59 protein-coding genes, 1 tRNA gene and 1 pseudogene (1 of these 61 running past the window's edge) are annotated in these 54,476 nt (G+C 73.5%); 27 read left to right on the top strand and 34 right to left on the bottom strand.

The genetic code is table 11. The features are described from left to right. Window positions 1–51: 51 nt before the first annotated feature. The 3 genes from HD601_RS09820 to HD601_RS09810 form a co-directional block, all read right to left on the bottom strand. On the bottom strand, window positions 52–456 hold the full coding sequence (locus tag HD601_RS09820) for a pilus assembly protein CpaE (protein WP_184821413.1): 405 nt from the start codon (window positions 454–456) through the stop codon (window positions 52–54). 17 nt (window positions 457–473) lie between these two features. Continuing rightward, the gene (locus HD601_RS09815; RefSeq protein WP_184821412.1) at window positions 474–1,022 is read right to left on the bottom strand and encodes a TIGR03086 family metal-binding protein; all 549 of its coding nucleotides are present in this window, start codon (window positions 1,020–1,022) and stop codon (window positions 474–476) included. 70 nt (window positions 1,023–1,092) lie between these two features. Beyond that, complete coding sequence (locus tag HD601_RS09810) at window positions 1,093–1,893, bottom strand: helix-turn-helix domain-containing protein (RefSeq protein WP_184821410.1); 801 nt, start codon at window positions 1,891–1,893, stop codon at window positions 1,093–1,095. 70 nt (window positions 1,894–1,963) lie between these two features. Here HD601_RS09810 and macS point away from each other — a divergent pair, with 70 nt between their 5' ends. The 6 genes from macS (at window position 1,964) to HD601_RS09780 (ending at window position 6,315) form a co-directional block, all read left to right on the top strand. After that, entirely contained in the window at window positions 1,964–3,118 is a 1,155-nt protein-coding gene (gene macS, locus HD601_RS09805; protein ID WP_221440762.1) for a MacS family sensor histidine kinase, read from the top strand. Continuing rightward, on the top strand, window positions 3,115–3,753 hold the full coding sequence (locus HD601_RS35595; protein WP_184821408.1) for a response regulator: 639 nt from the start codon (window positions 3,115–3,117) through the stop codon (window positions 3,751–3,753). The genes macS and HD601_RS35595 overlap by 4 nt, the downstream gene beginning before the upstream one ends. A 53-nt stretch (window positions 3,754–3,806) precedes the next feature. Continuing rightward, a complete protein-coding gene (locus HD601_RS09795) occupies window positions 3,807–4,241 on the top strand; it encodes a helix-turn-helix domain-containing protein (protein WP_221440754.1) in 435 nt (144 codons plus the stop codon). A gap of 10 nt (window positions 4,242–4,251) precedes the next feature. Next, window positions 4,252–4,671 carry a VOC family protein gene (locus tag HD601_RS09790; protein ID WP_184821406.1) on the top strand — a complete coding sequence of 140 codons (420 nt, stop codon included), beginning with the start codon at window positions 4,252–4,254 and terminating at the stop codon, window positions 4,669–4,671. Between the two features lie 70 nt (window positions 4,672–4,741). Then, window positions 4,742–5,029 (top strand): YiaA/YiaB family inner membrane protein, encoded by a 288-nt coding sequence (locus HD601_RS09785; protein ID WP_184821404.1) that lies wholly within the window; start codon window positions 4,742–4,744, stop codon window positions 5,027–5,029. A gap of 89 nt (window positions 5,030–5,118) precedes the next feature. Next, window positions 5,119–6,315: an ATP-binding protein gene (locus tag HD601_RS09780; RefSeq protein ID WP_184821402.1), complete on the top strand. Its 1,197-nt coding sequence runs from the start codon at window positions 5,119–5,121 to the stop codon at window positions 6,313–6,315. A 55-nt stretch (window positions 6,316–6,370) separates the two neighbouring features. Here HD601_RS09780 and HD601_RS09775 read toward each other — a convergent pair whose 3' ends face one another. Continuing rightward, entirely contained in the window at window positions 6,371–7,753 is a 1,383-nt protein-coding gene (locus HD601_RS09775; protein ID WP_184821400.1) for a globin domain-containing protein, read from the bottom strand. A gap of 432 nt (window positions 7,754–8,185) precedes the next feature. Here HD601_RS09775 and HD601_RS09770 point away from each other — a divergent pair, with 432 nt between their 5' ends. Both HD601_RS09770 and HD601_RS09765 read left to right on the top strand, forming a co-directional pair. Further along, window positions 8,186–8,626 carry an ATP-binding protein gene (locus tag HD601_RS09770; RefSeq protein ID WP_184821398.1) on the top strand — a complete coding sequence of 147 codons (441 nt, stop codon included), beginning with the start codon at window positions 8,186–8,188 and terminating at the stop codon, window positions 8,624–8,626. A 64-nt stretch (window positions 8,627–8,690) separates the two neighbouring features. Continuing rightward, window positions 8,691–9,608 (top strand): DUF5926 family protein, encoded by a 918-nt coding sequence (locus HD601_RS09765; RefSeq protein ID WP_221440752.1) that lies wholly within the window; start codon window positions 8,691–8,693, stop codon window positions 9,606–9,608. A gap of 204 nt (window positions 9,609–9,812) precedes the next feature. Here HD601_RS09765 and HD601_RS09760 read toward each other — a convergent pair whose 3' ends face one another. Beyond that, complete coding sequence (locus HD601_RS09760) at window positions 9,813–11,036, bottom strand: arginine deiminase (protein ID WP_184821396.1); 1,224 nt, start codon at window positions 11,034–11,036, stop codon at window positions 9,813–9,815. A gap of 75 nt (window positions 11,037–11,111) precedes the next feature. On the opposite strand from HD601_RS09760, the gene HD601_RS09755 reads away from it, so the two are divergent. Together HD601_RS09755 and HD601_RS09750 are read left to right on the top strand one after the other, a co-directional pair. Continuing rightward, complete coding sequence (locus HD601_RS09755) at window positions 11,112–11,867, top strand: glycosyltransferase family 2 protein (RefSeq protein ID WP_184821394.1); 756 nt, start codon at window positions 11,112–11,114, stop codon at window positions 11,865–11,867. 22 nt (window positions 11,868–11,889) lie between these two features. After that, entirely contained in the window at window positions 11,890–12,708 is an 819-nt protein-coding gene (locus HD601_RS09750; RefSeq protein WP_184821391.1) for an arylamine N-acetyltransferase family protein, read from the top strand. Window positions 12,709–12,724: 16 nt separating this feature from the next. Here the strand turns inward: HD601_RS09750 and HD601_RS09745 are convergent, their stop codons facing one another. Then, window positions 12,725–15,037 carry a hypothetical protein gene (locus tag HD601_RS09745; protein ID WP_184821389.1) on the bottom strand — a complete coding sequence of 771 codons (2,313 nt, stop codon included), beginning with the start codon at window positions 15,035–15,037 and terminating at the stop codon, window positions 12,725–12,727. Between the two features lie 85 nt (window positions 15,038–15,122). Between HD601_RS09745 and pheA the strand changes: the two genes are divergently transcribed. The 4 genes from pheA (at window position 15,123) to HD601_RS09725 (ending at window position 18,959) form a co-directional block, all read left to right on the top strand. Then, window positions 15,123–16,058 carry a prephenate dehydratase gene (pheA, locus tag HD601_RS09740; protein ID WP_184829652.1) on the top strand — a complete coding sequence of 312 codons (936 nt, stop codon included), beginning with the start codon at window positions 15,123–15,125 and terminating at the stop codon, window positions 16,056–16,058. Between the two features lie 66 nt (window positions 16,059–16,124). Next, complete coding sequence (gene serS, locus HD601_RS09735; protein ID WP_184821388.1) at window positions 16,125–17,387, top strand: serine--tRNA ligase; 1,263 nt, start codon at window positions 16,125–16,127, stop codon at window positions 17,385–17,387. Then, window positions 17,384–18,199, top strand: a complete 816-nt coding sequence (locus HD601_RS09730; protein ID WP_221440751.1) for an HAD family hydrolase — start codon at window positions 17,384–17,386, stop codon at window positions 18,197–18,199. Before serS ends, HD601_RS09730 begins: the two co-directional genes overlap by 4 nt. Before the next feature lie 304 nt (window positions 18,200–18,503). Then, window positions 18,504–18,959, top strand: a complete 456-nt coding sequence (locus HD601_RS09725; protein ID WP_184821387.1) for a DUF6918 family protein — start codon at window positions 18,504–18,506, stop codon at window positions 18,957–18,959. Window positions 18,960–18,972: 13 nt separating this feature from the next. Here the strand turns inward: HD601_RS09725 and HD601_RS09720 are convergent, their stop codons facing one another. From HD601_RS09720 to HD601_RS09700, 5 genes are all read right to left on the bottom strand, one after another. Next, entirely contained in the window at window positions 18,973–19,296 is a 324-nt protein-coding gene (locus HD601_RS09720) for a hypothetical protein (protein ID WP_221440749.1), read from the bottom strand. A gap of 113 nt (window positions 19,297–19,409) precedes the next feature. Continuing rightward, on the bottom strand, window positions 19,410–19,994 hold the full coding sequence (locus HD601_RS09715) for a bacterial proteasome activator family protein (RefSeq protein ID WP_184821386.1): 585 nt from the start codon (window positions 19,992–19,994) through the stop codon (window positions 19,410–19,412). A gap of 180 nt (window positions 19,995–20,174) precedes the next feature. Next, the gene (locus HD601_RS09710; protein ID WP_184821385.1) at window positions 20,175–22,928 is read right to left on the bottom strand and encodes an FtsX-like permease family protein; all 2,754 of its coding nucleotides are present in this window, start codon (window positions 22,926–22,928) and stop codon (window positions 20,175–20,177) included. Then, a complete protein-coding gene (locus HD601_RS09705; RefSeq protein WP_184821384.1) occupies window positions 22,925–23,656 on the bottom strand; it encodes an ABC transporter ATP-binding protein in 732 nt (243 codons plus the stop codon). Before HD601_RS09705 ends, HD601_RS09710 begins: the two co-directional genes overlap by 4 nt. Then, entirely contained in the window at window positions 23,653–24,246 is a 594-nt protein-coding gene (locus HD601_RS09700; protein ID WP_184821383.1) for a PadR family transcriptional regulator, read from the bottom strand. The genes HD601_RS09705 and HD601_RS09700 overlap by 4 nt, the downstream gene beginning before the upstream one ends. Window positions 24,247–24,526: 280 nt before the next feature. Between HD601_RS09700 and HD601_RS09695 the strand changes: the two genes are divergently transcribed. Then, window positions 24,527–26,053 (top strand): DUF222 domain-containing protein, encoded by a 1,527-nt coding sequence (locus HD601_RS09695; RefSeq protein ID WP_184821382.1) that lies wholly within the window; start codon window positions 24,527–24,529, stop codon window positions 26,051–26,053. A 98-nt stretch (window positions 26,054–26,151) separates the two neighbouring features. Here HD601_RS09695 and HD601_RS09690 read toward each other — a convergent pair whose 3' ends face one another. From HD601_RS09690 to HD601_RS09665, 7 genes and pseudogenes are all read right to left on the bottom strand, one after another. Next, window positions 26,152–26,697, bottom strand: coding sequence for an NUDIX hydrolase (locus HD601_RS09690; protein ID WP_246400906.1), 546 nt, complete (start codon window positions 26,695–26,697; stop codon window positions 26,152–26,154). A 98-nt stretch (window positions 26,698–26,795) separates the two neighbouring features. Beyond that, a pseudogene (locus tag HD601_RS09685) lies at window positions 26,796–27,774 on the bottom strand (NAD(P)H-quinone oxidoreductase). A gap of 12 nt (window positions 27,775–27,786) precedes the next feature. After that, a complete protein-coding gene (locus HD601_RS09680) occupies window positions 27,787–28,896 on the bottom strand; it encodes an NAD-binding protein (RefSeq protein WP_184821379.1) in 1,110 nt (369 codons plus the stop codon). Between the two features lie 10 nt (window positions 28,897–28,906). Continuing rightward, window positions 28,907–29,170 carry a DUF6457 domain-containing protein gene (locus tag HD601_RS33060; protein WP_221440746.1) on the bottom strand — a complete coding sequence of 88 codons (264 nt, stop codon included), beginning with the start codon at window positions 29,168–29,170 and terminating at the stop codon, window positions 28,907–28,909. A gap of 1 nt (window position 29,171) precedes the next feature. Beyond that, complete coding sequence (gene mobA / locus HD601_RS09675; protein ID WP_221440744.1) at window positions 29,172–29,786, bottom strand: NTP transferase domain-containing protein; 615 nt, start codon at window positions 29,784–29,786, stop codon at window positions 29,172–29,174. Then, entirely contained in the window at window positions 29,783–30,565 is a 783-nt protein-coding gene (locus tag HD601_RS09670) for a carbon-nitrogen hydrolase family protein (RefSeq protein WP_184821377.1), read from the bottom strand. The genes mobA and HD601_RS09670 overlap by 4 nt, the downstream gene beginning before the upstream one ends. A 22-nt stretch (window positions 30,566–30,587) precedes the next feature. Then, window positions 30,588–31,541: a 2-hydroxyacid dehydrogenase gene (locus HD601_RS09665; protein WP_184829649.1), complete on the bottom strand. Its 954-nt coding sequence runs from the start codon at window positions 31,539–31,541 to the stop codon at window positions 30,588–30,590. A 75-nt stretch (window positions 31,542–31,616) separates the two neighbouring features. Here HD601_RS09665 and HD601_RS09660 point away from each other — a divergent pair, with 75 nt between their 5' ends. Continuing rightward, a complete protein-coding gene (locus HD601_RS09660) occupies window positions 31,617–31,769 on the top strand; it encodes a hypothetical protein (protein ID WP_184821375.1) in 153 nt (50 codons plus the stop codon). A 30-nt stretch (window positions 31,770–31,799) separates the two neighbouring features. Continuing rightward, window positions 31,800–32,750, top strand: coding sequence for a DUF389 domain-containing protein (locus HD601_RS09655; protein WP_184821374.1), 951 nt, complete (start codon window positions 31,800–31,802; stop codon window positions 32,748–32,750). On the opposite strand, the gene HD601_RS09650 is transcribed toward HD601_RS09655, so the two are convergent. Both HD601_RS09650 and HD601_RS09645 read right to left on the bottom strand, forming a co-directional pair. Continuing rightward, window positions 32,722–33,276, bottom strand: a complete 555-nt coding sequence (locus tag HD601_RS09650; protein ID WP_221440742.1) for a GrpB family protein — start codon at window positions 33,274–33,276, stop codon at window positions 32,722–32,724. The two genes, HD601_RS09655 and HD601_RS09650, sit on opposite strands and share 29 nt — an antisense overlap. Before the next feature lie 109 nt (window positions 33,277–33,385). Beyond that, window positions 33,386–34,396, bottom strand: coding sequence for an AsnC family transcriptional regulator (locus tag HD601_RS09645; RefSeq protein WP_184821372.1), 1,011 nt, complete (start codon window positions 34,394–34,396; stop codon window positions 33,386–33,388). A gap of 98 nt (window positions 34,397–34,494) precedes the next feature. On the opposite strand from HD601_RS09645, the gene HD601_RS09640 reads away from it, so the two are divergent. The 5 genes from HD601_RS09640 to HD601_RS09620 are packed head-to-tail and all read left to right on the top strand — an operon-like array spanning window position 34,495 to window position 40,559. Next, window positions 34,495–35,919, top strand: coding sequence for an ABC transporter substrate-binding protein (locus HD601_RS09640; RefSeq protein ID WP_184821370.1), 1,425 nt, complete (start codon window positions 34,495–34,497; stop codon window positions 35,917–35,919). A gap of 5 nt (window positions 35,920–35,924) precedes the next feature. Further along, complete coding sequence (locus tag HD601_RS09635) at window positions 35,925–36,926, top strand: carbohydrate ABC transporter permease (RefSeq protein ID WP_184821368.1); 1,002 nt, start codon at window positions 35,925–35,927, stop codon at window positions 36,924–36,926. Further along, window positions 36,926–37,789 (top strand): carbohydrate ABC transporter permease, encoded by an 864-nt coding sequence (locus HD601_RS09630; RefSeq protein ID WP_184821366.1) that lies wholly within the window; start codon window positions 36,926–36,928, stop codon window positions 37,787–37,789. Before HD601_RS09635 ends, HD601_RS09630 begins: the two co-directional genes overlap by 1 nt. A 2-nt stretch (window positions 37,790–37,791) precedes the next feature. After that, window positions 37,792–39,087: a Gfo/Idh/MocA family protein gene (locus HD601_RS09625; protein ID WP_184821364.1), complete on the top strand. Its 1,296-nt coding sequence runs from the start codon at window positions 37,792–37,794 to the stop codon at window positions 39,085–39,087. After that, a complete protein-coding gene (locus tag HD601_RS09620) occupies window positions 39,084–40,559 on the top strand; it encodes a sulfatase-like hydrolase/transferase (RefSeq protein WP_184821362.1) in 1,476 nt (491 codons plus the stop codon). Before HD601_RS09625 ends, HD601_RS09620 begins: the two co-directional genes overlap by 4 nt. Here HD601_RS09620 and HD601_RS09615 read toward each other — a convergent pair. Continuing rightward, complete coding sequence (locus tag HD601_RS09615; protein WP_184821360.1) at window positions 40,549–41,454, bottom strand: RNA polymerase subunit sigma-70; 906 nt, start codon at window positions 41,452–41,454, stop codon at window positions 40,549–40,551. The two genes, HD601_RS09620 and HD601_RS09615, sit on opposite strands and share 11 nt — an antisense overlap. A gap of 67 nt (window positions 41,455–41,521) precedes the next feature. Between HD601_RS09615 and HD601_RS09610 the strand changes: the two genes are divergently transcribed. Then, the gene (locus HD601_RS09610) at window positions 41,522–42,103 is read left to right on the top strand and encodes a dihydrofolate reductase family protein (RefSeq protein ID WP_184821358.1); all 582 of its coding nucleotides are present in this window, start codon (window positions 41,522–41,524) and stop codon (window positions 42,101–42,103) included. A gap of 4 nt (window positions 42,104–42,107) precedes the next feature. On the opposite strand, the gene HD601_RS09605 is transcribed toward HD601_RS09610, so the two are convergent. The 5 genes from HD601_RS09605 to HD601_RS09585 form a co-directional block, all read right to left on the bottom strand. Continuing rightward, the gene (locus tag HD601_RS09605) at window positions 42,108–43,328 is read right to left on the bottom strand and encodes a sigma-70 family RNA polymerase sigma factor (protein ID WP_184821356.1); all 1,221 of its coding nucleotides are present in this window, start codon (window positions 43,326–43,328) and stop codon (window positions 42,108–42,110) included. Beyond that, window positions 43,325–43,684, bottom strand: a complete 360-nt coding sequence (locus HD601_RS09600) for a YciI family protein (protein ID WP_184821354.1) — start codon at window positions 43,682–43,684, stop codon at window positions 43,325–43,327. The genes HD601_RS09605 and HD601_RS09600 overlap by 4 nt, the downstream gene beginning before the upstream one ends. 86 nt (window positions 43,685–43,770) lie before the next feature. Next, on the bottom strand, window positions 43,771–44,664 hold the full coding sequence (locus HD601_RS09595) for a hypothetical protein (RefSeq protein WP_184821352.1): 894 nt from the start codon (window positions 44,662–44,664) through the stop codon (window positions 43,771–43,773). 19 nt (window positions 44,665–44,683) lie between these two features. After that, window positions 44,684–45,967, bottom strand: coding sequence for a glycoside hydrolase family 15 protein (locus HD601_RS09590; RefSeq protein WP_184821350.1), 1,284 nt, complete (start codon window positions 45,965–45,967; stop codon window positions 44,684–44,686). Between the two features lie 79 nt (window positions 45,968–46,046). Beyond that, the gene (locus HD601_RS09585) at window positions 46,047–47,393 is read right to left on the bottom strand and encodes an ammonium transporter (RefSeq protein WP_184821349.1); all 1,347 of its coding nucleotides are present in this window, start codon (window positions 47,391–47,393) and stop codon (window positions 46,047–46,049) included. Window positions 47,394–47,631: 238 nt separating this feature from the next. Between HD601_RS09585 and HD601_RS09580 the strand changes: the two genes are divergently transcribed. Then, window positions 47,632–49,260 carry a long-chain-fatty-acid--CoA ligase gene (locus tag HD601_RS09580; protein WP_184829647.1) on the top strand — a complete coding sequence of 543 codons (1,629 nt, stop codon included), beginning with the start codon at window positions 47,632–47,634 and terminating at the stop codon, window positions 49,258–49,260. Next, window positions 49,261–49,827, top strand: a complete 567-nt coding sequence (locus HD601_RS09575; RefSeq protein WP_184821347.1) for a hypothetical protein — start codon at window positions 49,261–49,263, stop codon at window positions 49,825–49,827. Window positions 49,828–49,857: 30 nt separating this feature from the next. Here HD601_RS09575 and HD601_RS09570 read toward each other — a convergent pair whose 3' ends face one another. Genes HD601_RS09570 through HD601_RS09555 form a run of 4 tightly spaced genes read right to left on the bottom strand, consistent with a single transcriptional unit; the run spans window position 49,858 to window position 51,475 of the window. Next, window positions 49,858–50,253: a VOC family protein gene (locus tag HD601_RS09570; RefSeq protein WP_184821345.1), complete on the bottom strand. Its 396-nt coding sequence runs from the start codon at window positions 50,251–50,253 to the stop codon at window positions 49,858–49,860. 48 nt (window positions 50,254–50,301) lie between these two features. Beyond that, window positions 50,302–50,685, bottom strand: a complete 384-nt coding sequence (locus HD601_RS09565; protein ID WP_221440740.1) for a VOC family protein — start codon at window positions 50,683–50,685, stop codon at window positions 50,302–50,304. Beyond that, window positions 50,682–51,035 (bottom strand): ArsR/SmtB family transcription factor, encoded by a 354-nt coding sequence (locus tag HD601_RS09560; RefSeq protein WP_184821343.1) that lies wholly within the window; start codon window positions 51,033–51,035, stop codon window positions 50,682–50,684. Before HD601_RS09560 ends, HD601_RS09565 begins: the two co-directional genes overlap by 4 nt. Further along, window positions 51,032–51,475, bottom strand: coding sequence for an SRPBCC domain-containing protein (locus tag HD601_RS09555; RefSeq protein ID WP_184821341.1), 444 nt, complete (start codon window positions 51,473–51,475; stop codon window positions 51,032–51,034). The genes HD601_RS09560 and HD601_RS09555 overlap by 4 nt, the downstream gene beginning before the upstream one ends. A 102-nt stretch (window positions 51,476–51,577) precedes the next feature. On the opposite strand from HD601_RS09555, the gene HD601_RS09550 reads away from it, so the two are divergent. Further along, window positions 51,578–52,408, top strand: a complete 831-nt coding sequence (locus HD601_RS09550) for a sulfurtransferase (RefSeq protein ID WP_221440739.1) — start codon at window positions 51,578–51,580, stop codon at window positions 52,406–52,408. Window positions 52,409–52,424: 16 nt separating this feature from the next. Here HD601_RS09550 and HD601_RS09545 read toward each other — a convergent pair whose 3' ends face one another. Next, window positions 52,425–53,180 (bottom strand): phosphotransferase, encoded by a 756-nt coding sequence (locus HD601_RS09545; protein WP_184821337.1) that lies wholly within the window; start codon window positions 53,178–53,180, stop codon window positions 52,425–52,427. Between the two features lie 46 nt (window positions 53,181–53,226). On the opposite strand from HD601_RS09545, the gene HD601_RS09540 reads away from it, so the two are divergent. Next, window positions 53,227–53,319, top strand: a tRNA-Ser gene (locus HD601_RS09540). A 6-nt stretch (window positions 53,320–53,325) separates the two neighbouring features. Here the strand turns inward: HD601_RS09540 and HD601_RS35590 are convergent. The 3 genes in view from HD601_RS35590 to HD601_RS09525 are tightly spaced (at most 8 nt apart) and all read right to left on the bottom strand, a layout consistent with a single transcriptional unit that may run on beyond the window. Next, window positions 53,326–53,790, bottom strand: coding sequence for a Rieske 2Fe-2S domain-containing protein (locus HD601_RS35590; protein WP_184821335.1), 465 nt, complete (start codon window positions 53,788–53,790; stop codon window positions 53,326–53,328). A gap of 8 nt (window positions 53,791–53,798) precedes the next feature. Continuing rightward, the gene (locus HD601_RS09530; RefSeq protein WP_184821333.1) at window positions 53,799–54,365 is read right to left on the bottom strand and encodes a DUF6529 family protein; all 567 of its coding nucleotides are present in this window, start codon (window positions 54,363–54,365) and stop codon (window positions 53,799–53,801) included. Next, window positions 54,365–54,476: the 3' end of a hypothetical protein gene (locus HD601_RS09525; RefSeq protein ID WP_184821331.1), read on the bottom strand. Its footprint extends 587 nt past the window's final position; the window shows 112 of its 699 coding nt (coding positions 588–699); its start codon lies off the right edge, out of view; its stop codon occupies window positions 54,365–54,367. The genes HD601_RS09530 and HD601_RS09525 overlap by 1 nt, the downstream gene beginning before the upstream one ends.

Below are 54,476 nucleotides of genomic sequence, written 5' to 3'. Positions count from 1 at the left end.
GTTTCGACACCCCCCATTTCGTTGGGTGAGACTCTACGTCAACCTCGGAGATCAGTCGCCCGTGGCGAGATGGAGCAGGGCCTTGCCGTAGGCCTCCTCGGCCTGATCGTCGTCGACCTCGACCACGTGACCGGCGACGTCGAGGGTGACCCGGAACCCGTCGCCGGTGCGGTCGAGCCGCACGAACGCACCACCGAGCAGCTCGCGCAGCCGCGACTCGCCGGGCAGCCAGAGGGCCGCCTCCTGCTCGACGCTGTCCAGCGCCCACTCGACGGTGCCGTTGAAGCCCAGCACCCGGCCGCCGGACGGGAACTCGTGCACGTCGACGACCATGTGGGAGACCACGAAGACCTCGTCGTCCATGCCGCGGTCGGCGATGACGAAGCGGTCTCCGGGCTGGGGTTCCCACCGCAGCCCCGCTTCGCGCAGCTTCCGGGCCAGCTCGACGGAGATCATGCCCCCATTGTCCGCCTTCAGCGGCGCCGGCCCAGCAGACCGAGGAGCTTGGTCTGGTCGTCGGCGTCGTCGGCGACCGGGACCTCGGGGCCGCAGACGCCGGGGCGGCGCAGGTTGTCGCCGAGCGCGCGGACCATCGGCAGCAGCTCCTCGACGTCCTCGGGCGGGATGGTGTCGTCGAGGCCGGCGCCGCGGGCGATGTCCCAGCCGTGCACCACGAGGTCGAAGCCGAGGAACTGGTCGGCCGTCGCGGCCACCGTCGTCGGGCCGAACATGCCCTCGTACGGGGCGTTCGCGCGGTCGGGGTCGTCGAGGAGGTCCTGCATGGCGTCGCGGGTGTGCCGCCAGGCGGCGACGGGGTCGTCCTGCGCCGACGGACCCTCGGGCAGCGTCAGCCCGCCGAGCTTCGCGACACCCTGGTGCCAGTCGACCAGGTGGGCGACGACGTCGCGGGTGGTCCAGTCCTCGCACGGCGACGGCGACTCCCAGCGGTCGTCCGGGACGGACTCGATGCGGCCGGTCAACGTGGCGGCGAGGCGCCGGTAACGATCAGCGATGTCGGTCATGGGTCCAGCCTGCCGCGGTCCGGGGCGTGGGCGCTTGTAGCGATCGGACATCGGGCCGAAGCATGCGGGCTCAGGCTGCCGCGCCGGTGACGGCGGCGGGCGAGCCGGCGCCGTCGACGACCGAGCCGGGACCGTGCCAGTCGGGCGCCTGGCCGGCCAGCAGCTCGCTGGGCGTGCACGAGGCGATGCGGCGGCAGTCGTGTGAGAGGTGCGCCTGGTCGCTGTAGCCGGCCAGGTGCGCCAGCTCGGCCAGCCCGAGCGTGGCGTTGCCGGGAGCGCGGGCCAGCGCCATGAACCGCTGCAGGCGCAGGATGACCCGGAGCATGGACGGCGGGTAGCCGAACGCGGCCCGGCTGCGCCGCTGCAGGTGGCGGTCGGTGAGCCCGGCGGCGTCGGCGAGCTCGGCGATGCCGCTGTTGCGCCGGCTGAGCACCCGGACGGTCCACGCCGCGAGCGGGTCGGGACCGTCGGCGCCGGCCAGCCAGCTCCGGGCGGCCGTCGTCAGGAGGGCCAGCCTGGCGTCGGCCGTGGCGGCGTCGGTGACCTGGCGCGCCAGTGCCCGCGCGCCTGGGCCGAGCACGTCGTCGAGCCCGACCCGGGTGTCGAGCAGCAGGTGGGCCGGGGTGTTCAGCACGCCGGGCGCGACGCCGGGCCGGAACCGGACCCCGACCGCCTCGGTGCCCGGCGGCGTGGTGACCGGCCAGGCCGCGGTCTCGGGGCCGCACACGATGACCCGGCCGTCGGCCAGCCACATGACGTCCATGCAGCCGTCGGGGACCAGCAGCTCGACGCCGTCGACCTGTGCGGTCCAGGCGCAGACCAGCGAGTCGCGCAGTTCGGGCGCGACGGCGACGGGTCGGTACCAGGCCATGTCGTCGAGCCTAGGCGGGGGCACCGACAGACCCGGGCGAAACGTCCGGACCGCTCATTACGATGACGCCGTGGACGCCGCACTGCCGGGGTACGAGGAGCAGTGGTGGCGCGCCCTGGCGGTGTTCCGCACGTTCTCCGTGCTCTACGCCGCCACCCTCTACGCGTTCGCCCGCGACGACTACGAGCACGTCACCGCTGGCTGGCTGGTCCTGGCCGGGCTCGCGCTGTGGACCGCGCTGACGTTCGCCTGGTACCGCCGGCCCGGTGCCCGGCGCTGGCCGCTGCTCACCGTCGACCTCCTGCTCGCGGCCGCCGCCGTCGTGGCCACCCGGCCCCTGCAGCTCGAGTCCGCCGTCGAGCGAGGCGCTCAGACGCTGCCCGTCTTCTGGGTGGTCGCGCCTGTCATCGGCTGGGCTCTGGTGTACGGCTGGGCGGCGGCGCTGCCGGCGTCGGTGGTCATCGGGCTGGCGAACGTGGCCGAACGCGGCGCCGTCACGCCACCACTGCTGCACAACACCGCACTGGTGCTGATCGCCGGAGCGACGGTCGGGTACGTGTGCGGGCTGGCCCGGCGCTCCGAGCGGCGGCTGGCGGCCGCGCTGCGGGCCCAGGCCGCCGCCCAGGAGCGCGACCGGCTGGCCCGCGTGGTCCACGACGGCGTGCTGCAGGTGCTGACGTACGTGACGCGGCGCGGCCGCGAGCTGGGCGGCGACGCGGCAGAGCTGGCCGGGCTGGCCGCCGAGCAGGAGGTGGCGCTGCGGGCGCTGATCACCGCGGAGCCGCAGCCGGCGCCGTCGTCGGGCCGGGTCGATCTCGGTGAGCTGCTGCAGGCGCAGGCGACGCCCCGGGTGTCGGTGGCGGTGCCGGCGGCGCCGGTCCGGCTGTCCGCGCGGGTGGCGGACGAGCTGGCCGCCGCCGTCGCCGCCGCTCTGGACAACGTCGCCCGGCACGCCGGTCCGGGCGCGCGGGCGTTCGTGCTGCTCGACGACGACGGCTGCGAGGTCACCGTCGTGGTCCGCGACGACGGCGCCGGCTTCGGTCCGGGACGGCTCGAGGCGGCCCGTTCCGAAGGACGGCTGGGCGTGGCGCGGTCGGTGGTCGGGCGGCTGGGCGCGCTGGGCGGGTCCGCGGTCGTCACCGGCACCCCCGGCGACGGCGTCGAGGTCACGCTGCGGCTGCCGCGGCGCACCGCCGCCGTTCTGGCCCGGCGGAGCGCACCGTGACCCGCGTCCTCGTCGTCGACGACCACCCGCTCTGGCGCGACGCCGTCGCCCGCGACCTCGCCGACGCCGGCTGCACCGTCGTGGGCACCGCCGGCGACGGCGACCAGGCGCTGCGCGTCGCCACCGCCACGTCGCCCGACCTCGTCCTGCTCGACCTGCAACTGCCCGGCCGCGGCGGCGTCGACGTCACCCGGGCGCTGTGCGCCGGCCCGCCGCCGGTGCCGTACGTGCTGATCCTGTCCGCCAGCGGCGAGCAAGGCGACGTGCTCGACGCGATGAAGGCCGGCGCCACCGGCTACCTGACCAAGTCGGCCACCCGCGAGGAGCTGCTCGCCGCCGTCGACCGCGCCGCGAGGGGCGAGCCGGTGTTCACACCCGGTCTCGCCGGCCTCGTGCTGGGCGAGTTCCGCCAGCTCGCGTCCACCGTGCCGGCGCGCGACGTGCTCACGCCGCGCGAGACCGAGGTGCTGCGGCTGGTCGCCACCGGGCGGTCCTACCGGCAGATCGCCGAGCAGCTGGTCGTCTCGCACCGCACGGTCCAGAACCACGTGCAGAACATCCTCGGCAAGCTGCACCTCAACAACCGGGTGCAGCTGGCCCGCTACGCGATCGAGCACGGCCTCGACGACGGCTGACCTGGGACGCGGTGACGTCCGTCGGTCGACCAGGCCGGTCGTATCCTCGTCGCGTGAGGCTGAGCGCGACCGAGGACGCCAACCGCCGGCTGCTGCGCGCCCGCGACGCGATCGACCGGCACTTCGCCGAGTCGCTGGACGTCCCGACGCTGGCTCGGGTCGCGCTGATGTCGCCCGCCCACTTCATCAGGGAGTTCAAGGCCACGTTCGGCGAGCCGCCGCATCGCTACCTGCAGCGACGTCGCCTCGAGCGGGCGATGACCCTGCTGCGTGACTCCGCGGCGAGCGTCACCGACGTCGGCCTCGCCGTCGGGTTCGCCAGCACCGGGACCTTCAGCCGGACCTTCGCATCGATCATCGGGGTGTCGTCCTCGGCGTACCGCGCCCGGAGCAGACCACTGCCGGCGCCCGGCTGCTTCGTGCACGCCTGGACCCGTCCCGCGGCATCGAGCAGTTTCGGAGAAGCGGCCGCCGTCACCGGCCCCTAGCGTGGAATCCATGTTCAACGCCATCACCATCACGACAGTCCAGGTCCTCGATCAGGACGAGGCCATCGCCTTCTACGTCGGCAAGCTCGGCTTCGCGGTCAGCAACGACGTCGACATGGGCTTCACCCGCTGGCTGACCGTCGCCCTGCCCCACGACCCCGAACGGCATCTCCTGCTCGAGGTTCCCGGCCCGCCCGCACTCAGCGAGGAGGTCGCCGGTCAGGTCCGGGACCTGCTGACGAAGGGAGCGCTCGGCACGGCCTGCGTCCTCACGACCGACGACTGCCGCAAGGCCTTCGAGGAGCTGTCTGCCGTAGGGGTCGAGTTCACGCAGGAGCCGACCGAGCAGCCCTATGGCGTCGACGCCACGCTGCGGGACCCGTTCGGCAATCAGATCCGGATCACCCAGCACCCCACGGACGCCGCATGAGTACGCGTACTCATGCGGTTTGACGCCCGGCACTCACGACGGCGACGTCGCCGGGCGGCACAGTGCTGACATGACCAACGCCGCGCCCACCAGGAACACCACCGCGTTCTATGTCCAGGCGATCCTGTCGTTCTCGATCGCCCTGGTCACGGTCGTCACCGGGATCCTGTACATCGACATCGACCCCTGGCCCCAGGCCTTCCTCGGACTCGGCACCATCTACCTCGTGACGTCGGCGTTCACGCTGGCGAAGTGCATCCGCGACCAGCAGGAGGACACCGCGCTGGTGAAGCGGGTGGACCAGGCCAGGGTCGACAAGCTGCTCGCCGAGCACGACCCGTTCCGCGAACCGGTCTGAACCCGTGTGAACCCGGCCCTCGCGACACGCCTATGGTGTCGTCTACCGAAATCTACGGATGCCGCTAGACGACACCATAGAGTCCGATCATGGACCCGGTGCGCAATCCCTACGCCCCCGGCGCCGGTCAGCGCCCGCCCGAGCTGGCCGGCCGCGACCGCGAGCTGCAGCAGTTCGACGTCGTGCTCGAGCGCATCGCGCGCGGGCGGCCGGAGCGCTCGCTCGTCCTCACGGGCCTGCGCGGGGTCGGCAAGACCGTGCTGCTCAACGCGCTGCGGTCGCAGGCGATCGGCCGCATGTGGGGCACCGGGAAGATCGAGGCCCGGCCGGACCAGTCGCTGCGCCGCCCGCTGGCCAGCGCGCTGCACATGGCGGTCCGCGAGCTGACCCCGCGCCACCGCGACCCCGACCGCGTCGACGCCTTCCTCGGGGTGCTCAAGGCGTTCGCGCTGCGCTCCGCCGGCGACGACGCCAAGCTGCGCGACCGGTGGCAGCCGGGCATCGACGTCCCCGCGGCGACCGGCCGGGCCGACACCGGCGACATCGAGGTCGACCTCGTCGAGCTGCTGGTCGACGCCGCCGGCGTGGCCCGCGACGTGGGGGTCGGCATCGCCCTGTTCGTCGACGAGATGCAGGACATCCCCGCTCCCGACGTGTCCGCGCTGTGCGCCGCCTGCCACGAGCTGTCGCAGCAGGGCCTGCCTCTCGTGGTCGTCGGCGCCGGGCTGCCGCACCTGCCCGCCGTCCTGTCGGCGTCGAAGTCGTACTCCGAGCGGCTGTTCCGGTACGTGCGCATCGACCGTCTCGACCGCGAGGCCGCCGACCGCGCCCTGGTCGCGCCGGCGTCGGAGGAGGGCGTCGCCTACGAACAGGCCGCGCTGGACGCGCTCTACGAGGCGACCGAGGGCTACCCGTACTTCGTGCAGGCCTACGGCAAGGTGACCTGGGACAACGCCCCCACCGACCCCATCGGCGCCGACGACGTCCGCATGGCCGCGCCGGAGGCCCAGGCCGAGCTGGCGGTCGGCTTCTTCGGCTCCCGCTACGAGCGCGCCACCCCCGCCGAGCGCGAGTACCTGCGGGCCATGGCCGCTCTGTCCGACGACACTCACGGCGTCGTCCCCACCTCGGACGTCGCCACCTACCTCGGCCGCAAGCCGTCGTCGTTGTCGCCCGCCCGCGACGCCCTGATCAAGAAGGGCCTCATCTACTCGGCCGAGCGCGGCACCATCGCCTTCACCGTCCCGCACTTCGGCATCTATCTGCGCAGGCACGCCACCGTCTGACGGAGCATCGGGTCGTCTACGACTGTCTAGCGCGAACGCTAGAGAGGGCTAGAAGTCACCAGAGACCGTAGTCGTCGACGACGATCTGCTCGTCGGGGACGCCCTGCTCGCGCAGCCGCTCGAGGCTCGTGGCCACCATGGTCGTCGGGCCGGCGACGTAGACGCGGTGCTTCCGCCAGTCGCCGTAAGCCGAGACGATGTTGCCCATGAGGTCGGGGCTGCGGTCGGTGGGGCCGTCGGGCGAGACGACGGGGACGACCGTCAGCCGGCGGTAGCGCACACCGATGGACTCGAGGTGCGGCAGCGCGTACAGGTGGTCGCGGTCGCGGCCGGCGTAGAAGACGTGCACCCGGCGGCCGTCCTGGCGCTGCTCCAGCTCTTGCAGCGTGGCCAGCACGGGCGCGATGCCGGTGCCGCCGGTGATGCAGAGCAGGTCGTGCTCGGAGCGCGGCGTGGCGACGTCGTGACCCTGCGGGGCGCCCAGGTGCAGGATGTCGCCGGGCTCGGTGCGCCAGACCAGCGCGCTGCTGACCCAGCCGGCGCCGACGGTGCGGACGTGGAACTCGAGCAGGCCGTCGTCGCGGGGGGCAGAGGCCATGGAGTAGGCCCGCCAGATCTTCGGCCGCCGCGGCGTGGTGACGTAGGTGTACTGGCCGGGGCGGTACGGGTAGTCGGTGTGCGGCCGGACCTGCATGATCGCGAGGTCGTCGAGGATGCGGCGGTGGTAGACGACCTCGGCGTCCCACCACGGCGGCGCGATGACGGCGTCGCGGCGGGCGGCGCCGACCATGATGGACGCGATGCGGTCGTAGGCCTCGATCCAGGCCGACTCGAAGCGCGGCGTCCACGCGTCGCCGAGCGCCCGGCGGATGGCCAGCACGAGCGCCGTGCCGACCGGGGCGTAGTGCTGGTCGATGACGCCGAACTTGCGGTGGTCGCGGCCCAGCCCCTCGAGGTACGGGACGAGGGTCTCGCGGTCGTCGGCGCTGCCGACGATGCTCACCAGCGCGCCGACCAGACGCGAGCGCTGCACCGCCATGCCGGCCCCGAAGAGGTCGCGCGACTCCGGGGCGATGGTGAACAGTTGCGCGTAGAAGTCGGTCCCGACGGCGTCGAGGTGGTCCTCGACCAGCGCCAGGCTCTCGCGCAGTGCCTCACCGTCGAGCCCGGTGGTGTTGGGCGGCTGAACGTCCAGTGTTCGCTCCGGCTCCGCCTCGGATCCAGTGACGGGGTGTGCCCCTGACTCGCCGTCGGACGACGGCGTGTCCTCCTCGACCGGTCGCGACAGAGTCTCACCCGCATCGTCGGCACCCGCAACCACGGCCTCGCCGTTGCGGCGCAACGGGATGGGCGGCACGGCTACGCCGGGTTCGAACCACGACACGGGGTCGCGCGTGTCAGCCGGGGCGTGCGCATCGGTCCGGGTAGCGTCGGGCATGGCCTCGCCCGTCGTGTCCCCGGTCCGACCACCTTCCGCCCCACGTTGTCCCGAAGACCGGGAGTGAGTCCACATCGTCATCCTCTCCGCCCCGCTCTAACCTAGCGGTCGATGCGCCACTTCGGCACGGAAGGAAATGTCACGGTCGGACATATCTGTGCGATGAGGGCATCCCGATCGCCGCACCGCCGCGACCCGGGTGGCCCAAGATCAGACAAACGCGCTGGTGATCTATGGTGCACATGCAGATGCACGGCATCCAAGGCGCTCGCCTGCGACGACGGAGAATCGGCAAACTCTCATCTCAACATATGGACGTGAGCGTGTGGCGAATGGTTCACTGTCGGGAGGTTTGGCAGAGTCGTGCAGTGGGCACCACTGGATGCGGGTGGCGTGGGTCCGGTGAAGGGAGATCAAGCGGTGGGTCGAGTCGTGGCCACGAGGCGTGAGGCCCGATCCAACAGCGCACGCTCGGTCGAGCTGACCGGCGAGGTCAGCAACGTCCCGCACGCCCGTCATCTCGTCGCCGAGGATCTCCGCAACACCAACGTCTCGCCGACGGTCATCGAGAACGCTCTGATCGTCGTCACCGAGCTGGTCACCAACGCCATCCTGCACGCGCAGCCGCTGCCGCTCAGCAGCACCCGCACCGGGGTCGTGCTGCAGTGGGCCGTCCTGGGCGACGACGTCCTCATCGAGGTCAGCGACGGCGGCGGCTCCGAGCGCCCGCAGGTGCGCCAGCCCACGTCCACCGAGGACCAGGGCCGCGGCCTGTCCATCGTCGACGCCATCGCCCGCGAGTGGCGAGTGCGATCCGAGCCCGGCCGGGTGACGGTGCACGCCGTCATCGGCCCCTGGACGCCGGTCGCCTGACCCCGCGGCCCTGTCGCGGCGTCCGGCTCACACCTTCTCATCCATACCGGCTACCCTCGCCTCCGTGAGTGCCACTACCGAGGTTCCCGTCGTCGGCCCGCGTCAGCCCTGCCCGTGCGGCTCGGGCAAGCGCTACAAGGTTTGCCACGGCAAGAAGGCCCGCGAGGCCGAGCGTCACTACGTCGCCCGCCCGTTCGAGGGCCTGCCGGGCGAGTGCGACTGGGTGGCCATGCGCGAGATCGTCTCGTCCGCGACGGCGCCGCTGCGGCTCGCGTCCGGCGACGACCGCTCCGTCGTGCTCTGCACGCTGCTGCCGGGCGCCTTCCCCGCCCTGGTGCGCGAGAACGGCGAGATCCTGCTGGCGCTGCAGACCATGACCTCCACCGGCGACCCCGCCGCCGACCTCGGCCACACGCTGACCACGGCGCTCGAGGCCGAGCCGGGCAGCACCGTCAGCCCCGGCCCGCGCCCGCCCGAGGCCCCGCGGCTGCACGACGTCATCGACGTCGACGCGGAATTGCAGGTCACGGTTCACGACGGATTCGACTACTGGTTGGATCCCGAGTCGGACGCCGGCTCCGACGCCCGTTCGGCGCTCGAGGAGGCGAATTCGGCCATCGTGCCGTCCGCCCGCCTGAGCTCGGTCGAGGCCGCCTACTGGTGCAGCCTCGGCGACCGCGACCAGGTCCGCTGGGTCCTCCCGTACGACGAGGAGCCGCTGCTCGACGGCCTGGCCCGGCTGCACGCCGCCGGCCAGGACACGCTGGGCGAGGGCACCCGCCTGCTGGGCACGTTCCGGGCCTCCGGGCTCCTCGTCCCCGTGTGGGATCTGGTCGACGGCACCACCGCCGACGCCGTCGAGGAACCCGCCGCCGCGCTGGGCGAACGCCTGGCCGAGGCCGTGGCAGCGAAGACCCCGCTGACGGGTGAGCAGCGCCGCGCGCGGGCCGGCCTGGCCAACCGTCAGGTCACCATCCGCTGACGCCCGGGGGACTCCGGGCAGAGAAGACCCCGACCGCTCACGACGGGGGAACACGAGCGACCGGGGTCACTTCGGAGTTTACCGTCATCCGGGGGGAGAAGTTCCACCGAATGACGACTTCTTGAGATTCGTGCCGTTAGGGTCCGGTCTCGACCTGTCTGTGCCCTTGTCGAAAAGATGCCGTGGCGCGAGGTAACGACGGCGTCAGCCTGCGGTCGGCGCCGCCAGCGAGTCGCGCCGGATGGGGCAGGACATGCACCGCGGCCCGCCGCGGCCCGACCCCAGCTCGCTGCCCGGGATGCGCAGCACCTCGACGCCGGCATCCTCGAGCCGGGCGTTGGTCTCGGTGTTCCGCTCGTAGGCGACGGCCAGCCGCGGCCCGATGGCCAGGGTGTTGTTGCCGTCGTCCCACTGCTCGCGCTCGGCGGTGACGGGGTCGAGGCCGGTCTCGACGATGCGCAGGGCGTCGATGCCCATGGCCGCCGCGGCCACCTCGACGAACGGCGCCGGCTCACCGTCGATGACGAGGTCGTCGCCGGACCAGCGCAGCGCCACCGCCGTCAGCTCGTCGGCGACGTTCGGGTACATGACGATGGCGTCCTCGTCGACCATGGTGAGGACGGTGTCGAGGTGCATGGTGGCGCGGTCCTGCGCGATCGGGACCGCCAGCACGGTGTGCGCGAGCCCGGCGCCCAGCACGTTGCGGGCCAGCCGCTCGACGCCGGCCGGGGTGGTCCGCTCGCCGGTGCCGACCGCCACGACGCCGGGCGCCAGCAGCAGCACGTCGCCGCCCTCGAGGTTCTCGAGCTCCGGGCCGTAGACGGTCTTGCCGCCGGCGAAGCGCGGGTGGTGCCGGTAGATCGCCGACGTCAGGCTGGTCTCGCGCCGTCGCGCCGCCATGGCCAGGCTGGTGACGGCCACGTGGTCGCCGATGCGCACGCTGGAGTCGCGGGTGAACAGCAGGTTGGGCAGCGGGTCGATGACGAAGTCGTGCCGGTCCATCAGCTCGAACGCCAGCCCGCGCCCGGAGCGCAGCTCGTCGTGGGCCAGCCCGGCCATGAGGACCTGCGCGAGGTCGTCGGGGTGCAGCCCGCCGAGGTGCGAACGCAGGACGCCCCGCAGGGTGTCGCCGTGGCGCGGGTCGGCCAGCGCCGCCTCGACGCAGTCGTGCCGGGCGGCCTCGCCGGCCAGTGTCTGCGCCAGCAGGTCGGCGAGGTAGAGAACCTCGACACCGTGGTCGCGGAGGGTGCCGGCGAAGGCGTCGTGCTCGTCCTGAGCGCGGCCCACCCACGGGATGCCGTCGAAGAGCAGCTTGTCGTTGTTGCGCGGCGTCAGGCGCTTCAGCTCCGGCCCCGGGCGGTGGAGCATGACGGTGCGCAGCCGCCCGACCTCCGAGTCGGCGGCGTCGACGGTGGGCACGGTTGTCATGGTGAGCCGAGGCTACGCGAGCGGCCCGCCGGTTGCCCCTTCGCCACGACAACCAGACCTCTAAGCTTGGCGCCCATGACCTCCGAGGACCGCCGCGCGGACGGCGTCGCCGCGATCATCCCCGCCAAGGACGAGCAGGACCGCATCGCGGCCACCGTCGAGGCCACCCTGGGCCTCCCCGGGGTCGACCTGGTCATCGTGGTCGACGACGGCTCGGCCGACCGCACCGCGGTGACGGCCACCGACGCCGGCGCCGTCGTCGTCGGGCATGCGCGCAACCGGGGCAAGGCCGCCGCCATGGAGACCGGGGCGACGGCGCTGGCGGCCGTCGAGGCCCGCGAGGCCGGTCGCACCGCGCCGCGGGCGCTGCTCTTCCTCGACGCCGACCTCGAGGCGACGGCGGCGAACGCGCGGCCGCTGGTCGACCCCGTCCTGGCCGGCGAGGCGGACATGACCATCGGCGTGCTGCCGGCCCAGAAGACCGAGGGGGGCGGCCGCGGACTCGTGGTCGACCTCGCCACCACCGGCATCGAGCGCGCCACCGGCTGGACGCCGCGGCAGCCGCTGTCGGGCCAGCGCTGCCTCACCCGGGCCGCGTTCGAGGCCGCCCTGCCGCTCGCCCAGGGCTTCGGCGTCGAGACCGGGCTCACCATCGACCTGCTGCGCGCCGGCTTCCGCGTCGTCGAGATCGACGTCGACTTCCACCACCGGGTCACCGGCACCGACTTCAAGGCCCAGATGCATCGCGGCAGGCAGTACGCGCACGTCATGCGGGCCCTCGTGACGCGCGGCATCCGCCCGTCCGCCCCCGCCCGGTTCCGCCGCGTCTGACCCGCGCCCTACGGTAGGGCGCATGGCTGATCCGTGGGAGATCGACCGGCTCGACCTGGCCGGGTATCTGAAGCGGCTCGGCATCCCGGAACGGGAGCCGAGCCGTGAGGCGCTCGACGAGCTGCACGAGGCACACGTGCGCGCCTTCACGTTCGACAACGTCGACGTGCTGCTCGAGCAGCATCCGGGTGTGGGCATCGACGCCGTGCAGGGGAAGTTCGCCGGGCGCGGCCGCGGCGGCTACTGCTTCGAGCACTCGACCGTCGTCGCGGCGGCGCTGGAGCGGCTGGGCTACGACGTCCGGCGGCACCTCGGGCGCGTCGGCGACCCCGCGGCCGGCACCCAGCAGGGCCGCAGCCACATGGTCGTCGAGGTGGTGCTCGACGGCGAGCGGCTGCTGTGCGACCCGGGGTTCGGCATGAGCCTGCTGCGCCCGATCCCGCTGGCCGACGGCGCGGAGTCCGACCAGGACGGCTGGCCCTACCGCGTCGTCAGCACCGGCGACGGCCTCTGGGGGCTGCAGCGCTTCCGCGAGGCCGGCTGGGAGCTCGCCCACACCACGGACGAGTACGAGGTGAAGCCCATCGACGTCGTCATGGCGCACCACTACACGAGCACGTTCCCCGGCATCCACTTCCGCACCGGCCTCATGATCGGCAAGCACCTGCCCGGCCGGCACGTCATGGTCACCCACCAGTCGGTGACCGTCCGCCGGCCCGGCGAGCCCACCGAGCACCGGCCGCTGCGCGACGGCGAGCTGGCGGAATGGCTGCGGACGATGGAGGTGCCGCTCACGGCGGACGAGGAGGCGCGGCTGCTCGCCCGCGTCGCCGCCCTCTGACCCGAGGACGCCGCGGCTACGACGACGGCGTCAGCAGTTCGCTCTCGTCGCGGGCCGGGACGGGCGCCAGTCGCTGGGCGGCGGCCACCGCGGCCACGCCCAGCGGCACGCCGACCGTGAGCAGCAGCGCCGGCACGATGATGCCGGAGTCGTTGGCCGCGAACCCGGCCGCGCCGGTCAGCAGCGCCGCCCACACGAGGTACCGGAACAGCGACCAGTACTGCACCGTGCGGCTCACCGCGTTCTCGCCGTCGGGCCGCACCAGCCAGAGGATCACCAGGAACGCCAGCGGCACCAGCCAGCCGTAGATGGGCCAGCGCTCCAGCGTGCCGAGCGACGCCTCGGCCTTGCGCAGGATCACGGTCAGCGCGTCGCCGGAGAGCACGTCGGCGAAGAAGCTGCCGAAGTGGGTCCGCGAGCCGGCCGGCCGCAGCCAGTCGAGGAACGCGAACAGCCCGAACAGCACCGTCGCGCCGAGCCCGGCCAGCAGCAGCTTCGACAGCGTCACGCGGGCGCCGTAGGCGCCGAGCACCAGCACCGCGAAGCCCGGGATGGCGGCCAGGATGCCGCCGACGTCGGCGCCGGCCTGCGGGGCGCCGTCGATGACCACGGCGATCATGCCGACGACGGTGACCGCGCCCGCGGCGAACCGGCGCGACCGGCCGGTGTCGAGCAGCCACTGGCCCAGCGCCGCCGCGGCCACCAGGCTCGCGACGACGAAGATCGCGAACGGGATGTTGCCGAACCCGTAGAACCGTCCGGCCACCAGCGGCGACAGCCCGAGCAGGCTCGACTGCTGCAACGAGGACCCGCTGGCGACGTCGACCGCCAGCACCGTCGCCGTCACACCGGCCACCACGCCGGGCGGGCCGTACACGCGACGGCGCCACGGCCCGGCCAGCGCGATCGCCGCGAGGGCGATCGAGATGAGCACGATCGAGGTCCACAGGACGGTGTTCGGCTCGTCGTAGCGCCACCACCGGGTGATGTTCGCCAGGTACGACGCCACCGGCGCCGCGGCCGCAAGCACGGCCACCGCCTGCACGATCCGCAGGACCAGCGGCCGCGCGGACACCCGCCGCCGCAGCGCCAGCACGGCCAGCGCGAACACCAGGAGCTGGATCCCCCCGAGGATCTGGAAGAAGGGGCCGGACTGGTCGCGGTAGATGGCCGCCGCGCGGTCGACGCCGTTGAGCTCGGACACCGTCGCCTCGGCGTTGCCCGGGTGCGCGCCGGCCGGCCGCCACGGCCGGCCCACCACGTCCTGGGCGGGGTTCTCGACGCCGGCGTAGGCGAGCAGCGTCGGCGCGATGTCGGTCAGCTGCACCAGCCCCGGCCACAGCGTCGACGACGACGTCAGCCAGTTCGGGCCGAAGCTTCCGCCCTCGGCGACGGGGCCCGAGGCGAGCGCCGCCCGCAGCCCGGCCGGCGGGACGGGCGTGGGCTCGTCGGGCAGCGGGACGGGCGTGGCGACGCTGTCGGCCAGCCCGGCGATCAACAGCGCGGTGTCGGGCGGCACCTGGTCGATGACCCGCTCGACGAGCAGGTCGATGCCGGCGGCGGCCTGCGCCCGCGAGTCGAGGGCGGCCTGGACGGTGGCCTCGTCGCTGCCGCGCGGCGCCGGGTTGGGCAGCCCGCCGAGGTCGACGACGGTGATCGGACACTCGCTCAGCAGCCCGGCGCCGAGCTCGCCGGAGTAGGGGTGGTACGCCGGCACCCGGCCGGTGGAGTCGGCCAGCGCCAGCGCCGCGCCCGCGCCGACCGCCGTCGCACACACGCCGGCCTCGGCCAGCCGGTCGCCGAGCAGGCCGATCTCGGCGTTGTAGGCGTTGTCGTCCTGTTGCTGCTGCAGCAGCTCCCAGCCGGGGACGACGGCGCCCGGGCCGTCCTGCGCGGCCGCCGGCTCCGGCGCCTGCCGGCAGAACCGGTCGTTCTCGCCGTCGCCGTCGGTGTCCATGAGGTCGGTGGAACGCCGCCCGGAGCTCACCGAGAGCCAGCCGTCGACCACGCAGGTGCGGGCGCTGACCGTGCGCACGGTCAGCGAGCCGGCCGCCTCAGAGCCGGCCATCGCGTGCAGGGTGGGCATCCCCTCGGCCGTGATGTCGGGCCAGGACAGCCCCGCGACGCCGAGCAGGACGACGCGCTGCTGCGGGTCGGAGCCTGTGGTGGGGGCCGGTGTCTCGGCGGCCGCGGGCGAGGCCGCCAGCAGCGGCGCCAGCACCGCGAGGACGCCCGCCAGGAGTGCGGCGAGGCGGATCCGGCCCACCCGCATCCGGCGCCGCGCGGGCCCGGGATGCGAGCCGGTCCTGCCTGCGCGCTCCACGTCCATCAGGTCGACCGTATCCGTACCTGCTCGTTCCGAAGGCCATGACAACACGAATTGTGGCCAGGCCGACACACTAGTCTTCATGGATATGACCGACCGTTACGCCTACCTGGGCCCGGAGGCGACGTTCACCGAGGCCGCCGCCCTGCGTTTCCCCGCCCTGGCCGGCGCGACGCTGGAGCCGTTCCCGACGGTGCACGCAGTCATCAACGCCGTGCGTACGGGCGAGGTCGCCGGCGCCGTCGTGCCGGTCGAGAACTCCGTCGAGGGGTCGGTCAACGCCACGCTCGACGAGCTGATCCGCGGCGAGCCGCTCGCCATCACCGCCGAGGTGCTGCTACCGGTCACGTTCACGCTGCTCGCCCGCCCCGGTACGGACCTCGCCGACGTCCGGCGCATCGTCACGCACCCGGTGGCCGAGGCGCAGTGCCGGGCGTGGGTCAGCGCGAAGCTCCCTGACGCCATCATCGCACTGGGCCCGTCGACGGCGGCAGCGGCGGCCTCCGTCGCCGGCCGCACGCCGGGCCCCGACGGGACGGTGTACGACGCCGCCATCTCCGCGCCGCTGGCCGGCGAGCGCTACGGGCTCACCGCGCTCGCCGTCGACATCGGCGAGGACTCCGACGCGATCACCCGGTTCGTGCTCGCCACCCGGCCAACGAAGCCCGGGCGGCCCACCGGCTCGGACAAGACCACGCTGGTGGCCTTCATCCGCGACGACCACCCCGGCGCGCTGCTCGAGATCCTCGAGCAGTTCGCCGCGCGCGGCGTCAACCTCACCCGCATCGAGTCGCGGCCGACCGGCAACGGCATGGGCCGCTACTGCTTCGCCATCGACGTCGAGGGCCACGTCGCCGATGCCCGGGTCGGCGAGGCGATGATGGGCCTGCGCCGGGTCTGCGCGACCGTCCGGTTCCTCGGCTCCTACCCGCGGGCCGACGGCGTCCGCCCGCCGGTCCTGCCCGGCACGTCCAACGCCGACTTCGCCGACGCCGCCACCTGGCTGGACCAGCTCCGCGGCTGAGCGCCGGCGCCGTCGCGCACGGAAACCCGCGCGCGCTCCGTCCGCCCCGCCCGATACCCTCGGGTGGTGCTAGATCTGCGCCTGATCCGCGAGAACCCCGACCGTGTCCGCGCCTCGCAGCGAGCGCGCGGCGAGAGCGAAGCCGTCGTCGACGACATCCTCGCCGCCGACGAGTCGCGCCGGTCCTCTCTGGCCGAGTTCGAGCGGCTGCGCGCGGAGCAGAAGAGCCTCGGCAAGCTGATCCCGAAGGCCTCGCCCGAGGAGAAGCAGGAGCTGCTGGCCCGCACGCGCGACCTCGCCGCCGCCGTGAAGAGCGCCGAGGCCGCCGCCGGCGAGGCGCAGGCGCGACTCGACGAGCTGGCCCGGGTGCCGTCGAACATCGTGCTCGACGGCGTGCCCGCGGGCGGCGAGGCCGACTACGTGGTCCTCCGCGAGATGGGCGAGAAGCCCGCGCTCGAGCGGGTCCGCGACCACCTCGAGCTCGGCGAGGGCCTGCGTGCCATCGACACCGAGCGCGGCGCGAAGGTGTCGGGCTCGCGGTTCTACTTCCTCACCGGCGTCGGGGCGCAGCTCGAGCTGGCCGTGCTCAACCACGGCATGGCCACCGCCGCCGCGGCCGGGTTCACGCCGGTCATCACGCCCACCCTGGTGCGCCCCGAGATCATGCAGGGCACCGGGTTCCTCGGCGCGCACGCCGACGAGATCTACCGCGTCGACGCCGACGACCTCTACCTCGTCGGCACCAGCGAGGTCGCGCTGGCCGGCTACCACGCCGACGAGATCATCGACCTCGACGGCGGCCCGCTGCGCTACGCCGGGTGGTCGGCCTGCTACCGCCGCGAGGCAGGTTCTTACGGAAAGGACACCCGCGGGATCATCCGCGTTCACCAGTTCCACAAGGTGGAGATGTTCTCCTACTGCCGCGAGGAGGACGCGGCCGACGAGCACGCGCGCCTGCTCGGGTGGGAGGAGCAGATGCTCGGCGACATGGAGCTGCCGTATCGCGTCATCGACGTCGCCGCGGGCGACCTCGGGTCGAGCGCGGCGCGCAAGTTCGACTGCGAGGCCTGGCTGCCGTCGCAGGAGCGCTATCTCGAGCTCACCTCGACCTCCAACTGCACCACGTTCCAGGCGCGGCGGCTCGGTGTGCGCGAGCGCACCGAGACCGGCACCCGCCCGGTCGCGACCCTCAACGGCACGCTGGCCACCACCCGGTGGCTCGTGGCGCTGCTCGAGAACCACCAGCAGCCCGACGGCTCGGTGTACGTGCCCAAGGCGCTGCAGCCGTTCCTCGGCGGGCGCGAGCTGCTGGAACCGGTCGCGACGTGACCCTGACCAACGGGTGGCGCCCGGCGCTGGTCGCGCTCGACGTCGACGGCACCCTGGTCACGTACGCCGAGTTCCACCGGCCGCCGCGCCCGCCCGTGGTCGAGGCCGTGCGCCGGGCGCACGACTCCGGCGCGCGCGTCGTCGTGGCCACCGGCCGGTCCATGCACTCCACGCTGCCGCTGCTCGACCAGCTCGGGCTGAAGGACGGCTTCGCGGTCTGCTCGAACGGCGCGGTCATCATCGACGTGTCCAGCCGGGCGCCCGTCGACATCGAGACGTTCGACATCACCGACACCGTCCGCTACTTCACCGAGCAGGTCCCCGACGCGGTGCTGGCGGTCGAGGAGCTGGGCCGCGGCTACCGCGTCACGGGCGAGTTCCCCACCGGCGACCTCGACGGCCACGTCACCGTGGTGCCGCACGACGAACTGGTCGCCAGCCCGGTCACCCGCCTGGTGGTCCGCTGGCCGAACGGCGACCGCGAGCGGCTGCGCGAGATCGCCCGCGACTCCGGTCTGCCCAGCGTCGACTACGCCATCGGCTACACCGCCTGGCTCGACATCATGCCGGTGGGCGTCTCGAAGGCGTCCGGGCTGGCGAAGGTGGCGACGCGGCTCGGCCTGACGGCGTCGGCGGCGCTCGCGGTGGGCGACGGCCACAACGACATCGAGATGCTGCGCTGGGCCGGCGTGGGCGTGGCCATGGGCCAGGCGCCCGACGACGTCAAGGCGATCGCCGACGCCGTCTGCGGCGACGTCGACTCCGACGGCCTCGCGATCCTCCTCGACGACTACTTCACCGACCTCCCGTGACGGCCTCCCGCTGCGGACTGGCGGGACACGAAGCCGGGGCACGAGACGGCGCGGAGGGGGCGGAGGTTGTGGAGCCGGCGTCGAGAGTGCACGCGGCATGCTTCACCGCCGCGAAGCGGAGCCGGCGCAGCAACCTCCGCCCCCTCCGCGCCCCGAACGCCACTCCGGCCACATTGATCCCACCAGGTCGCTGGAGTACCGAACCGGGCAAAAGCCACTCTTCGCCGCACGGATCTTCGTGTTCTACAGTGGCGTGGCAGCACTGACACACATGATCGATTCGATACTGAGGGGCACTTCCCACATGGCTGACACACTCCGCGAGATCCTTCTCGACCCGAGCCGCCGGCCCGCCGTCGTCAAGGACCTCCACCAGCTCGTCGACGCCGAGGTCTCGGACAAGGGCGGCGTTTCGGGGATGGCCGTCAAGGGCGGCTACGCGGTCCTGAAGAAGATCAACGCCGGGTTCGTTCCCGAGACCATCGACAACATGCTCGACTCCTTCGTCGAGCGGGCCGAGCCGTTCTACGCCGACTTCCAGGCCACCGGCGGCGGCTCGCTCGCCGACTACTTCGAGAGCCGTCGCGGCGAGATCTCCGACGCGCTGCTCGGGGTCTCCGACGCCCGCGCCGCAGCGTCGCAGCGCGACAGCGTCAAGAAGGTCTACAGCAAGCTGCGCCCGTCGGCGCAGAAGCACGTCGAAGAGGCGCTGCCGCGACTGGCCGGCGTCATCGAGAGCCACGCCCGTACCGCCGCCTGACGGGCCCGCACCATCACCCGCGTGGCCGGGCCGGGTCGACCTCGTCGATCCGCTCGGCCAGGCGGGCCACACCGGCCGTGATCATCCGGCCATAGCCGTCGTCGTCCAGGTCGGCGCAGGCCGTCCGGGCCAGCGCCGCGTGCGCCCGCGCCGACGCGACGTCACCCGACCGCAGGTAGGCGTCGGCGACGTTCAGCTGCAGCGACGCGGTGAAGCCACGGGCATCGAACAGCTCGGCCGCGGCCAGCGCGCGCAGATCCCACTCCAGCTCCGCGGCCACGTCGTCCTGCAGGTCGGCGAGGTGGTGCGCCACCACGCAGCGGTGCATCGGCGTCACCGACGCCTCCCACAGCTCGGTCAGCTGCGAGCGTGCCGTCGTCCGCGACTCGGTGTGGCCGACGGCGACGGCGGCGGCGATCCGCTCGAGCAGCGGATCGCCCGCCGGAACCGTCAGAGGTACATCCCGCTGCCGCGCTGGTCGCCCTCGTCGCCCTGCGGCTGACCGCCCGGCATCGCCTGGCCGGGAGCCAGCTGCACGCCCGGCGGGAGCGCACGACGCATCTGCTCGAGCTGCGCCCGCGCGGCCATCTGCTGCGCGAACAGCGTGGTCTGGATGCCGTGGAAGAGGCCCTCGAGCCAGCCGACGAGCTGGGCCTGCGCCACCCGCAGCTCCGCGTCGGTGGGGACGGTGTCGTCGCCGAACGGGAGGGCGAGCCGCTCGAGCTCGTCGACCAGCTCGGGCGCCAGGCCGTCCTCGAGCTCGTCGATGGACGCGCGGTGGATCTCGCCCAGCCGGCGCCGGCTGGCCTCGTCGAGCGGGGCGGCCTTCACCTCGTCGAGCAGCTGCTTGATCATGCTGCCGATGCGCATGACCTTGGCCGGCTGCTCGACCAGGTCGGTGAGCGAGCGCTGTCCCTCGTGACCGCCGGGCGCGGACTCGATGGCCATGCCGTCGGGGCCGACGACGACCACGCGCTGCTGCTCGTCGTCGGCAGGGGTGTCGTGGGATTCGGCGTTCTCGTTCGGCTCCGTCATGGGACCATCCTTACCCCTCGGTGCCCGCTTCGCGACGGCCGGGTCGAACTTGGCCCCCGGTCATCGTGGCGGTCAGCCGCCCGGGCCGCCCCCGCACCGCGGCCTCGGCCCGCCGCAGGGCGAGAAGCTGCAGCGTACGGCGGCGCGCGGCCTGCCGGGCGCGCCGCATCGCGATGCTGTTCACTCCACCCTCCTGATCATCGGCAACCGGCTCGGAGTGAAGACCACCGCCACCAGGACGGCCAGGACCGGGACCGCGACGCCGGTGAGCAACAGGTGGTCCCACGCCCAGATGAACTCAGGCGCCCCGAGCGCCGGCCAGATCAGATAGGCGAAGTACACGCCCAGCACCGACCCGATCAGCACGCCCAGACCACCCACCACCAGCGCCTGCGCACCGGCCAGGCTGCGCCGGCGCCTCGGCGGGGCGCCGACGGCGGCCAGCGTGGCGAGGTCGGCGCGGCCCTCGGCGGCCGCCAGCGCGACGGCGATGGCCACGCCCACCAGCGTCACAAATGCCGCGCCCGCGGTCAGCGCCAGCACCGCGGGGTCGACGCCCTCGTCGAGGGGCACCTCGACGGACGGCCAGGCGCCGACCGACTCGGCGGCACCCAGCGCGGCGTCGATCTGCTGCTGCGTCGCGTCACCGAACCGGATGTAGGACGAGGTCGGCATCGGGGTGAAGCCGTGCGCCGTCAGGGTCTCCGCGGAGGCGACCGCGCCCGGCAGCGACGTGTGCGCGCCGGACCGCTCGGCGAGCCGGGCCGGGATCCGCACCTGCTCCGGCGGCCCCTCACCCGGATAGGTCTCGATGTGCACGGTCCCGTCGTCGTGGATGTACGGCTGCTCGAACACGACCATGGTGCCGTCGGCGACGGCGTCGAGGATCGCCTGGTCGGGGGCTCGGCCGGTGACGAGCTCGAGGAGATCGGGGTCGGCGACGGCCACCGACACCGACCCCGAGTACGGGCACTCGATGCAGTCGGTCGCGGTCGCCAGCCAGACGGTGTCGAAAGTCGAGACGCCGTCGTACCGGTACTCGCTGGTCGCTTCGGTGGCCCGGATGATCTGCGCGCCGGGCAGAGCGCCGGCCGCCGCCTGCTCGGCCTCGGTGAGCATCGTCTCGATCTCCGCCGGGGTGCGGTCCTGGCGGTCGACGTCGATGCGCATGACGTCGGCCGGCAGCGACGGCGTGTAGCGCAGCTCGTCGGCTCGGGCGGTCCCGCCGGCGCCGAACGCCACCGCCGTCGACCCCGCCACCACGATCGCGATGGCCGCGACCGCCGGAGCGGTCCGGTGCCGGTGCCGGGCGGCGTCGCGCAGCGCCAGCCGCGCCGAGAGTCCGAGCCGGTGGGCCGTCCGGGCGAGGACCGAGATCAGGCCGGGCAGCAGGACGACGATGCCCGCCGTGGCGATCAGCGCGCCACCGAGCTGCAGGGCGGTGTAGGGCCCCGACGCCGGCGCCGCGACGTACAGGCCGGTGCCGGCCAGCCGGGCCAGCTCCGCGCCGTACTCCTCGAGGTCGCGGGCCATGGCCCGGCTCGCGATGAGGGCGCCGGCCGCGCCGACGACGAACAGTACGACGCCGACCACGGGCAGCCGGGCCGCCAGCCGGGTGGTCCGGAACCGCTGGGCCAGCGCGTCGACCGGCTTCATGCGGGCCGCGCCGATGGCGGGCACCACCGCGGCGGCGAGCCCGGACAGCACGCCGACGCCGGCAGCGGCGGCCAGCTCGGCCCAGCCGAACGTCCAGTGGTCGACCAGTTCGCCGAGGTAGCGCTCCCAGGACGGCGCCGCGACGGGCACCAGCGCCGCCCCCACGGCGAGTCCCGTGGCCGCGCCGAGAACACCGAGCACCAGGCCCTGCGCCAGGACCGTCCGGCGCACGTGCGCGGCACTGGCCCCGCCGGCCATCATGAGGCCGAGCTCGCGGACCTGTCGCCGGGCGCCGACGGCGAACGCCGCGCCGGCCAGCAGCACGACCTCGAGCAGCCCCAGCCCCACGACCAGCACCACGAGCGCGGCCTGTTGCAGCTGCTCGACGGTGGGCGACCCTCCGCCCGAGTAGTCGGGGTAGTACTGCTCCGGATGGCTGAACACCCCCCGCGGCAGCAGCCCGACACCGTCGGCGGCCAGCACGCCGGCCAGCGAGGTGACGTCGACGCCGTCGGGCAGGTCGGCGAGGTACACGACGCCGCCGGTGGACCCGAGCATGCCCCAGGAGTCCTCGGCTTCGGCCGCGGCGTGCTCGGCGACGGCGGAGTCCGGCGCGACGCTGAGTCGCTCGGAGCCGAGGTCGAACGGGTCGACCACGACCGCCGTCACGCGGGCTGTCGGCCCGTCGCTGATCGTGACCGTCGCGTCGGGGCGCAGGTCGCCGCCGTCGAGCAGGCCGAGCCGGTCGGCCAGCGCCGGCGTGACCGCGGCCTCGTCGCGCGCCTCGGGCCAGCGCCCGGACTCCAGCCGGATGGTGTGATCGGTGAGCGGGCCGCCGAGCGGCCCCACGTCGAGCAGCGCGGAGCGCACCACGGTGTCGCCGTTGTCGAGCCGGACGCCGTGGTTGACGCGGTCGGGCACGAGGACGGTGCCGGGCGGCAGCAGCGCGGCGACGTCGACCGCGGCGGCATCGCGCTCGGGCTCGGGCGGCTGGTCGCCGCGGGAGTTCAGGTCGACCATGGGCAGCCGGCCGTTGCCGGGCATCGGCAGCGTGTCCCACGGCGTCACCTCGATGACGGCGTCGGCGGCGCCGATGCGCGACGTCGCGTTGCGCTCCGGCGACTCGACACTGCGGTACAGGACGTCGGCGATGGTGGCCCCGGCGACCGGCAGCCCCACCAGGACCGCGATGAGCACCGACCGGCCGAGGTTGCGGCGCACCTGCCGCCGGGCGATCCGCAGCGCCGGGCCCCAGCCCCCGCGCGCGCGAAGCCTCATCCGCGACCGTCCGCGGCCAGCAGCACCTCGGGCGGCGGCGCGATGCCGGTGTCGTCGACCAACGCGCCGTCGCGCAGGAACACCACGCGATCGGCCCACGCGGCGTGCCGGGCCTCGTGGGTCACCAACAGCCCGGAGGCGCCGGCGTCGCAGCGCGCCCGGAGCACCCGCAGCACGTCCTCGCCGGTCTTCGAGTCCAGCGCGCCGGTGGGCTCGTCGGCCAGCACAAGGCGGCGCGGCCCGACCAGCGCCCGCGCGATGGCGACCCGCTGCTGCTGCCCGCCGGACATCTCGTCGGGGAACCGGTCGGCCAGCTCGCCCACGCCGACCTCGGTGAGCGCCTCGAGCGCCTCGGCGCGCGCGGCCCGGCTCCGGACGCCGTCGAGCTCGCGCGGGAGCGCCACGTTCTCGGCCGCGGTGAGGGCGGGGATGAGGTTGAGGTCCTGGAAGACGTAGCCGAGGCTGCGCCGGCGCACGGCGGCGAGCTCGCCCCGGTCGAGCGTGGCGAGGTCGGTCCCCTCGACCAGGACGGCGCCCTCGCTGGGCTCGTCGAGACCGCCGGCCAGATGCAGCAGCGTGCTCTTGCCCGAGCCGGACGGACCCATGACGGCGACCAGCTCGCGCGGGCGCAGGGTGAGGCTGACGGCGCGCAGGGCGTGCACCGCCGTGGGGCCGTCGCCGTGGACCCGGCTGACAGTGCGAAGCTCGAGAACGGCCTCGGTGCTCATCGCCGCAGTGCCTGGTCGGCGCCGGCGTCGGCGGGGTCGGGCGCGACGGGGGCGGCGGGCGGGCGCATGGCCACGCCCATGCGGGCCAGCCGGGTCTCGGAGTGGTCGAGCCAGCGCACCTCGGCCTCGGCCCGGAAGATCATGGAGTCGAGGACCAGAAGCCAGGCGGTGTCCTCGGAGCCGTCGGCCACGGCCTTGAGCCGGGTCAACTCCTGCAGGTGGCGCAGGGTGGCGGTGCGCTGGGTCTGCAGCACCGCACGGACGTCGACCCCCGGCGTGGTCAGCGCCAGCGCGACCTTGATGGCCAGCTCGTCGCGCGGGCGGTCGGTGGCGCCCAGCGGCGTGGCGAACCAGCCGGTCAGCTCGGCGTGCCCGGCGTCGGTGAGGCGGTAGACGACCTTGCCGTCCTCGTCGGACTCGCCGGTCTGCTCGACCAGGCCGTCGCGCTCGAGCCGGGAGAGCGTCGTGTAGACCTGCCCGACGTTGAGCGGCCAGGTGGCTCCGGTGGACCGCTCGAACTCGTGCCGCAATTGGTAGCCGTACATGGGGGAGCGTTCGAGCAGCGCCAGCAGACCGTGACGGATGGACATGGCTACCAAGTATGCATACCCGGTATAGCCCGTCAAGCACGGGCGTGCCCGCAACCCCTCATCCGGTTGCGGTGCGGACGGGTGTTCGATAAGATCGTTTCGTTGGATCAGCCGTCACCGGGAGCGGCAGCAGTGGGTTCCCGGGCCTCGAAGCAGGACATCACGCCAGGTGTTCTCACCTCGTCCACGGTCGCACCCGTCATCGGGTTTCGCGGTCGTCCACCCCAGCCCTGTGATCGGGCTCAAGGCGGTGGCAGGCGCTCGTGGACGGAGGACTGCTGTGACTGCTGATCGTGTCGAACTCGTCGAAGGCCTGGTGGGGCTGGCGCCAGGCCCGGACCTGGCCGCCGCGCTCGCGGCGGTGGATCTCGCGGGGTTGCCGGCCGGTGGGCTGGTCGCGGTCGCGCAGGCCCGGCAACGCCAACTCGCCCACGACGAGGCCGCCCTGCTGCGCGTGTTCGCCGAACTGGCCGCCCGCCCGCAGTACCAGGCCTGCACCGCCCCGGGCGACCTCGCCCCCGGGCATGCGCACCGCCCGGTCCAGGCCGCCGGCGACGAGGTGTCCCTGGCGCTGCGCTGGACCCCGGGCCGCGCCACCAGCCGGGTCGCGCTCGCCGTCGAACTCCTCGAAGACCTCCCCGACACCCTCACCGCGCTCGACACCGGCCTCATCGACGCCGACCAGGCACGCCTCATCGCCGAACGCACCCGCTGCCTCCCCTCACCGGCGCTGCGCCGCCGGGTCGAGCAGGTCGTACTGCCGGTTGCCGCGGCGCGGACCCGGTGGGTGCTCGACCAGACCCTGCGTCGTGAGGTGATCGCCGCCGACCCCGCCGGCGCCGACACCCGCCGCGCCACGGCCGCCCAGCAGCGCCGGGTCGGGCGCCCCGAACCCGCCAACCCCGGCGGCGACGACGCCATGGCCACCCTCACCCTGCACGGCCCGGCCGAAGACCTCACCGCCCTCTGGGTCGCCGCCGACGCCGCCGCCCGCCACACCCGCACCACCGGCGACCCCCGCACCCTGGACCAACTCCGCCTCGACCTACTCACCGGCCTGGCCTGGACCGCCCTCGACACCGGCCACCTCGGCTGCTGCAACCCCACCTGCACCAACCCCGCCCGCGCTACCCCAGCCGACCACCCCGAACCGATGACCGCCGGCCCGCCGGCTGCCCAGCGCGACCATCCCCGCGACACCGCCAGTCCAGTCACCACCACGGCGGCCACCAGCACGCCCGGGCCGGTGGTCCTCGGGCAGCGCCGAGGCCGGGCCGCGACCGTGCACGTCACCGTCCCGATCACCGCGCTGGCCGGTGTCGACGAGACGCCCGCCGAGCTGGACGGGTTCGGGCCCATCCCCGCAGCCACCGCCCGCCGCATCGCCGCCGACGCCACCCTGCGCCGCCTGCTCACCGACCCCGCCGACGGGCGCCTCCTCGAGTACGGCCGCACCACTTATGCCCCGCCGGCCGACCTCGCCGCGCATGTCGTCGCCCGCGACCGCACCTGCCGCTTCCCCACCTGCCACCGCCCCGCCACCGAAGCCGAGATCGACCACCGGGTCCCGTGGGCCGCAGGCGGCACCACCGACCCCGCCAACACCTGGGCGCTGCACGGCGGGCACCACAAGGCCAAGACCTGGCACGGCTACCGCATCGTCACCGACACCACCTGCACCACCTGGTGGACCACCCCCGCCGGGCACCGCTACCGCGTCGAACCCGAGACCATCGGCACCGTCCTCGCCGCTGCACCCGCACCCATGCCGACCGCGCCCGCGCCGCAGGAGGCGGTGCCGTTCTGACTGTTGGCCGCCGCCGGAAACGGCGATGTGGGAATCGCCGAGTGCACGTCGTGCGTGGCGGGTCGAGCCGGGAGCACCCGGCCAGCTGCAGTCCGACGCTAGCGGGCGAAGTGGTTGGTGGGGACCGTCGACTCCTCGGCCGCGCTGAGGGCGACCGGCCACTGGTCCGGCAGGCGGGCGGCGGCGAACAGGTCCGGCAGGCCCACCGGCCAGACCGGGCGCTCGGTGCTGCGCAGTTCCTCGAGGCTCCACCAGCGGTGCCCGATGACGGTGAGCTGCTCGTCCTCGGTCAGCCCTGCCGGCTCGATCTCTCGACTCGGGGCGTCGGCGACGAAGAACGTCTCGGACTGGACGGCGATCTTGTCGGAGTAGGCGTGCACGACCGTGCGCTCGGCGATGGGACCGCGCAGCGACGACGGCGTCAGCCGCAGGCCGGTCTCTTCGAGGACCTCGCGGACCGCCGCGTCGATGAGCGTCTCGCCGGGGTCGACGCCGCCACCGGGGGTGATCCAGAACGTCGGGGCGCCGGGCGCGGACGGATCGCTGTCCTCGAACAGCAGCAGCCGGCCGCCGGGCTCGACGAGCAGCACCCGGGCGGTCCGGCGGTGCGTGACCGACCGGTCGAGATCGGACTCCAGCGACATGACCACATTCGCCAGGGTACGCCCACCTCTGCAGACCGTGACCGTCCATGTCGCATCGAGTCATCGGGACCTCGTCATCGGCGCTGGTCGAGACGATCTCAGGTGGTGAGCAGCACCTTGCCGACGTGCTCGCCGGCCTCGAGGACACGGTGCGCCTCGGCCGCCTGTGCCATGGGCAGCACCCGGTCGACCACGGGCCGCACCGCGCCGGACTCGATGAGCGGCCAGACGTGCTCGCACACCTCGGCGACCACGGCGGCCTTGCCGGCGGGCGTGCGCCGGCGCAGCAGCGAGCCGGTGACGCGGGCCCGCGTCTTCATGACGGCGCCCAGGTTCACCTGCGCGTCGCGGCCGCCCAGGGTGCCGATGATGGTGATGCGCCCGTCCATGGCCAGGACGTCGAGATTCCGCGCCAGATAGGGGCCGCCCATGATGTCGAGGACGACGTCGGCGCCGTGGCCGCCCGTCGCCTCGCGCACGACCTCTACGAAGTCGTCGTCGCGGTAGTTCACCAGGATCTCCGCGCCCAGCTCGCGGCACCGCTCCAGCTTGGCCGCCGATCCCGCCGTCACCGCGACCCGGGCGCCCAGCGCGCGGCCGATCTGGATGGCAGCGGTCCCGATGCCGCTCGCGCCGCCGTGGACCAGCAGCACCTCGCCCTTGCGCAGGCCCGCCGTCATGACGACGTTGGACCAGACGGTGCAGAAGACCTCGGGCAGCGCGGCCGCCGTCACGAGGTCGACGCCCGCCGGCACCTGCAGCAGTTGGCCGGCCGGGACGGCGACCCGCTCGGCGTAGCCGCCGCCGGACAGCAGCGCGCACACCTGGTCGCCGGCCTTCCAGCCGCTGACGCCGTCACCGACCTCGCTGATGGTGCCGCTGCACTCGAGGCCGGGCCAGGCGGGCGACCCCCGCGGGGACGTCGTACCTGCCCCGGCGCTGCAGGACGTCGGCGCGGTTGACGGCGGACGCGACGACGTCGACGACCACCTCGCCCGGGCCGCAGACCGGGTCGGGGACCTCACTCCAGACCAGCACCTCGGGCCCGCCGGGCTCGGTGATGACGACCGCGTGCACGTGCCCCTCCGCTCAGACGCCGCCCGGCGGCCGGTCCGCCGGGTCGCCGGGCTCCTCCGCGTCGTCGGCCAGAGTCGTGTCGTGGGCGTCCTCGCGCCGGGCCCACGGGTACTCCTCGGACGGGCGGATGACGACGAGACGGTCGCCGCGGACCAGGTGACCGATGGCCGGCGAGTGGAACGGCAGCTCGACGCCGTCGCGCACCACCGCCACCACGAGGTCGGTCAGCTGCCGCGGCTGCTTGCCCTCTTCGCGCGGCATGACCAGGCGCTCGGCCACCTCGAGGCCGGTGCCCGAGGTGGTGAGGTCCTCGAGCACGTGCCCCAGCGCCGGGCTGACCGTGGCCAGGCCCAGGATGCGGCCGACGGCGTCGGAGGACGTGACGACCTCGTCGGCGCCGCCCTGCCGGACCAGCGCGACGTTGTCGGCCTCGCGGACCGCGACGACGATGTTCGCGGTCTGGTTGAGCTGCCGGCAGGTCAGGGTGGCCAGCACGCTGGCGTCGTCGCGCGCGGTGGTGATGACGATGCGGTTCGCGGCCGGGACGCCGGCGCGGCGCAGCACCTCGGTGCGGGTGGCGTCGCCCATGACGGCGACCAGGCCCTGCTCGTTCGCCTCGGCGATGGCGGACGGGTCGGGGTCGACGACGACGAGGGAGTCCGGCGACATCTCGTTCGCGAGCATCGTGGCCACCGCGCTGCGCCCCTTGACGCCGTAGCCGATGACGACGGTGTGGTCGCGCAACTTCTTCCTCCAGCGGTTGAGCCGCACCTGCTCGCGGCTCCGGGTGGTCAGGGTCTCCAGTGTCGTGCCGATGAGGACGATCAGGAACAGCACCCGCAGCGGCGTGATGAGGACGATGTTGACCAGCCGCGCGGTGTCCGACGTCGGCGTGATGTCGCCGTAGCCCGTGGTCGAGAGCGAGACGGTCGTGTAGTAGAACGCGTCGAGCAGGTCGACCGAGCCGTCGGAGTTGTCGTTGTAGCCGTCGCGGTCGAGGTAGACGAGCAGCGCCGTCAGCACCAGCACCAACACCGCGATGATGACCCGCTGGGTCAGCAGGCGCAGCGGGTCGACCACATCGGCTGGAGCCGGCAGGTGGACGGAGCTCTTGGTCTGCACAGCGGTGACGCTACTGCAGCGTGGGCGTGGCGGCGTCGGGGCCGTCGGTCCAGTCGCGGGCCAGGTCGCCCGCGGCGTCGAGCGCTGAGGCGACGGCCGCGGCACCGCCGCCGTTGGTCGCGGCGGCGTACCCGGCGATGAACGCCGTCACCGGCGCGGCCGGCCGCTCCACCCCGTGGGCGGCGTCGCGGGCGACGTCGAGGATCGCGCCCACGTCGACGTCGTCGACCGGCACCCCCAGTCGTTCGCACAACGCGGTCACCCAGCTGTCCATGTCACGCACCCCTCCCTCTGGCACCCGGCACATCCTCCCCTGGCCGACCCTGCCATCGGGCCAGGTCGCCCGGCGTGTCGATGTCCGCGGCACCGTCGGCGTCGGCGATCGTCGCCACCCGCAGGTGTCCCAGCAGGCTCCGGACCGGCCGGTCGCGGGGGTCGCCGACGGCGTCGAGCGCGGCCCGCAGCGGCGCGGCCCGGTAGGCCGCCACCAGCGGTTGTACCCACCCCTGCGGATCGACGACGGCGACGGCGTCGGCTTTCTCGCCGAGCCCGGCCAGCAGCCGCCCGACCAGCGCCGACGACACCTTGGGCAGGTCCGCGGCGAGGACGACGACGGCGTCGGGCCCGGCGTCGAGGGCGTCGAGCGCGGCGAGACCAGCCGCCAGCGCGGCCAGCGGGCCGCCGCCGGGCGGGTCCTCGCGGGTCCACGTGACGGGTGCCTCGGTGTCGCGGCGGGGTCCGACGACGACGGTCCGCGCGGCGCCGGCCTCTGCCGCGGCGGCGACGGCCCGGTCCAGCAGCGCCCGACCGCCGACGACCAGCGCCGGCTTGTCGGCCCCGCCGAGCCTCCGCCCGGCGCCGCCCGCCAGCACGACCGCCGCCCAGCTCACGTCGGCGCCGGCCAGGTCCGGCGGTGCCGCAGCGCCGGGTTGCGGGTGCGGGCGGCGGCGACGCGCTCCGGCGAGAGCTCCGCGGCCAGCCGCCCCTCGTCGTCGCCCAGGGCCGCGACCACCACGCCGAGCGGGTCGACCAGCTGGCTGAGCCCGCAGTACGCCCGCCCGGTCTGCGCGGCCGCCGCGACGTAGACGGTGTTCTCGATGGCCCGCGCCCGCAGCAGCGTCTGCCAGTGGTCCTCCTTCAGCGGCCCGCGCACCCAGGCCGCCGGGATGACGAGCGCGTCGGCACCGGCCGAGACCAGCGCCCGGCTCTGCTCGGGGAAGCGCAGGTCGTAACACGTGAGCAGGCCGCAGCCGACGCCGTCGACCTCGAAGACGACGGGCACGGCGGGGCCGGCGCGCAGCCGGTCGGACTCGCGGTAGCCGAAGGAGTCGTAGAGGTGCGCCTTGCGGTACGTCGCCAGCACCGCGCCGTCGCGGCCCACCGCGACCAGCGTGTTGTAGGGCCGGTCGGGGTCGTCGGAGCGCTCGAACATGCCGCCGACGACGACGGCGCCGGCCTCGCGCGCGACGTCGGCGAGCGTCGTCACGAACGGGCCGTCCAAGGACTGCGCCACCGGGCCGAGCGGCAGGGCGGGGTCGCCGAAGTCGTGCATCACCGCCTCGGGCAGCACCACGAGGTCGGCCTCGACGCCCTTCGTGAGCCGCCGGATCGCGGCCAGGTTCTCGTCAGGGTCGGTGCCCGCCGCCAGCTGGACCAGAACGGTCTTCATGACCCCATTGAAGCGCGCGGCCTCAGAGCGCGACCGGGGTGACCAGCGTCCCGTCGGCCAGGAAGCGCTCGAGGTTGCGCAGGACGAGCTGGGCCATGGCCTCGCGGGTCTCGACGGTGGCGCTGCCGATGTGCGGCAGCAGCACGACGTTGTCCAGCGCGAACAGCTCTTCGGGGACGTTCGGCTCGTCGGTGAAGACGTCGAGCGCGGCGCCGCCCAGCGCACCGGACGCCAGCGCCGCGACCAGCGCGTCCTGGTCGACCACGCTGCCGCGCGCCACGTTGACCAGGAAGCCGTCGGGCCCGAGCGCCGCAAGCACCTCGGCCGAGACCAGCGCGCGGGTGTCGGAGCCGCCGGGCGTGACGACGATCAGCGCGTCGGTCGAGCCGGCCAGCTCGACCGGCGAGGCGGCGTAGGCGTACGCGACGTCATCGACGCGGCGGCGGTTGTGGTAGCTGACGGTGCAGCCGAACGCCTCGAGCCGCTGCGCGACGGCGCGCCCGATGCGCCCCAGCCCGAGGATGCCGACCCGGGTGCCGCTGACCTTCCGGTGCAGCGGGAACCGCTCCCGGGCCGCCCAGGAACCGCGGCGGACGAACCGGTCGCCGGCGGACAGCCCGCGGAAGACGTCGATGAGCCCGCCGACGGCGAGGTCGGCCACGCAGTCGGTGAGGACGTCGGGGGTGTTGCTGAGCACGATGCCGCGCGGGCGCAGCGCCTCGACGTCGACGGCGTCGTAGCCCACGCCGAGGTTGATGACGGCGGCCAGCCGTGGCAGCGCCCCGATGAGCGCGGCGTCCATGCCGGGACCGGTGACCGCCACGGTGACCTGCGAGCCGTGCTCGGCCAGGAACCGCTCGCGCTCGTCGCCGGGCGCCGGCAGCCGCAACGCGTCGTACGTCGTCGTCAGCTCGCGCTCGACCGTCGGATGGAGCCCGCCCACCTGCAGAATCACGCCGTCAGTCACGGCCGCCAGTGTACGAGCCAGAGTTCACGGAGCCGTCACGTGCCCGAACCGCGGACTCAACATGATCCACATTGACTGGGTGGCATGGACGTCAAGGAACGCGAGCCCCTGATGCTGCGCGAGCTCACCGACGGCAACACCGTGCTCAACGACCACGACGACGCCGCCGGGCTGTGCGCCGTCTGCGGCTCGGCCTGGCCGTGCGACACCACGCTGCTGGCGGGCGAGCTGCGCTGACCCCTGACCCACGGCGCCTACGATGGCGCCGTGCTGCACCTGCGCGTGACGACGCCGGCCGACACGACGGAGCGCATCGTCGAGCTGCTCTCCGGGTGTCCCGGCGTGGCCAGCATCGCCGTCATGCGCGGCGCTTCGGTGAAGCCGCCGGGCGACATGGTGCTGGCCGAGCTCGCTCGCGAGTCGGCCGAGGACATGGTGCGGTCGCTGCGCGAGCTCGGCGTCGACCGCACCGGCGCCATCGCGCTGGAGTCGGTCGAGACCTCCATCTCCGAGGCCGCCGAACGGGCCGAGGACGAGGCCCCGGGCGAGGGCGCCGACGCCGTCATCTGGGAGCAGGTGGTGCGCCGCGCCGACGAGGACTCCGTGCTCTCGAACACCTTCGTCTGGTTCCTCAGCCTGGCCGCCGTGCTGGCCGCAATCGCCATCGTGCTCGACTCCGCGATCCTCGTGGTCGGCGCCATGGTCGTCGGGCCGGAGTTCGGGCCGCTCGCCGGCATCGCCGTCGGCCTGGTGCACCGCCGGCCCAGCATCGTGCGCCAGTCCGTGGTCACCCTGGTGGTGGGCTTCACGATCGCCATCGCCGTCACGACGGTGCTGGGCCTGCTCGCGTCGTGGGCAGGGTGGATCGACCCGTCGGTGCTGACGGCGGAGCGGCCGCTCACGGGGTTCATCTGGCGGCCGGACCGGTGGTCGTTCGTCGTGGCGTTCATCGCCGGGATCGCCGGCATCCTGTCGCTCACGTCCGCGAAGTCGGGTGCGCTGGTGGGCGTGTTCATCTCGGTGACGACGGTGCCCGCCGCCGGGAACCTGGGACTGGCCCTGGCCCTCGGCGACGCCGCCGAGATGGGCGGCGCGGCCGCTCAGCTCGGCATCAACATGGCCGCGATCGTGCTGGCCGGCATCTTGACCCTGCTGGTGCTCAAGGGCGTGGACGGCCGGCTGCCGCGGCTCAGTGGTCGACGGCCGCCCGTCGCATGATGTCCTCGATGAACGGTGCCTTGCCCGCGCGGTAGGCCGGGCGGTCGTCGTGGTGCAACGCCGCCAGGCTCTGCTTGATGCCGGCGTAGCTCTGCGCGTCCTCGGGGTGGTGCCGGAGGTGGTCGCGGAAGGCGAGGCAGTCGCGGCCGAGCTGCGACACGTACTCGACGACGTGCAGGTGGTGGGTACGCCAGGCGGGATCGGGGTAGCAGAACGACCAGCGCCGCAGCTCTTCGTCGCCGGCTTCCCACACGTGCGTCCAGCCGGCCGCCTCCATGGCGGCGACGGCGCCGTGCGCGTCCTCGTAGGACGCGACCATGGCCATCATGTCGATGATGGGCTTGGCGGAGAGACCGGGCACGGCGGTGCTGCCGACGTGCTCGACGGAGCCGATGAGCCACGGGCGGAGGGCCGGTTCGATGCGCCGGCGCTCGTGCTCGAAGGACGCGGGCCAGTTCTTGTCGTAAGGAAGGATCTCTATCGGGTCGCGGCGCACAGCATCGTGCGCAGCCTCACTCTCGTGCATGGTTCGACCATAGCCCTCCACGCGCTGATCGGGCGCGCGAGATACGCAGGATCGCGCGGAGTTCCGGGCCTGTTCACGGCCCGGACGGTGACCGCTGGCCTCGTCGCCACTACGGTTGCCCGACGGCCGTCAGCAGTTCGGGCGCGATCATGCCGGCCCGCTTGACGGTGCGCAGCGCCACCGCGACGTCGGCGTGGATGAGTCCGGGCAGGTGACCGACGGTTTCTGAGAGGAACTCGTAGAGTGCGCTGTCGCTCGCGACGGCGATCTCGCCGCACAGGTTCCGGTCGCCGGTCGTGGCCGCGATCATCACGACGTTGCGGTGCCGGGCCAGGATCTCACCGGCGAGGCCGATTTTCGTCGGGTTGATGGTGAGCCAGACGAAGGCGTTCACCGTCAGGCCCAGCACCTCCGGCTCGACGACGGTGCGCATGCGCAGCACACCGCGCGTCATCAGCGCCTCGGTGCGCCGGCGCGCGGTGCTGGGCGTGACGCCGCACCGGGCCGCGAGCTCCTGCCAGCTCATGCGGCCGTCGCCGATGAGCTCGCCGACGATCTGCTCGTCCAGCTCGGTCATGGGCGCGGCCTCGTCGGGCTCGCGGCGCTCGCTCCACCGGTCGCGGCGGTCCGCCCGCAGCCCGGCGACGGCGTCCTCGGGCAGGAGTCCCGGGTTCCAGCCGTGCGGTGTGGAGAAGCGGCGGATCACCTGGTTGCTGAACGTGGCCATGACCCCGTCGAACTGCGGCAGCCGGTGCATCATCAGCGCGTACAGGTGCTCGTTGGAGGTGTAGGCGATCTCCGCGACGCAGTCGACGCTGCCGGTCAGCACCTTCACCGACCCCGTCTCGTTCCACTGTGCCAGCGGCAGCGCCAGCTCGTCGGCGGCGCCCGGCGCGCACCGCAGCCGCACGAACACCGACCGCGCCCGGTGGCTGATCTGCGAGTCGAGGGCGCCGACGACGCGGACGGCGCCGGCCCGCCGCAGCCGCATGAGCCGCCTCGACACCGTCGCCTCGGAGCTGCGGACCGCCTGGCCGATGGTCGCGTGCGTCGCGCGGGGATGCGCGAGCAGCGCGGCGATGACGAGCCGGTCGAGGTCGTCGACCTTCAGCGATGTCACTCAGTTCACCCCCGGCGAATCATGATTCCTTGCATTCCGTTCCCATTCGTTGACACCTTGAATCACATTTCCCAAACATGGTGCCCCACATTCGGACGATGACTCCCACCGAGGAGGACGGCATGATGTGGCGACGACCTCTGGGCACACTCGCGGTGATCGGCCTGGTCGCTGCGGGGTGTTCCGGCGACGACGGCGACAGCGCCGACTCCGAGGGGGGCGGCAGCATCACCTTCTGGACGGTCTACGACACCGCCGACCGGATCGCCATCATGGAGGACGTGCTCGCCGACTTCACCGCGGAGTCCGGCATCGAGGTCGAGCTGGTCGGCGTCAGCGCGCCGGACCTGTCGCAGGCCATGGTCTCGGCCGCCGCGGCCGGCGACCTCCCCGACGTCGTGGTGCACGGCGTCGAGCTGGCCGCCGGCTGGGTCGACGAGGGCATCCTCGACTCCGCCGCCGCCAGCGAGATGATCGACGCGCTGGGCGCCGGCACGTTCAACGAGAGCGCACTGGACCTCATCCGGGTCGAGGACGCCGAGGGCGAGTACGCCACCGTCCCGTCCGACGGCTGGGGCCAGATGATCTTCTACCGCACCGACCTGTTCGAGGCCGCCGGGCTGGAGGAGCCGTCCACCTACGAGGCGGCGCTCACCGCCGCCGAGACGCTCAACGGACAGGACGGCGTCTCCGGCTTCGCCCTCGGCAGCACCGGCGGCGACGGCTTCACCATGCAGGTCTTCGAGCACGTCGCGCTGGCCAACGACTGCCAGCTGGTCGACGACGAGGGCGAGGTGACGCTGGACAGCCCCGAGTGCGAGGAGGCGATCCAGTTCTACGTCGACCTCGCGCAGTACGCCCCCACCGGCGCCGGCGACGTCGACACCACGCGGGCCAACTACCTGGCCGGGCAGACCGCGATGACGTCGTGGTCGCCGCACCTGCTGGACGAGCTGGCCGGCCTGTTCGCCGACACCCCGCTGACCTGCGCCGAGTGCGCCAATGACCAGCAGTGGCTGGTCGACCGCACCACGATCCTGCCGCTGTTCCAGGGACCGTCGGGCGACGAGCCCACCCAGTTCGGGCTGACCATCAACCTCGGCATCACCGCGTCGGCCGACCTCGAGCCGTCGAAGGAGCTGGTGCGCTACCTGCTGGGCGACGGCTACATGGGGTTCCTGTCCATCTCGCCCGAGGGCCGGTTCCCGATGCGCAACGGCTCGTCGGCCGACGACACCACCTACGTCGACGGCTGGACCGACCTCCCCGTCGGCACCGGGTCGCAGCAGCTCTCCGTCGGCGAGCTGTACGGCGACGAGGCGGTGCAGACCATCACCGAGGGCGCCACCGGGTTCGAGCGCTGGGGGTTTCCGCAGGGCCAGGGCGCGCTGGTCACCGCGATGTACGGCGACCTCGAGCTGACCAACATCCTGCGTGACGCCCTGGACGGCACCATCACGCCGGCCGAGGCGGCCGCGCAGATGGACGAGAGCGCCACGCAGCTCCAGTCCGAACTGGGCTGAGGCCCATGGCTTCCGGACCTCTCGCCCGGCGCGGGCGCGTCCGCCGCGGGCGCCCGGGGCACCCCGGGCGCCCCGGGCCCTCGCTGCGGGCCCGCGAGTCGCGGGCCGGGCTGGTCCTCGTCAGCCCGACGGTGCTGATCGTCCTGCTGGTGGTCGTGCTGCCGTTCCTGTGGACGATCGTCATGTCGTTCCAGCGGCTGCGGCTGATCGACCTGCAGAACGTCTTCGACATCACGCTGACGTTGCGGAACTTCGAGACGGTCCTGGGCAGCGCGGATTTGTGGGAGATGGTCCGCACGACGCTGATCTACAGCATCGGCGGCACCGTGCTCTCCGTCGGCGCCGGGCTGGCGACGGCGCTCGCGCTGCGGCAGCGGTTCCCCGGGCGCTTCCTCATCCGGGCGTTCGTGCTGGTGCCGTACGTCATCCCGGTCGTGTCGGCGGCACTGGTCTGGCGGACGCTGCTGAACCCGCAGTTCGGGCCGGTCAACGTGTTCGGCGTCGAGGTGCTCGGGTGGGACCAGCCCATCGGGTTCCTCAGCGAGCGGTTCCACCGGCTGGAGCTGTTCGGCGTCGGCTTCGACGCGCCGGTCGCGCTGCTCACCGTCATTGTGTTCGAGGCCTGGAAGACCTTCCCGCTGGCGTTCCTGTTCATCCTGGCCCGCCTGCAGGGCATGCCACGCGACCTGGAGGAGGCGGCGCGGGTCGACGGCGCCACGCCGCTGCAGCGGTTCCGCTACGTCGTCGCGCCGCAGCTCTCCGGCGTCATCGCGCTCCTGGTGCTGCTGCGCTTCATCTGGACGTTCCAGAACTTCAACGACGTGTACCTGCTGACCCGCGGCGCCGCCGGCACCGAGGTCGTGGCGGTGCAGGTCTACACGTACCTGGTCTCGCGCAACGACGTCGGCGGGGCGGCCGCGCTCGGCCTGCTGATGTCCGTCGTGCTGATCACCGCCTTCGCCGTCTACTACCGGTACGGCGTCCTCAAGCAGGAGGCGGAGGTCTGATGGCGTCGCGTGAGGTGGTCGAGACCCGCGTCCTCGGGGTGGCGCGCGTGGTGTGGCTGGCGTTCGTGCTGGTCGCCTGCGTGCTGCCGCTGTTCTACATGCTGCTGCTGTCGGTCCGGCCGCTGCAGGCCGTGCTCTCGGACCCGCTCGGCGTGCCGTCGTTCGGCGAGCTGAACCTGGAGGCGTACCGGCGGGTGGTCGCGTCGCCGGACGACGGTGGCTACGGCCTGCTGTCGTTCTTCGGCAACTCGCTGATCGTGGCGCTGGGCTCCGTGGTGCTGACGGTGCTGCTGTCGGTGCTCGGGGCGTACGCCGCGACCCGGCTGCGCTTCCCCGGCAAGAACGCCGTCAACGTGTCGTTCTTCGCCGTCTACATGTTCCCCGGCATCGTCATGGCGATCCCGCTGTTCGTGCTGTTCTCGCGGCTCGGGCTGCGCGGCGAGCTGCCGGCGCTGATCATCATCTACCTGGCGTCGACGGTGCCGGTGTCGGTCTACATGCTGCGCAACTACTTCCGGTCCATCCCGAAGGGCCTGGAGGACGCGGCGATGGTCGACGGCTGCAACCGCGCGCAGGTGATCACCCGGATCGTGCTGCCGCTGGCGATGCCGTCGATCGCCGCGACCTCGCTCTACGTCTTCATGATCGCGTGGAACGAGTATCTGTTCGCCCTGCTCTTCCTGCTGGAGAGCCGGGACAACTGGACGGTCTCGCTCGGCCTGGCACAGCTGGACGACATCAGCGTGTCGGCGACCGTCCTCATGGCCGGGTCCGTGCTGCTGACGCTGCCGGTCGTCGCGCTGTTCTTCGCCGCCGAGCGACTGCTGGTCGAGGGCCTCACCGCCGGGGCCGAGAAAGGGTGAGCATGACCGACATCGACGCGCCGGTGCGGCTGCTGGTACTGGGGGCCGGGAGCCGCGGCGGCACCGCCTACGCCGGCTGGTGCCTGCAGCATCCCGGGGCGGCCGTGGTGACCGGGGTGGCCGACAGCGACGAGGCGCGGCTGGCCGCCGTCGGCGACGCACACGGCGTGGACCCCGCGCACCGGTACACCGACTGGCGCCCCGCCCTCGACCGCCCGGGCCCGTGGGACGCCGTCGTCGTCGCCACCCCCGACCGCATGCACGTCGACCCGGCCCTGCGGGCGCTCGAGCTGGGCTACGACGTCCTGCTCGAGAAGCCGATGGCGCCGACGCCCAGCGAGCTGGACCGGCTGGTCGCCGCCGCCAAGGACCGGCCCGGCGCGATCACCGTCTCGCACGTCATGCGGTACACGCCGTTCTTCAACGCGCTGCGCCGGCTGCTGCGCGAGGGCCGCATCGGCGAACTGCAGGGCATCCAGCACGCCGAGAACATCGGCTACTGGCACTTCGCGCACAGCTACGTCCGCGGCAACTGGCACCGCGCCGCCGACTCCAGCCCGATGCTGCTGGCCAAGGCGTGCCACGACCTCGACATGCTGCGCTGGCTGGTCGACGCGCCGTGCGTCGCGGTGTCGTCGTTCGGCGACCGCCGGCACTTCCGCATCGAGAACGCGCCGCCCGGCTCGACCGACCGCTGCGTCGACGGGTGCGCCGTCGCCGCGACCTGCCCGTACAACGCCGAGCGGTTCTACGTGGAGCACCTGGCCGGTGTCGACACCTGGCCGGTCTCCGTCATCACCAAGGATCCGTCGCCCGAGGGCCGGCAGCGGGCGCTGCGCGAGACCGACTACGGCCGCTGCGTCTACCGCATGGACAACGACGTCGCCGACCACCAGACGACGTCTCTGCGCTTCGCCAACGGCGTGACGGCGTCGCTCGTCGTGTCGGCGTTCACCCAGCAGAACACCCGCAAGGTGACGCTCATGGGCAGCCACGGCGAGATCACCGGCGACATGGAGAGCGGGCGCATCGAGGTGATCCGGTTCCTCGACGCGGTCCCGGACGTCGCCGGGCGCCAGCCCACCGGCCGCCACGTCGAACAGGTCGCCGAGGACCTGGGCGGACATGCCGGCGGCGACGCGGGCCTCATGACGGAGTTCACCGAGCGCACCCGGCGGCGCCGGGCCGGGCTGCCGGTGCCCGCCGCGCCCAGCGCGTTCGAGGAGAGCCTCGAGAGCCACTGGGTCGCCTTCGCCGCCGAGCGGTCGCGGCAGAACGGGACGGTCGAGTACCTGTGAGCTCCGGCTCCGAGGACAGGCCGAACCTGCTGCTCGTCACCACCGACCAGCAGCGCCGCGACACGTTGGGCCCGGGCGCGCCGCCGTTCCTGCGCACGCCGCACCTGGACCAGCTCGCGCACGAGGGCATCCGGTTCGACGCCGCCTACGCCTCGACGCCGGTCTGCGTGCCGTCGCGGGTCACGCTGCTCACCGGGCAGTCGGCGCTGCGGCACGGTCTGACGCACAACGGCCGGACCTGCGACGTGCTGGCACCGGGGGCGCCGACGCTGCCGGCCCGGCTCGGCGCGCTGGGCTACGCCACCGTCGGCATCGGGAAGATGCACTTCACGCCGCCGCGGGCGCATCACGGGTTCGAGGAGCTGATCCTGCCCGACGACTACTACCGGCACGGGAGCCGCAGCGGCGTCGCGGCCATGCGGCACGGCCTGGGGCAGAACGAGTTGTACCCGGGCATGGCGACGGTCCCCGAGGCGGAGACGCTGACGTCCTGGCTGTCCGAGCAGGCGGTCGAGCACATCCGGCACCGCCGCGACCCCACCCGGCCACTGTTCCTCTGGCTCTCCTACAGCAAGCCGCACCCGCCGCTGGACCCGCCCGAGCCGTACTACTCGATGTACCGCGACGCGCCGATCCCCGACCCGGTGGTGGGCGACTGGGCCGGTGACGACGCCCCGACGGCGTTCCGCCGGCAGCGCCACCGCGGCTCGTTCGACCTGCTCGACCCCGCGACGATCCGGGCCGCGCGGGCCGCCTACTACGGCCTGGTGACGCAGATCGACTACAACCTCGGCCGAGTCCTGGCCGCGCTGCAGGACGTCGGGGAGCTGGCCCGCACGACGATCGTGTTCACGTCCGACCACGGCGAGTTCCTCGGCGACCACGGCACGGGCAACAAGGTGTTCTTCCACGAGGCGTCGGCCGGGGTGCCGATGATTGTGCGACCAGCGGCAGGGCTGTCGGCCGTGCCGCCCGGGACCGTGGTGCGCACGCCGGTGACGCTGGCCGACGTGCTGCCGACGCTGGTGGCGGCCGCAGGCGGACACGCTCCGGATGGCGTCGACGGGACCGACCTGGTGGCGCTGGCGGCGCAGGACGGGGGCGACCGGGCGCGAGTCGTCGTCGGGCTCGCGAGCGGCGACGCCGGGCCGCCCGGGCTGCCGTACTACCTGGCGATCACCGACGGGCGGCACACCTACATCTGGTACCCCGAGGGCCCGGCGGAGCAGCTCTTCGACCTGGACGCCGACCCGGAGCAGCGGCACGACCTGGCACGCGGCGTCGATGCCACGGATCTCGGCGCCTGGCGCGACCGACTCGTCGCGGCCATCGCCGACGGCGGCGGCTCACGTCTCCTCGACGGCGGTGAGCTGCCCGCCGTCGCGCCGCAGGGTGACACCGTCGCCGAACAGCGCGCCACCGCCTGGCCGGGCTACCACACCGACGCCTTCCACCTCGACGTCAGGCACTGAGCGACGCCGGCAGGGCGAAGGCGGGGAACAGCTCCGGGCCGAACGTGGTGACCTCGGCGATCAGGCCGCCCTCGATGCGCAGCACGTCCAGCTTGAACGCGGTGAACGTGGACTCGCCGGGCGGACGCAGGTAGCAGGCGGCGGCCGGCATGCGGTTCGCCGACGTCGGCAGCAGGCGCCAGTCGCCGTGCTCGGCCGCGAGGTCGTGCAGCGGGGCGAGCGTCGCCCAGCCGTCGTAGCAGACCGGCTGCGGCGGCATGGTGACCCGGATGTCGTCGCGCACCAGGGCCGCCATGCGGTCGCGGTCGGGGCGCTCGCTGACGGCGATGTAGCGGTCGAGCAGGTCGCGCTCCTCGGCGCTGAGGACGGTGCGCGGAGGGCTCGACTCCGCCGACGGCCGGTCGCGCTCCAGGGTGGCGCGGGCCCGCTGCAGCGCGCTGTTGACCGCAGGCACCGACGTCTCGAGGATCGCCGCGGTCTCGGCCGCCGACCAGCCGATCGCCTCGCGCATCACCAGCACCGCCCGCTGCTGGGCGGGGAGCAGCTGTATGGCCGCGACGAACGCCAGCTCGACGGTCTCGCGCCCGACGACGACGGCGCCCGGCTCGTCGAGCATCGCGTCCGGGTAGGGCTGCAGCCACGGAAGGTCGGCATGGGATCGCACCTGTTCCGGACGCCGTTGCCGCTGCCGGATCAGGTCGAGGCAGCCGTTCGTGGCGATGCGGTACAGCCAGGCGCGCAGATTGCTGCCCGGCTCGAAGGAGTCGCGGTGCGTCCAGGCCCGCAGCAGCGCCTCCTGCAGGACCTCCTCCGCGTCGTCGAACGAGCCGAGCATGCGGTAGCAGTGCACGTGCAGCTCGCGCCGGTGCTCCTGGACGGCGGCCTGGAAGTCCATCGGGACATTCTGCAACTCGTCGCCGCCGGACCGATGAGTCCGCCCCGGGCGCGTCGTTACAGGGGGCATGAACACACTTCTCCTGGACATCAGCATCTCCCTCGACGGCTTCATCACGGCCGGCGGCCAGACCGCCGAGGAGCCCCTGGGCCGCGGCGGCGAGCGCCTGCACGAGTGGGCCTTCGGCCGCGGTGAGGGCGACCGCGAGTACACGGCGGAGTCGGCCGGCCGGCTCGGCGCCCTCATCACGGGGCGGAAGAACTACGAGGACTCGCTCCCGTGGTGGGGCGCCGACGGCCCGACCGGACCGGCCCGGCGGCCGCTGATCGTGCTCACTCACGAGGCGCCCGCGGAGTCGCCCGAGAACGGCGTCTACACGTTCGTCACCACCGGCATCGAGGACGGGCTCGCCCAGGCCCGGGCGGCGGCCGGCGGCGGCGTCGTGGCGATCATGGGCGGGGCGGACGTCGCGCGGCAGTACCTCGCCGCCGGCCTGGTCGACGAGATCTCGCTGCACGTCGTGCCGGTGCTGTTCGGCGACGGGGTCCGGCTGTTCGGCCGCACCGGCGCCGAGCACATCGAACTGGAGACGCTCGGCGTCGTGCGGACCGAGGCCGCCACGCACGTCCACTACCGGGTCGTGAAGTAGCCCCTCATCCGGGGAGGCCGGCGGCGCGCAGCGCGAGGTAGCGCTGCTCCGGCACGCTCGCGGTGCGCCGGGCCGCCCGCAGGTACGCCTCCCGCGCGCCGGACAGGTCACCGGCCAGCTCGAGCAGGTGGCCCCGGACGGCGTCCAGCCGGTGCGTCTGAGTCATGCGGTCGTCGTCGTCCAACGTTCCGACGAGCGCCAGCCCGGCTCGTGGCCCGTGCACCATGGCGACGGCGACCGCCCGGCTGAGCGTGACGACCGGGCCGGGCGCCACCTTCTCGAGCACCTCGTAGAGCGCGAGGATCTGCGGCCAGTCGGTGGCATCGGCCGACGGCGCCTCGTCGTGCACCGCGGCGATGGCGGCCTGCAGCTGGTACGGGCCGACGGCGCCGCCGCCGAGCACGCTGGTGAGCAGGGCGACGCCGTCGGCGATCTGGTCGGCGTCCCACCGCGACCGGTCCTGCTCGGCCAGCGGCACCGGGACGCCGTCGGCGGTGGTGCGGGCCTCGCGCCGGGCGTCGGTGAGCAGCATCAGCGCCAGCAGGCCGGCCACCTCGCCGTCGCCGGGCGCGAGCCGGTACAGCAGCCGCGTCAGCCGGATCGCCTCGGCGGTGAGGTCGGCGCGCTGGGTGCGGCTGCCGGAGCTCGCCGTGTAGCCCTCGTTGAAGATCAGGTAGAGCACGTGCAGGACGGTGCGCAGCCGCTCGGCGCGCTCCTCCGGCGCAGGCGGGCCGAACCGGGCACCGCCGGCCTTCAACTTCTGCTTGGCCCGGCTGATCCGCTGCGCCATGGTCGCCTCGGGGACCAGGAACGCGGCCGCGATCTCCGCCGTCGTCAGGCCGCCGACCGCCCGCAGCGTCAGCGCCAGCTGCGCGGGCAGCGGCAGCGCCGGGTGGCAGCACAGGAACAGCAGGGTGAGGGTGTCGTCGGACTGCTCGACCTCGCCCGGCTCGACGAGGTCGAGGGCGGCGACGGTCTCCTCGCGGCGCCGCCGGGCCTCGGCGCTGCGCACCTCGTCGACGAACCGGCGCGAGGCGACCGTGACCAACCACGACCGCGGGCTGTCCGGGACGCCGTCGACCGGCCACTGCTGCGCCGCCGCCAGCAGCGCCTCCTGCACGGCGTCCTCGCACGCGTCGAACTGCCCGTACCGGCGGACCAGCACGCCGAGGGCCTGCGGCGCGGCGGTGCGCAGCAGGTCCTCGACGGCCGGCTCGAGGGTCACAGGTCCGGCGGGGCGTCCATGGCCTGGCGGACCTCGACCCGGCCGGCGTACTTCGCGATCTGGCCGGCCAGCTCGACGATGCGCGCCTCGCTCTCGACGTCGACCACCCAGAAGCCGATGAGCGACTCCTTGGTCTCGGCGAACGGGCCGTCGGTGGCGACGGGGAGGCCGTCCTGCAGGCTCACGGTCATCGCGGTGCTCGCGTCGGCCAGGCCCTGCTGGAAGACCAGCTCGCCGGAGGCCTCGAGGTCCTTGTCGAGCTGCACCATGAACCCGATCATCTCCTCGATCCACTCCTTCGAGACGGTCTCCTGCATGCTCGCGGCGTCGCCGAACATCATGATCATGTACTTCATCGGGGTCCTCCCGGTCTCGTGAGCACCGCGGTCCGGGCGCTCTCGGCAGTGGGTCGGAGCCGTGCCGCGGTTCTCGACAACCGCCGTCAGCTCTCGTCGTTGCGGTCGGCGCAGAGCTGTGCCTGCATCGCATCCAGGGCGGCGCGCTGACCGTCGTCGACCGGGATGGCGGTGGGGATCGGCTCGCCGCCCGTCCCGAGATCGATCCAGGCGGTGAAGCCGTAGGGCCGCTTCGCGTCGCCGATGGCGTGCCCGCCGCAGCGCAGCACGTCGGAGCGGATGCGCAGCTGTCCGGGGGGCAGAGCCGGATCGGGCTGCGGGGCGACCTCGAAGAGCACGCTGCCGCGGGTGTCGGTGATGCTCGGGGTAACGGCGGGGTCGACCGGCGTGACGGTGAGGATGCCCGTCAGCGTGCCGTCCTCGGCCGGCACCAGCGGGCCCATGGTCAGCGAGACGGACTGCTGCAGGATCTGGGCGTCGCAGTCGGTGCCCAGCAGCCGGTCGAGGGTGCCGTTCGGGTACGGGAGGTCGAGGACGAGTGCCTGCTCGTCGCCGCCCTCGGCCCGGGCGGTCAGCGCGACCTGCGACTGCGCGCTCGTCGAGTCGACGCCGTCGGGGCAGCGTGCCAGGCCGTACTCGACCTGGAGGTCGCGTGGGGTGTCGCCCGCCGGGATGGTGGAGTCGAACGGCTGCGGCCCGGTCTGCTCGAACGAGTCGCTGAGCAGCTCGGCCGACGTGACGTGCACCGGCTCGCCGCCGTGGTTGGTGACGGCGATGACGACCAGCCCGGAGCGGTTGAACGAGCGGCGGATCTCCGCGGTCGCGGTGAGGTCCGGCACCGGCCCCTCCGCCAAGGGCGCGTCGTCGCCGTCCGCCACCTCGTCGCCGTCGTCGCCGGTCGTGAGGGCCACGACGACCGCCACGATGCCGGCCAGCAGCACCGCCACCACCAGGACGAGCACGAACCGCAACCGCCGCATCGGTCCAGTATCGCCGCCGTCAGTCCGCAGGCACGGGGAGCGGCCGGCCCTCGAGTGCGGCGAGCGCCAGCAGGACGGTGGCGCCGGTGAGCCCCAGCGGCGCGACGGCGGCCGGCCGGCCCGCGGCGGTGACCTTCTCCGGCAGCGCCCCGAGCGCGGTCCGGCGCAGGTCCAGCCAGCTGAGCAGCCGGTGCGCGAGCGCGGTGTCGCCCGCCGACGCGGCGGTGAGGGCGTGCAGCGAGATCTGCGGAGTCCAGCCGGTGACCAGATCGGCCCACTCCTCGCCCGGACGGACGCCGCCGTTGCCGACGGTGGTGGCGTCGACCGCCGCTCGCCAGGCCGCCTCGACGCCGACGGCCGGCGGCGCGAACGGCGGCAGCAGGAACGCGACGGAGGCGTCGCGGCCGCCGGTCCCGCTGATCCGGCGGGCGTAGCCGTGCGCACCGAACCCGCTGGTGACCGCCTCGGCCAGCCGCGCGGCGCCGTCGGCGGCCCGAGCGGCATGCTCGTGGTCGCCCATCAGCGCGAGCAGGTCGCGCCCGGCCCGCAGGCCGAGCAGCAGCGGCGCGGCCGAGCCGAGCGTCGCCTCGTCGAGGTCCATCTCCCAGAAGTCCTGCGACGCCCGCGGCAGCCCGGTCGCGGGGTCCAGTGCGGCCAGCGCCGCCCCGGCCGAGCGCCGGACCATCGCCGCCAGCGGCCTCGGGTCGCTCGCCGTCGCCCCGGCGAACACCCACGCCGCCCAGAGCGTCCAGCCGATGCCGTCGAGCTGCAGCCCGCGGTCGTCCGGCACGCCGCGCGACCCGTCGGGCAGGTAGCGCGCCTGCCAGGTGCCGTCGTCCTCCTGCATGGCGGCCACGTACGCCAGCTGCGCGTACGCCAGCTCCGGCCGGCCCGACACCGTCAGCGCGGCGGCCATGAACCCGGCGTCGCGCGGCCACACGTAGCGCCAGTACGGGCTGCCGGCCGCCACCGCGGCGCCGTTGGGGAAGGTCAGCACGCCGATGTCGAGCAGCGCCTCCTCGGCCATGGCCTCGTACGGCGTGCCGCGGCCCGGGAGGTCGGTGCCGGCCAGGATCTCGCGCGCCATGGCCACCTCGTCGGCCGCGGCGAGGGCCGCACCGGGCAGCGTCCCGGACTCCGGGTCGAGGTAGCCGGTGCCGGGCAGCCGCCGCAGACCGCTTCCGGGCGGCACGATCACCGGGCCGCCGTCCGCGCCGACGACGACGCCGTCGGAGTACAGCCGGGTCTCGGGGGACCACGCCGTGCCACGGGTGCCGAGCTCGCTCGCGGGGTCGGGCTCCATCGTCCCACTCTAGGGACGGCGACGCCGCGGCCCGGGGCGGGACACCCCGGGGCCGCGGCGCGGTCCTGCCGCCGGCGGATCAGGCCGTCGCGACGTCACCCCCGGCGGGGACGACGCGGCCCGGGGCCGCGGCCGCCGGGGCGGCCGGCTCGGCCACGCGAGCCATGACGACGTCCTCGGACTCCTCGGCGCCGATCTCGTAGCCGGACTCGCCGTGGTGGACGCGGTCGACCCCGACCACCTCGTGGTCGTCGTCGACGCGGAAGCCGACGGTCTTCTGCAGCACCAGGCCGATGAGGTACGTGACGACGAACGAGTAGCCGAGCACCGCGCCGGCGCCCACGACCTGCCGCCACAGCTGGTCGACGCCACCGCCGAAGAACAGGCCGTCGACGCCGGCCGGGGCGTCCGCCGTCGCCAGGAACCCGATCGCCACCGTGCCGACCAGACCGCCGACCAAGTGCACTGCGACGACGTCCAGCGAGTCGTCGTAGCGGAGGCGGAACTTCAGGTTGACGACCAGCGAGCAGATGGCGCCCGCCACCGCGCCCAGCACCAGCGAGCCGACCGGGTTCAGCGCCGAGCAGGCCGGCGTGATGGCCACCAGGCCGGTCACCGTGCCCGAGGCCGCACCCAGCGAGGTCGCGTGGCCGTCGCGGAACTTCTCGACGACGATCCAGGCCAGCATCGCCGCGCCGGTCGCCGCCACGGTGTTGACCAGCGCGACCGACGCCGTGCCGTTGGCGCCCACCGCGGAGCCCGCGTTGAACCCGAACCAGCCGAACCACAGCAGGCCGGCGCCGAGCAGCACCAGCGGCAGGTTGTGCGGGCGGTGCGCGCCCTTGGCGAAGTCGCGCCGCCGCCCGAGCACGAGCGCCAGCGCCAGGCCGGCCGCACCGGCGTTGATGTGCACCGCGGTGCCACCGGCGAAGTCGATGGCGAGCAGGCGGTCGGCGATCCAGCCGCCGTCGCCGTCGGCGAACGCGAACACCCAGTGCGCGACCGGGAAGTACACGAGCGTGCCCCAGATCGCGGCGAAGAGCAGCCAGGTCCAGAACTTCGCGCGGTCGGCGATCGAGCCCGAGACCAGCGCGACCGTGATGACCGCGAACATGCCCTGGAAACCGACGAACAGCATCGTCGGGATCGTGCCGGACAGAGCCTCCGGATCCATCAGGCCGGAGAGCCCGAAGAACTCGCTGGGGTCACCCAGGAGACCGCCGCCGAGGTCGGTGCCGAAGGCCATCGAGTATCCGTAGAGGATCCACAGCACGCTGATGACGCCGAGTGCGCCGAAGCTCATCATCATCATGTTGATGACGCTCTTCGCCCGGACCATGCCGCCGTAGAACAGCGCGAGGCCCGGAGTCATCAGCATGACCAGTGCCGTGGACGCGAGAATCCAGGCGGTGTCTCCGGTATCCATGGAGTGCCGTCCCCTCCCATACGTCAGCCGTGCCGCGTCGTTGCGACATCCGAACGCGGACAGCGTGTTCCCCGGGCGTTTCCCGGGACGGCGCAGGCCGTTACAAGGTGATGTCGTGAGCGCGGCCGGCATGTCGCCGCCGTTAACCCGTGATCACCACTTCCACCAGCGACGATCCTGCGGCAGGGTGGAGCGACAGATACCGGCGTCGCCGGGTCCTCGATGGGGAGGTCTCGTGATCACCAGCACGATGATGGACGTTCCGCTGCAGGTGCGCCGGCTGCTCGAGCACGGTGCGACGATCCACGGCGGCAGCCGGGTGGTCACGGCGACGGGCACCGGGACTCACGAGGTGCGCTTCCGCGACATCGCCCGCGGAGCGGCACGGCTGGCCGGCGCGCTGGCGGGCCTCGGGGTGAAGCCGGGCGACCGCGTCGCGACGTTCATGTGGAACAACCACCGCCACGTCGAGGCCTACTTCGCGGTCCCGGCCATGGGCGCGGTGCTGCACCCGCTGAACATCCGGCTCTTCCCGGAGCAGATCGCCTTCATCGCCAACCACGCCACCGACCGCGTCGTCATCGTCGACGCCTCGCTGCTGCCGGGGTTCGCGAAGCTGCTGCCGGCGCTGAAGTCGGTCCGCCACGTCATCGTCGCGGGCCAGGCCGACCGCGCGGTCCTCGACGGCTCCGGCGTCGGTGTGTACGACTACGAGACGCTGCTGGCGGCGCAGCACCAGACCTACGACTGGCCCGACGTCGACGAGCGCTCGGCCGCCGCCATGTGTTACACCTCGGGCACCACCGGCCATCCCAAGGGCGTCGTCTACAGCCACCGCTCGATCTACCTGCACGCGCTGGCCGAGGCCATGCCCGACGTCTTCGACCTCTCCGCGCGCGACCTGCTGCTCACCGTCGTCCCGCAGTTCCACGTGCTGGCGTGGGGGCTGCCGTACGCCGCGTTCGCCACCGGCACGTCGCTGGCCATGCCGGACCGTTTCCTCACCCCGGAGCCGCTGGCCGCGTTCATCGAGGCGGCCCGGCCGAACAAGGGCGCCGGCGTGCCGACGGTCTGGGTCGGGCTGCTGGAGCACCTCGAGGCGCACCCCGAGACCGGTGTCTCCTCGCTGACGGACCTCGTGGTGGGCGGCTCGGCGATGTCCGAGACGCTGATGCGCGCCCTCGACGCGCGCGGCATCACGGGGCTGCACGCCTGGGGGATGACGGAGATGAGCCCGCTCGGCACGTTCTCGCGGCCGCCCGTCGACGCCGCCGACGAGGACGTCGACGGGTACCGGCTCACGCAGGGGCGGTTCGCGGCGCCGGTCGAGGCGCGGCTGGTCGGCCCCGACGGCGACGAGGTCGGCTGGGACGGCGAGTCCGTGGGCGAACTGCAGGTCCGCGGGCCGTGGATCACCGCGTCGTACTTCCAGGAAGGCGACGACGAGGAGCACTTCGACGAAGGCTGGCTACGCACCGGCGACGTCGGCTCCGTCACGCCCGACGGCTACCTCCGGCTCACCGACCGCGCCCGCGACGTCATCAAGTCCGGCGGCGAGTGGATCAGCTCGGTCGAGCTCGAGGGCCACCTGGCCGCGCACCCCGCCGTCGTCGAGGCCGCTGTCGTGGGCGTCCCCGACGAGAAGTGGGGCGAGCGGCCGCTGGCCACCGTCGTCGTCCGGGAGGGTGCGTCGGTCGACGTGACGGAGCTGCGCGAGTTCCTGGCCACGAAGGTGGCGAAGTGGCAGCTGCCGGAGCGCTGGGCCGTCGTCCCCGAGATCCCGAAGACGAGCGTCGGCAAGTTCGACAAGAAGATCATTCGCGCGGCCTACGCCCACGACGACCTGAACGTCACTACGCTCGGCTGAATGCCGGTCGAGTTCATCGGTGCCAACCCGTGCGCCACGCTCATGCGCGCGGAGTCGCGCGCGGGCTTCGTCTCGCTCTGGGAGGCGGAGTGGAGCGTCCAGGGCGCCGGGCTGGCCGTCCTGGCCTGGGTCGACGGCGACGACGTCGTCCGTCTGCTCACCCCCGACCTCGAGCTGGGCGGCTGGCTGGCCGAGACGTTCAGCCGCTGGTTCCCCGAGCTCGACGGGCTGCCCGAGATCGGTGAGCCGGTCGAGTGCGACGTCGTCGAGTGGCACATCGGCTCCGACCACGCCCGCGCGAAGGTGGTCGGCGCCGACGGCACCCGGGTGGTGACGACGATCAGCCGGCCGGTCGAGACTCGGCCCGGGCAGGCGACGGCGTGGCGGCTCGGCGGCGTGCCCTGGACCCTGACGAACCTGCTGACGTTCTGCACCGACGCGACCCTCGAGGTCGACGGCGCCCGCGTGCTCGGGCGGCCCGAGGTCGGCGGCTCCGACGGCCGCGCCCACTCGACGGCGGTCATCGCCACGCACGAGACGTGGACCCGCGACGCCTCGACTGACTAGTCCGCCCGCTCCGTCGGCCAAGGGCCGAGATCAGGCGACGCAGAACTCATTCCCCTCGGGGTCGAGCATGACGACGTGCCCGAGGACGCTGCCGCGCTCGTCCGTGTAGTGCTCCTCGCGGACGGCGGTGGCACCGCGGCCCGCGAGCGCGGCGACCTTCGCCCTGATGAGGTCGGCGCGCTCCAGCCAGTCCCAGGGCGGCTCACCGGCGACCCGGAGGTCGATGTGCAGCCGGTTCTTCGCCGTCTTCGGCTCGGGAACCCGCAGGAAGCCGATGGCCGGGCCATGGCCGTCGGGGTCGACGATCGAGGCGCCGTCAGGGTCGTCGTAGCCCGGCTCAGGCACATAGCCCAGCGCGAAGGCCCAGAACGCCGCGAGCAGGTGCGGGTCGGCGGCGTCGCCGCCGAGGGTCCAGAGGGTCGCCATGCCCGCGACGCTAGACCCGGTTCCGGTCGGAAGGCTTCCGGATCATGCTCATCCGGAGCTGCTGCGCTGGGCGACAAGGTGCACGACGCCGGCCGGGTTGGCGATCCAGTGCGCCCGCATGGTGTCCGGCAGCGGCTCCAGCTCGTCGCGCGCGGTGATGCCGGCGGCGGCCAGGTGCTCCATGGCGGCCGGGAGGTCGTCGGCGGACAGTTCCAGCCAGACGTCGGCGCGGCTGTAGTTCGGCACCTCGTCGAGCCAGAGCTTGTTCGGGCCGAACTCGACGCCGACGCTGCGGGCCACGCCCGACGCGATCTCGGTGCCGGTGACGTCCTCAGCCGGCAGGCCCAGCACGTCGCGGTAGAACGCGACGGTCTGGTCGAACTGAGCGGTGGGGATCTTCATGGCGATGTTGATGCTGCCCTGGAAGGTCACGATGGGTCTCCTTCGGGTGTCTCGGGGGCTTCGGCCAGTGCCTTGATGACCGCCAGCCGCGACTCCCACGCCGCCGCCAGGTCGGTCAGGCCGCGCGCCGCCTCGGCCAGCCGCTCCGGCCGGGCGCGGTAGAGCACCTCGCGGCCGGCCCGCCGCCCGGTCACCAGGCCGGCGCCGTCGAGCACGGTGAGGTGCTTGACCACGGCCTGCCGAGTGACGGGGAGCGACTGGGCGAGCGTGCTGGCGCTGGCCTCGCCGCGGTCGGCGAGCAGGTCGAGCAGCTGCCGCCGCGTCGGCTCGGCGAGCGCGACCAGGACGGCGTCGAGCGCCGAGGCGCCGGGGCGGCTCATGGCGCGGCGGACTCCGCGTAGGCGCGCAGCTCGTCCAGCTCGAGCCGCCAGCCCTCGGTGTTCTCGGCGACGTGCCGCGCCTGCTCGTCGGCGCCGCCGGCGAGGTCGGCGAACCCGGTCTCGACCACCCGCAACCGGGTGCCTTCGCCGTCGGGCGTCAGCGTGAACACGACGAGGGTCGAGTTGCCGTCGCCGGGCCGCTGGTCGTCGACGGCCCAGCGGAAGCTGAACGTGGTGTGCGGCTCGACGGTCTCGACGACGCCGCGCGACACCCCGTACTCCTGCCAGGTGAGCGTCAGGGCGCCGCCGGGGCGCAGGTCGATCTCGGCCGCGGAGTCGGCGAACCAGATGCCCAGGTGCTCGGCCCGCGTGACGATGTCCCACACCCGCCGCGGCGTGGCGGCGATGACGATGCCGCGTTCGATGCGGTCGGTGGTCATGGTCGCTTCGCTCTCCTTCCGTAGCGCAACCCCAGGGTTGCACATGGGTCGATGGTCGCGCAACTCGTGGGTTGCAGATCGTGCTGGGCTAGCGTGAGCGTCATGAGCGTGCTGATCGACACCGAGGAACTCGGCCGGCGGCTGGCCGCGGGAGAGCGGACCGTGCTGCTCGACGTGCGCTGGAAGCTCGGCGACCCGCACGGCCACGACCACTACCTGGCCGGACACCTGCCCGGTGCGGTCTACGCCGACCTCGAGACCGAGCTCGCCGCACCGCCGTCGCCGGCCGAGGGACGCCACCCGCTTCCCGACGTCGCGGTGCTGCAGACGGCAGCCCAGCGATGGGGCGTGAACGACGGCGACACCGTCGTCGCGTACGACGACCTCGGCGGCACATCCGCGGCGCGTGCGTGGTGGCTGCTGCGCTGGGCCGGGCTGGCCGAGGTGCGGCTGCTCGACGGCGGGCTGGCGGCATGGACCACGGCCGGCGGCGCGCTCGAGACCGGCCCGGTGACGCCACCCGGGGGCGACGTGACGCTGCGCCCGGGCGCCCTCCCGACCCTGTCCGCCGACGACGCGGCCGCCGTGGCGTCCGGCGGCGTCCTGCTCGACGCCCGGGCCGGCGAGCGCTTCCGCGGCGAGGTGGAGCCGGTCGATCCGCGCGCGGGCCACATCCCCGGCGCGGTCAGCGCGCCGACCACAGAGAACCTCGACCCGACCGGCCGCTTCCTGCCGGCCGACGTCCTGCGGGTCCGCTTCGCCGCCCTGGGCGCCGACGGCGACCGCCCGGTCGGCGTCTACTGCGGCTCGGGCGTCACCGCGGCCCACGAGCTGGCCGCCCTGGCGATCGCCGGCATCGACGCCACTCTCTACCCGGGCTCCTGGTCCCAGTGGTCCCACGACCCCGATCGCCCCGCCGCGACCGGCTCCTGACCGGCCACCCGAGAGCTCAGCTCCCGAGGGCGGTGACGATCGCCGGGGCGCGGGCGGCCAGCTCCGCGACGGCGGCGCGGGTCCGGCCGGGCTCACCGGCCGCCGCCAGGTTCAGCAGGCCCGGGTCGCCGCGGCGCTGACCGGCCTCGATGCGGTCGGTCGCGGCGCTCATGCGGGTCGTGACATGGCCCAGGAGCCGCACCGGGTCCACGTCGCCGTAGGCCTGTGCCATGAGCCGCAGCCGGGCGGCGGCGACCTCGGCGGGACCGGGCACCCGCAGGGGCGCCGACATCCAGGCGACGAACGCCAGATCGTCCAGCGGCACGCCCGGTCCGCACATGTCCCAGTCCACGACGCCGGCCACGCGGTCGCCGTCGGCGATCCAGTTGTAGGCGGCGGGGTCGTTGTGGCAGACCACCTCGCCGGGGCCGAGCGCGCGCCGTCCGTGCCGCCAGGTCACCTCGCCGACTGGCCGGTATCCGGCGACGACGTCGTGGTAGCGGCGCAGCCAGCGGACGCCGTCGGCCAGGAGCGCGTCTGAGACGACCTCGTCGCGCGCGACGGCCCGGCCGTCGATGACCGCGAGGATCTCGCGGCCCTGCTCGTCGAGGCCGCGGGCCTCCGGAACGCCGTCGAGCCCGGCGGCACGCAGGTGGCCGAGCAGCGCGTGCACGGCCGGCGTCCACGGCCCGGCGGGGCGCCGTACGGTGTCGCCGACGCGGACCGCACCACCAACCCGGCCGCCCGGTAGCGACGTCTCGCCCTCGCTCACCGGCCCGATGCTGCCACACGCCGGACATGGCACACTTGCACTGCCTGGAGGGCTGCCGGAGTGGCCGAACGGGGAACTCTTGAAAAGTTCTAGGGCGGGGCCCTCTCCGTCCTCATGGGTTCGAATCCCATGCCCTCCGCTACAGCTACGGAGCGATGCTGATCTGGTCGCCGTCGACGCTCACCGCCACCTCGGGCAGCGGGTCCTGGTCGTCCGGGCTCAGGCCGGCGGCGGCCTGCACGACCGAGCCGTCCTCGATCGAGAACCGGCTGCCGTGGCAGGCGCAGTCGATGGTGCCGTCGCCGACCGAGGTCACCGTGCAGCCCTGATGCGTGCAGACCGACGAGAAGCCGCGGAAGTCGCCCGCGGTGGGCTGGGTGATCACGACCCCCTGGTCGGCGAGGATCAAGCCGCCGCCGACCTCGACGTCGCCGGTCGTGGCGACGGCGGAACCGCCGCCGCCCCCGTCACCCCCGCTCCCATCCCCGTCGGCGGTCGGCCGAGGGGCCGGCGGGTCCTCGTCGCCGTAGACCGTGCAGCCGGTCGCGGCGGTCACGACTCCGGCGGCGCCCAGCACGAGCACGTGCCGCCTCGGGGTACCCGCTGTCACTACGCCTCCTAGAACTGAACGCCGAAAGTGGTGAAGAACCACAGGGACGAGGTCCACCACAGACCCACCAGGAGCGTGAACGCCACGCCGCCGAGGACGGGCAGCGCCCAGCCCGGCAGCCCGTCGCGCCGCAGGCCGAGCATCTTCACGGTGAACACGCCGAAGAACAGGGTCCCGGCCAGCGAGTGGACGACGACGCGCGGCGTCGCGGTCTGGAAGCCGAGCGCGTAGAGGCAGTGGACGGCGACCGGCACCGCCAGCAGGAAGGCCGCCCGCCCCGACCAGCGGTGGAGCGCACCGATCCAGGACGGAGCACCCAGCCGGCCCAGCTTGCCGTACATCGCCAGGGCGGATCCGATCTGGACGACCGCGAGGACCAGCGCCGCCGACGTGAGCCAGACCTTGGCCTCGAGCGGACCGGAGAAGCCCGCGACGTTGACGGCGATCCCTGTGGGCGTGTGCACGTTCCCGTACACGCCGAGCACGATCGCCACGGCCGAGCCGACGAGGAACGGGACCAGCAGCAGCGCCGTCCGTCGCTCCGGCTCGACGGCGTGCGCCGCCTGGTCGGTCATCACAGACTCCCGTCCGTCTGGAGCTCGGCCTGGACGTCGTCGCCCTCGACCGTGACCCGGCCGGTGCCGACGTCGATCGGCTCGGCCGGGCGGGTCTCGCCGTCGACGCTG

Origin of the sequence: Jiangella mangrovi, assembly GCF_014204975.1 — a bacterium.
Lineage (GTDB): Bacteria > Actinomycetota > Actinomycetes > Jiangellales > Jiangellaceae > Jiangella > Jiangella mangrovi.
Note: the sequence above shows the minus strand (reverse complement) of the source record. Positions and strands in the feature narration are given on the sequence as shown.

Excerpts from the sequence above, each read along its gene's own strand:
- HD601_RS09820 (WP_184821413.1), bottom strand. The coding sequence starts at position 456 with ATGATCTCCGTCGAGCTGGCCCGGAAGCTGCGCGAAGCGGGGCTGCGG.
- HD601_RS09815 (WP_184821412.1), bottom strand. The coding sequence starts at position 1,022 with ATGACCGACATCGCTGATCGTTACCGGCGCCTCGCCGCCACGTTGACC.
- HD601_RS09810 (WP_184821410.1), bottom strand. The coding sequence starts at position 1,893 with ATGGCCTGGTACCGACCCGTCGCCGTCGCGCCCGAACTGCGCGACTCG.
- HD601_RS09790 (WP_184821406.1), top strand. The coding sequence starts at position 4,252 with ATGTTCAACGCCATCACCATCACGACAGTCCAGGTCCTCGATCAGGAC.
- HD601_RS09785 (WP_184821404.1), top strand. The coding sequence starts at position 4,742 with ATGACCAACGCCGCGCCCACCAGGAACACCACCGCGTTCTATGTCCAG.
- HD601_RS09780 (WP_184821402.1), top strand. The coding sequence starts at position 5,119 with ATGGACCCGGTGCGCAATCCCTACGCCCCCGGCGCCGGTCAGCGCCCG.
- HD601_RS09775 (WP_184821400.1), bottom strand. The coding sequence starts at position 7,753 with ATGCCCGACGCTACCCGGACCGATGCGCACGCCCCGGCTGACACGCGC.
- HD601_RS09760 (WP_184821396.1), bottom strand. The coding sequence starts at position 11,036 with ATGACAACCGTGCCCACCGTCGACGCCGCCGACTCGGAGGTCGGGCGG.
- HD601_RS09755 (WP_184821394.1), top strand. The coding sequence starts at position 11,112 with ATGACCTCCGAGGACCGCCGCGCGGACGGCGTCGCCGCGATCATCCCC.
- HD601_RS09750 (WP_184821391.1), top strand. The coding sequence starts at position 11,890 with ATGGCTGATCCGTGGGAGATCGACCGGCTCGACCTGGCCGGGTATCTG.
- HD601_RS09745 (WP_184821389.1), bottom strand. The coding sequence starts at position 15,037 with ATGGACGTGGAGCGCGCAGGCAGGACCGGCTCGCATCCCGGGCCCGCG.
- pheA (WP_184829652.1), top strand. The coding sequence starts at position 15,123 with ATGACCGACCGTTACGCCTACCTGGGCCCGGAGGCGACGTTCACCGAG.
- HD601_RS09725 (WP_184821387.1), top strand. The coding sequence starts at position 18,504 with ATGGCTGACACACTCCGCGAGATCCTTCTCGACCCGAGCCGCCGGCCC.
- HD601_RS09715 (WP_184821386.1), bottom strand. The coding sequence starts at position 19,994 with ATGACGGAGCCGAACGAGAACGCCGAATCCCACGACACCCCTGCCGAC.
- HD601_RS09710 (WP_184821385.1), bottom strand. The coding sequence starts at position 22,928 with ATGAGGCTTCGCGCGCGCGGGGGCTGGGGCCCGGCGCTGCGGATCGCC.
- HD601_RS09705 (WP_184821384.1), bottom strand. The coding sequence starts at position 23,656 with ATGAGCACCGAGGCCGTTCTCGAGCTTCGCACTGTCAGCCGGGTCCAC.
- HD601_RS09700 (WP_184821383.1), bottom strand. The coding sequence starts at position 24,246 with ATGTCCATCCGTCACGGTCTGCTGGCGCTGCTCGAACGCTCCCCCATG.
- HD601_RS09690 (WP_246400906.1), bottom strand. The coding sequence starts at position 26,697 with ATGTCGCTGGAGTCCGATCTCGACCGGTCGGTCACGCACCGCCGGACC.
- HD601_RS33060 (WP_221440746.1), bottom strand. The coding sequence starts at position 29,170 with ATGGACAGCTGGGTGACCGCGTTGTGCGAACGACTGGGGGTGCCGGTC.
- HD601_RS09670 (WP_184821377.1), bottom strand. The coding sequence starts at position 30,565 with ATGAAGACCGTTCTGGTCCAGCTGGCGGCGGGCACCGACCCTGACGAG.
- HD601_RS09660 (WP_184821375.1), top strand. The coding sequence starts at position 31,617 with ATGGACGTCAAGGAACGCGAGCCCCTGATGCTGCGCGAGCTCACCGAC.
- HD601_RS09650 (WP_221440742.1), bottom strand. The coding sequence starts at position 33,276 with ATGCACGAGAGTGAGGCTGCGCACGATGCTGTGCGCCGCGACCCGATA.
- HD601_RS09640 (WP_184821370.1), top strand. The coding sequence starts at position 34,495 with ATGACTCCCACCGAGGAGGACGGCATGATGTGGCGACGACCTCTGGGC.
- HD601_RS09635 (WP_184821368.1), top strand. The coding sequence starts at position 35,925 with ATGGCTTCCGGACCTCTCGCCCGGCGCGGGCGCGTCCGCCGCGGGCGC.
- HD601_RS09630 (WP_184821366.1), top strand. The coding sequence starts at position 36,926 with ATGGCGTCGCGTGAGGTGGTCGAGACCCGCGTCCTCGGGGTGGCGCGC.
- HD601_RS09625 (WP_184821364.1), top strand. The coding sequence starts at position 37,792 with ATGACCGACATCGACGCGCCGGTGCGGCTGCTGGTACTGGGGGCCGGG.
- HD601_RS09615 (WP_184821360.1), bottom strand. The coding sequence starts at position 41,454 with ATGGACTTCCAGGCCGCCGTCCAGGAGCACCGGCGCGAGCTGCACGTG.
- HD601_RS09610 (WP_184821358.1), top strand. The coding sequence starts at position 41,522 with ATGAACACACTTCTCCTGGACATCAGCATCTCCCTCGACGGCTTCATC.
- HD601_RS09600 (WP_184821354.1), bottom strand. The coding sequence starts at position 43,684 with ATGAAGTACATGATCATGATGTTCGGCGACGCCGCGAGCATGCAGGAG.
- HD601_RS09595 (WP_184821352.1), bottom strand. The coding sequence starts at position 44,664 with ATGCGGCGGTTGCGGTTCGTGCTCGTCCTGGTGGTGGCGGTGCTGCTG.
- HD601_RS09590 (WP_184821350.1), bottom strand. The coding sequence starts at position 45,967 with ATGGAGCCCGACCCCGCGAGCGAGCTCGGCACCCGTGGCACGGCGTGG.
- HD601_RS09585 (WP_184821349.1), bottom strand. The coding sequence starts at position 47,393 with ATGGATACCGGAGACACCGCCTGGATTCTCGCGTCCACGGCACTGGTC.
- HD601_RS09575 (WP_184821347.1), top strand. The coding sequence starts at position 49,261 with ATGCCGGTCGAGTTCATCGGTGCCAACCCGTGCGCCACGCTCATGCGC.
- HD601_RS09570 (WP_184821345.1), bottom strand. The coding sequence starts at position 50,253 with ATGGCGACCCTCTGGACCCTCGGCGGCGACGCCGCCGACCCGCACCTG.
- HD601_RS09560 (WP_184821343.1), bottom strand. The coding sequence starts at position 51,035 with ATGAGCCGCCCCGGCGCCTCGGCGCTCGACGCCGTCCTGGTCGCGCTC.
- HD601_RS09555 (WP_184821341.1), bottom strand. The coding sequence starts at position 51,475 with ATGACCACCGACCGCATCGAACGCGGCATCGTCATCGCCGCCACGCCG.
- HD601_RS09550 (WP_221440739.1), top strand. The coding sequence starts at position 51,578 with ATGAGCGTGCTGATCGACACCGAGGAACTCGGCCGGCGGCTGGCCGCG.
- HD601_RS09530 (WP_184821333.1), bottom strand. The coding sequence starts at position 54,365 with ATGACCGACCAGGCGGCGCACGCCGTCGAGCCGGAGCGACGGACGGCG.